This window comes from Enterovibrio qingdaonensis, from assembly GCF_028683135.1.
Classification (GTDB): Bacteria; Pseudomonadota; Gammaproteobacteria; order Enterobacterales; family Vibrionaceae; genus Enterovibrio; species Enterovibrio qingdaonensis.
Genome location: NZ_JAJUBB010000019.1, coordinates 57,672 through 102,415 on the forward strand (window position 1 = coordinate 57,672; position 44,744 = coordinate 102,415).

A 44,744-nucleotide genomic window follows, 5' to 3' on the forward strand; every position below is an offset into this window, starting at 1 on the left:
CCCCACCGAAATGTGCCCAAGTGACGCAGAAATCAGTTCAAGCGTTTGACCCCTAAACAGGCCTGAGTTAATTTCTCCGCCATGCTCATTGATCTGTGATTCGTAAGGCTGCATTCCCAGCCTCAATTCACGAATTCAGAACACGAAAAGTAGGATTATCATGGCAGCTAAAAAACCCGAGAACATGACGTTCGAGGAAACGCTTAAAGAGTTGGATACCATTGTTAATGGACTCGAAAACGGCGATCTTCCGTTGGATGCCGCCCTCAAACAGTTTGAGCGTGGCATTTCACTTGCCAGACAAGGGCAAAAAACGCTCTCTGATGCAGAACAGCGCGTCGAAATTCTTCTTGCTCAAGATGACAACGCCTCTTTAGAACCTTTTGAAGATACGCGTGATGAGTGATAACTGCTTAAAAACGACGATTCAAGCTTATCAGCACCGTAACAACGACCAGTTGACTCGCTGGATAGACAGCCTTGAACATGCTGCACATCCTTTAGTGCTGGCGATGAAACACGGCGCATTGCTGGGCGGAAAGCGTGTTCGACCTTTTCTGACCTACGTAACGGGCCAAATGTTTGGCGCACAATTACGCGATCTCGATACACCTGCCGCGGCAGTCGAGTGCATTCACGCCTATTCACTCATTCATGATGACCTGCCCGCCATGGATGATGATGCGTTACGTCGAGGCCAACCGACCTGCCACATCGCTTTCGATGAGGCCACTGCCATTCTTGCCGGTGACGCACTCCAAACATTGGCGTTTACTATCCTGGCCGAAGGTGATCTTTCTAACGACGGCAATACGTATCGTATTCATATGGTTAAGGAATTGTCCTCAGCATCCGGCGCGCAGGGTATGTGTTTAGGTCAGGCGATGGATCTCGCTGCTGAAGGTAAACACGTTGATCTCCAAACGCTGGAAACCATTCACCGAAACAAAACGGGCGCATTAATCCGCTGCGCTGTGCGTTTGGGTGCATTGGGTGCAGGGAGTAAAGGTGTGGAATGGCTGCCGCAGTTAGATAAGTTTGCTGACGCCATTGGCCTCGCGTTCCAAGTGCAAGATGACATTCTAGACATTGTCAGTGACACAGAAACCCTCGGAAAGCCACAAGGTTCCGACCTTGCAGCAGACAAAAGTACGTACCCAGCCCTGCTTGGACTTGAAGGTGCAAAGCAAAAAGCCGAGCTTCTTTACAAAGAAGCACTACAAGCACTTGACGCAATCCCTTACAATACAGAACAGCTGGAACAATTCGCCCGGTATATCATCGAGCGCAATAACTAAAATCAATGACGTCGCGCCAAATTATATGACTCTCGATATCGCTAAATATCCAACGCTCGCACTGGCGAACACCCCCGACGAACTGCGCTCACTGCCGCGGGATGTCCTGCCGACGCTGTGTGAAGAGCTACGCACATATCTTTTGAACTCCGTTAGCCATTCGAGTGGCCATTTTGCATCGGGCTTAGGCACAGTCGAACTGACTGTGGCACTTCACTATGTGTACAACACGCCACTGGACCATCTTATCTGGGACGTTGGCCATCAGGCCTATCCGCACAAGATTTTGACTGGTCGCCGTGAGCAGTTACCTACGATTCGCCAAAAAGACGGCTTGCATCCTTTCCCTTGGAGAGAAGAAAGCGAGTACGACGTGCTTTCTGTTGGCCACAGCTCCACGTCCATCAGTGCTGCATTGGGTCTTGCGATAGCAGAAGCCAAAGAAGGCAACGGCAGAAAAGTCGTTAGCGTTATCGGTGATGGCGCGATTACCGCAGGTATGGCATTTGAAGCCATGAACCATGCTGGTGATGTGCACGCAGACATGTTGGTGGTTCTCAACGACAACGAGATGTCTATCTCTGAAAACGTGGGTGCGTTAAACAACCACCTTGCCCAACTGCTCTCCGGCAATTTCTATACCTCCATTCGTGAAGGCGGAAAGAAAGTGCTCTCTGGTGCGCCACCGATCAAAGAACTTGTTCGACGCGCAGAAGAGCACATCAAAGGCATGGTCGTGCCTGGCACTTTGTTTGAAGAGCTTGGCTTTAACTATATTGGCCCTGTTGATGGTCATGACGTTGAAGAGCTAGTCAAAACCATTAAGAACATGCGAAACCTTAAAGGCCCGCAGTTCCTACATGTCATGACCAAGAAAGGCAAAGGCTACGCGCCCGCTGAGAAAGACCCTATTGGTTATCATGCGGTGCCTAAATTCAACCCTGCCGAAAACACACTGCCAAAAGCGGCGTCGAAAGGCCCTACCTTCTCCAAAATTTTTGGCGATTGGTTGTGTGATATGGCCGCTGAAGACAATAAATTGATGGCTATTACGCCAGCAATGCGCGAAGGCTCTGGCATGGTGAGGTTCTCCAAAGAGTTCCCTGACCAATATTTTGATGTTGCGATTGCCGAACAGCACGCCGTAACACTCGCTAGCGGTATGGCAATTGGCGGGTATAACCCAGTTGTCGCAATCTATTCAACCTTCTTGCAACGTGGCTATGACCAGTTAATTCATGATGTGGCCATCATGGATCTTCCTGTGATGTTCGCGATTGACCGTGGTGGTCTAGTTGGAGCCGATGGTCAAACACACCAAGGTGCCTTTGATCTCAGCTTCATGCGCTGCATTCCGAACATGGTGATTATGGCACCTAGCGATGAAAACGAATGCCGTCAGATGCTCTACACCGGCCACACGCACAATGGTCCATCGGCCGTACGTTACCCACGCGGTACGGGCTGTGGCGCAGCTGTCCAGCAAGAGATGACCGCACTGCCAATCGGTAAAGGTCTTGTTCGCCGTGAAGGTGAAAATGTGGCCATCCTCAGCTTTGGTACCATGCTACCAGCAGCACTAGAAGCCGCAGAAGCTCTAAACGCCACAGTGGCAGATATGCGATTCGTGAAGCCGCTTGATGAAGCTCTGATTGACGAACTGGCAGCCAATCACGATGTTCTGGTTACGGTAGAAGAGAATGCCATTGCCGGTGGTGCGGGATCGGGTGTTATCGAATACCTGATGAAGACCCGGAAACCAAAACCTGTGTTGCAGATCGGCCTGCCTGATTTCTTCGTTCATCAAGGCACACAAGAAGAGCTTCATGCCGAGCTAGAAATTGACGCTAAAGGCATTGAAGCGCAAATTCGTCGCTACGTTGCACACTGAGTTCTATCACACCACCCAAAACGGCCTTAAAAAGGCCGTTTTTTTTTATCAAAAATTACCCCTATTAAAAATGAGACTACGCTTAGATCGCAACCTTCCTAACTCACCTAAGCCGTAACTAAAAACTGGGGATAGCTTTTTGAAAAAGCACTATTTGCTTATATTGCATTCTGCTTGTCGATGCTATTGCAGTGCGTTGTCTTGTCTAACATCCATCAGAACGACGTTGTAGGGTTAAAGCATGAAAAACACCTGCAACAAGTACTCACTTTTAACGCAGCTTTCGCTCGTCATTTGTCTAGCTGTATTTGCTACTTTCTCTATTTCCGGCCTGATTGTTTATAGCGAACAGCGTGATGAAATCATTTCGTCGATGGAATCTAACGCCAGAGAAAGTGCATCAAGGCTCATCGATACCTTGTCACCCTTTATGACGGCATACTCCATACATGAATACGACAATTTGGTTAAAACAGAGGCACGACTAAATCGTCATTTGGCAATCATTGTTTATGATGAGTTGATGGGACGAGTTATTGGAGAGCCTAGCTTTGCATCAGGGTATATCCACGATAAAAACGGCAATTTTAAACCGTATGATCAAAGCTTACCTTCGCATAATTCGCGACTAGAAAGTGCCGCCTTCTCTCTGTCAGTGCCCATTAATTCGACGACAGGAGAGCCCATCGGAACACTCGCGATTTATACATCAAGTAGCGTACTTCAAGGCGCACTATCAAAAAAACTCGCGCAAACTGTCACTTACTCCGTATTCTCTGCGACACTCCTCATCGCATTCTTGTTATTTTTCACGAAGCGATTCTTCTTCAACCCATTAACGCAAATCACCAGTGCCATAAAAAAAACGGACAGTTGTGGATTACCCACCACCACTATCCCCGATTTTGGAAGCCAGGAATTAGCAACTCTCGGGTACTCCATGAATCGAATGATTAGCCTAATACGCAATTCTAATCAATCGCTTATACGTGAGCACTCTCGATTGCAAAATGTCATTGAAGGCACCCGAACTGGAACTTGGGAATTCAATACCAGAACCAACGTCATCTCTTACAATGGTACTTGGCAACTTATTCTCGGTTGGAATTTACGCTCCCTCAACCAACAACCAGGACTCGATTGGCGACAGTTCATTCACCCCGAAGATAAGGAACTGGCTGACAGTCACCTAGCAAAGCTATTCAACCAAGATGTAGACTATTTTGACTGCGAAATCCGCGTTCAAAATAGCAAAGAACAGTGGGTGCATGTTCTCGCTCGCGGCTCCGTCATGGAATGGGATGAAAACAACCGACCACTTACGGTATTAGGAACACTCCAAGACATAAGTCTTCATAAGAAGGCGGAAGACGACCAACGTTTGGCCGCAAAAGTGTTCACCCATGCAAGAGAAGGCATCATCATCACGGACAGCGACAAAATAATCGTCGACGTTAATGATGCTTTTTGCAGAATCACAGGCTATACCGCCGATGAAGCGAAAGGCCGGAATCCAAGCTTCTTACAATCCGGCCAACAAGATGAAACCTTTTATCGGAAAATGTGGCTTTCTCTCGATAAGCAAGGCCATTGGACGGGTGAAATCTGGAACCGTCGAAAAAATGGTGACCTGTATCCGGAATTATTAACCATTAGTACAGTCACTGATGATCAAGGGGCACCTCAAAATTATGTTGCCGTTTTTTCTGACATAACCACATATAAAGAACATGAGTCTGAGCTCGAAAAAATTGCCCATTTCGACCCACTGACCGGACTACCAAATCGATTACTTTTGAACGACCGATTAAAAAGCGCAATGAAGCAGTCAATTCGCCACAAACAGTTTGTTGCCGTTATTTTCCTTGATTTGGACGGGTTCAAAATGGTGAACGACACGTATGGCCACGATTGTGGGGACATGCTTTTAAAACAAATCGCGTCGAGAATGAAAAAAGCATTACGGTCGTGCGACACCATAGCCCGAATAGGTGGTGACGAGTTTGTCGCTGTATTGACAGATCTTGAATCCCCTAATTCATGCTCTCCCTTGCTACCAAGGCTGCTAGAAGCAACGTCGACACCCATAGATATCAACGGAAGCAAACTACAAATTTCAGGCAGTATGGGGGTGACGACTTACCCTCAACCGGAAAAGGTCGATTCTGATAAATTGCTCCGACAGGCTGACTATGCGATGTATCAAGCCAAGTTAAAAGGTAAGAATCGGTATCACTTCTTTGATGCAGAACTTGAACAAAGCCTTAAAAGAAAAAACAAACAGTTGGAAGAAGTGGGCAATGCCATTCACTCCAATCAGCTTTTTCTTCGGTATCAACCGAAAGTGAATTTAAGAACAGGAGAGGTGATTGGCGTAGAAGCATTGGTTCGCTGGGCTCATCCGAATAAGGGCGAACTGACGCCTGTAGCGTTTATACCGCAAATCGAAAACAATAGCCGTATTATAGAACTCGGCGAGTGGGTTCTCGAAACGGCAGCAAGCCAACTTGTCAGTTGGAAAGCACAAGGGCTCGAGACCACCATTAGCATCAACATCGCTCCTCATCATTTGCTGCAACCTGATTTTATTCACAAACTGCGTCTATTGCTTGCTAGATACCCGACGATTCGCTCCGGACAGCTGGAGCTTGAGATTTTAGAAACCAGCGCGTTCGAAGATATTGATGCCGTCTCTGATGTTATCTCCCAATGCCAAGAACTGGGGGTTTCATTTGCCATTGACGACTTCGGCACGGGTTACGCATCTTTGACCTACTTGAAAAACCTGCCTGCTCAAACCCTGAAAATAGACCAAAGTTTCATTCACGACTTATTGGTTGAAGCTGACAACTTGGTGATACTCGAAGGGGTAATATCACTGGCCAATACGTTCAATAGACATGTTGTTGCTGAGGGCATTGAAACTGCAGAACAGGCAAGAATGCTTTTATGGTTAGGGTGTGAACTCGGTCAAGGCTATGGTATCTCTGTCCCACTTAGGGATTGGGAAATACCCCATTGGATTGAAGGTTGGCATCCAGACCCATCATGGTATGGCTTACCGACCTTCAGCGAAAACCTCTACCCATTTATCAAAACGGTCTCAGAAAACCGCTCTCGCATAGAGCGGTTAAAACAGTTTCTGTTAACGAGTGAAAGCTTAGAGGGGTAAGTAAGGGGTAATCAGCCAAAGCGTAATCATCGACATCAAGCCCGCGACGATATCGTCCAGCATAATGCCTAGGCCACCGTGTACTTTCTTGTCCAACCAACTAATTGGCCACGGTTTTACCATGTCAAAAAAGCGGAAAATGACAAATCCTGCCAACACTATCTGCCATGTCATGACAGGCACCAGCAACATGGTGATCCAAAAGCCGACGAATTCATCCCAAACAATACTTCCATGGTCATGAACCCCCATGTCTTCTGAGGTGCGACCACACAGGTATATACCTACCGCGGCACCAACGACAATGGCAACCGGAAGCAGTGTTGGCGATAGAGCGACGATAAGAAGATAAAACGGAACCGCAGCCAAGGTTCCCATCGTGCCTGGCACGATAGGGGAAAGGCCCGAGCCAAACCCTGTAGCCAAAAGATGAATCGGGTTAGACAAACGAATTTTACTGATCGGATTATTCATACTTCACTCCGAAAAATGGTCCCAGCCGGACAAGGTCCAATCGACCGGTTTTTGCTTCCAGAGTACTTGTAGGCCATCACCATGACGGATCTGCCCAATACAAGTTACTGTGGTATTAGTGTGAGCTAGTGCTGCATCTAAAGCACCACGATGCGATTCTGGCACAGTAAAGCAAAGCTCGTATTCTTCGCCACTGCATAGTGCCAGCTTTGCCGCTTTTTCTGCATTTCCAACATAATCCAAAAGCGCATCTGACAGCGGAAGGTCTTCGGCATTGATCACTGCGCCCACCTGACTGGCTTTGAGGATGTGTTTTAGATCAGCAACAAGCCCATCAGAAATATCAAGAGCTGATGAAGCAATCTCACGGAGTGCTTGACCCGCTAGCACACGCGGCGTCGAATAGTAGTGTCGATTCAGCAGGGTGTTTTCCGAGTCAGATGATGGCTCATTGCCCTGAAGAATCACCTCTAATCCCGCAGCACTATCACCCAGATTCCCAGTAACGTAAAGCCAATCACCCGCTTTCGCACCATCACGGCGAATGGCTTTTCCTTTAGGGATAAATCCTTGCATCGTAATCGTGATGCTGAGTGGGCCTTTTGTGGTATCACCACCCACTAACTGAACCTGATAATACTCCGCCAACTTATAGAAACCGTCGCAAAAGCCTTTCAGCCATGCTTCATCTGGTGAAGGCAGCGTGAGCGCGAGTGAACACCAAGCTGGAATTGCACCCATTGCGGCGAGGTCGCTAAGATTTGATGCCAAGGCCTTATGCGCCACTTTGACAGGGTCAGCCTCTGGCAAGAAGTGATTACCCGCGACAAGTGTATCGGTGGTTACCACCAATTGACTGTTTGCCGGCACAGAGATGACGGCAGCATCGTCACCAATCCCCAACTCCACGTCTTTACGTGAAACGGGCTGCGTTTTGAAAAAATGGTTGATCAGGTCAAATTCATTGCCAGCCATTGTTTCCATCCAAGCTAAATTTGATAAGAAAAAGGCCAGCGAGGCTGGCCTTAAAATCTGTGAAGATTTCTATTATTTCTTTCTCAGGGTCGGTACTGCTTTATCAAGCACACCGTTCACGAACTTGTGACTGTCTTCTGCGCCAAAACGCTTCGCCAGTTCAATCGCTTCGTTGATTACCACTTTGAAAGGCACGTCTTCGCGCTTGCACATTTCATACATCGCCAGACGTAGAAGAGCGTGCTCCATCTCATCCAAGTCTTGGATAGGACGAGACAGGTAAGGACGCATTTTGCTGTCCAGCTCCTGATGATTCAAAACCACACCCGCGAACAGGTCACGGAAGTAATCTACGTCAGTTTCTGGCTGGCGCAAACGTGGCTCTTCAGCTTGATGCTCTTCTTCTTCGTAGTTGTCTGCAGCAAGGAATTGCGCTTCGATATCAGCAACATTACCTTTAGTCAGTTGCCACGAATAAATGGCTTGTAGTGCAAAATGACGCGCGTTGCGTCGTGCGGCTGGTTTCACGATAACCCCCGTTAGGATTCGATTTGGGACAGTACGTTTACCATTTCAAGCGCGCTCAGTGCAGCCTCTGCCCCTTTATTACCAGCCTTGGTTCCCGCGCGTTCGATGGCTTGTTCAATGGTATCTACAGTCAGAACACCAAATGCAACCGGAGTATCAAACTCCAGGGCAACTTGTGCCAGACCTTTGTTACATTCTCCAGCCACATAGTCAAAGTGTGGAGTACCGCCTCGGATCACTGATCCCAGAGCGATAATAGCGTCGTAACGTCCGCTTTTAGCAACACGTTGCGCAACCAATGGCAGCTCGTAAGCACCTGGGCAACGTACTACAGTGATATTGTCTTCGCTTACCTGACCCGTACGCTTCAGTGCGTCAATGGCACCATCCAGCAGGCTTTCATTAATGAAGCTGTTGAAGCGGGAGATAACAATTGCAACTTTCGCGTTAGGTGCGGCAAGTGCACCTTCGATTACCTTCATGGGCCTTCCTGTGACTTTTTTATCCGGATTGAGAAAACCGCCGGATTCTATCACACTTTTCTGCAAATCATCCAGCGGTTATACCTGTGAAACCAAGCGCGTATTCTGCTACAAGTTTCGATAAAAAAACGCAGCCTTGGCTGCGTTTAAGCCGTAAGCGACAAATTAGTCGCAAACGTATTCAACAACTTTCAAGCCAAATCCTGACAAGGCGTGATAACGCTTGCTGGTCGAAGACAGCAGACGCATGTCTGTGACACCCAGATCTGCAAGGATCTGAGAACCCACACCAACACGGCGACTCGTGCCCTGCCATTTCGCAGAGGCAGGCTTCTCGCCTTTGTCTTGTGCTTCAAACGTTCTTACTTTGTTGATGATAGATGCCGAAGACTCTTCTTTGCCAAGAATCACAAGTACGCCACCATCTGCGTTGATGCGTTTCATTGCGTCAGTCAACGTCCAGCTCCGCTCAGCAGAACGGTCTGAGTGCAGTAAATCCGTAAAAGTATCTTGAAGGTGAACACGCACTAATGTTGGCTGATTATTCACTTCGCCTTTACGCAGTGCATAGTGCACCTGATTATCAATCGTGTCGCGGTAGGTGATCAGGTCAAATTCGCCAAACTCTGTCGGTAATTTGCACTCAGCAACACGCTCAATTGTCGTTTCATTGTTATTGCGGTACTCAATCAGATCCGCAATGGTGCCCAATTTGATTCCGTGCTTTTCACCAAACACTTCAAGATCAGGTCTGCGCGCCATGGTGCCGTCTTCGTTAAGGATTTCAACGATAACACCGGCAGGAGAAAAGCCAGCCAAACGGGCCAGATCACAGCCAGCTTCTGTGTGACCAGCACGGGTAAGCACCCCGCCGTCTTGCGCCATTAAGGGGAAAATATGCCCCGGTTGAACCAAGTCAGCCGCTACCGCATTGGGTGCCACCGCAGCCTCAACCGTTCTTGCACGGTCAGCCGCCGAAATACCAGTTGTTACCCCTTCTGCTGCTTCAATCGAAACAGTAAAAGCGGTAGAGAACTGCGCATTGTTATCGCGAACCATTAAGGGCAAGCCGAGTCGCTGGCAGCGGTCTTTCGTCATGGTCAGGCAGATCAGACCTCGGCCATGGGTGGCCATAAAGTTAATGGCTTCCGGCGAGACCTTCTCAGCGGCGATAATCAAATCACCCTCGTTTTCACGGTCTTCGTCATCCATCAAGATGACCATTCTGCCTTGACGAATATCTTCAATGATTTCTGCTGCGCTGCTGATCGGCATGGTGCTATCCCTATAACGTCCTGTACGAATGCTCTGTGTTTATCTTAGAAAACCTGACTCGGCAAGCTTTGCCATGGTTAAACCACTTTTTCCGGCCTGATGAGCGGCTCGATCACCCATCATTAATCTTTCTAGGTAGCGGGCAATCACGTCCACTTCCAGATTCACCTGATGACCAACCTTAAAATCTTCGATCGTTGTTTCAAGTGCGGTATGAGGCACGATGGTCAGCTTGAAACGGTTACCGTCAACATCATTGATCGTCAGACTGATGCCATCAACGGTCACTGACCCTTTTTCTGCCAAGTACTTGGCCAGATTCGCGGGTGCTTCAAGCCAAAACTCAATCGCACGACCAGCTTGAGAGCGAGAAACGATGGTTGCGATCCCATCAACGTGACCTGACACCATGTGACCGCCAAAACGCGTAGTTGGCAACATGGCTTTTTCCAGATTCACTTTTTGACCCGCCTGATAATTAGCAAAGGCAGTTCGCTTCAATGTTTCGGTTGAAAGGTCAGCCACATAGCCATTCCCTGTCAACGCAACGACTGTCAGGCATACCCCGTTGGTCGCAATGCTGTCACCTAGCTTTACATCTGCCAGATCAAGTTTTCCACTTTCTACGGTTAGCGCAATGTCATTACCTTTAGGGGTAATTTTCTGAATTCGGCCAACCGCTTCAATAATTCCTGTAAACATACTTTATCGCTTCGATTTACTGCTTTTGCATGCGAAGACGCACGTCATTACCAATCTGGCAGACATCCGTCATTTCAAATGTCGGGACTTTGTTCATGGACGTCAGGCCGGTCATATTGACCAACGCTCGGCTGTCCGATCCCATTAATTTAGGTGCCTGATACACAATCAGCTCATCCACTAGCTCCGCGTCGAGCAAACTTCCTGCCAACGTGGCACCCGCTTCCACCCAAATGTGATTGATGCCTTGAGAAGCCAGCAACCGCAACGCGGCACAAAGGTCCAACCCATTTGAGCCTGTTGGCGTGACCATCACTTCCACGTTTTCATGGTCATAGCGAATGTTTGTATTGGCAGTTAAAACAAGCACGTCCCCCGCCAACGTAAACAACGCCATATCAGCACTTACCTTTCCATGGGTATCTAAAATAACGCGAACTGGCTGACGCAGGTTGTTTTGGCTGTATTCACTTTGCACGGTTTCTGGCAGCTGAGACCAACGCACATTGAGAGACGGATTATCATCCATAACCGTTTGACTGGTTGAGAGAATTGCACCAGCTTTAGCGCGAAAGCCTTGCACATCAGAGCGCGCTTCAGGGCCAGTAATCCACTTACTTTGGCCATTTGCCAGTGCCGTTCTGCCATCAATGCTCGCGGCCAGTTTAAGCTGAACAAAAGGCAGACCTGTTTTCATCACTTTGATAAATCCAGGGTTAAGTGCTTCTGCTTGTGCTTGCATTAAGCCGACATCCACTTGAATACCCGCATCTCGCAAACGTTGAATACCACGTCCCGCCACTTTGGGGTTTGGATCAACCATGGCACAAACGACACGACTCACGCCCGCCGCAATTAACGCATCTGCGCAAGGTGGCGTACGACCATAATGAGAACAAGGTTCAAGCGTCACATAAGCAGTCGCGCCTTGAGCACTGTCTCCCGCCGCACGAAGCGCATGCACTTCGGCATGTGGCTCACCAGCTCGAAAATGAAAACCGTCGCCAACAATGTCATCACCTTGGGTGATAACACAGCCTACATTCGGGTTTGGTGCAGTGGTATAAATGCCGCGTTCTGCCAGTTCAATGGCACGCAGCATCATTTGAGAATCAAAAATTGAAAACATGTAACCGCTTATTTTTCCAGGCGGGCGATTTCTTCACCGAAGTCTCGAATATCTTCGAAGCTGTGATAGACAGAGGCAAATCGAATGTATGCCACTTTATCCAGCTCTTTCAGCGCATCCATCACCAGGTTACCAACCATGGTAGATGAAACTTCACGTTCGCCAGTGGCACGAATCGTAGACTTGATAACATTGATCGCTTTTTCGATATCATCGGTACTGACTGGGCGTTTTTCCAGAGCTCGCTGAATCCCACCGCGCAATTTATCTTCGTTGAATGGCTCTCTGTTGCCATTGGTTTTGATGATACGCGGCATCACCAGCTCTGCAGTTTCAAACGTTGTATAACGCTCGCTACACGCCAAACACTGACGACGACGACGCACCTGATGGCCGTCAGCGACCAACCGTGAATCAATGACTTTGGTGTCATTCGCACCACAAAATGGACAGTGCATCTCGCCTCCTTAGATAGTTGCCGAACAGTGTAACCGATTTAGCCATAAGGGTAAGTGGTTAGTTGTGCGTTTTAGGTACAAAAAAAGCACCCGAAGGTGCTTTTTTTCAACAAAACATGACTTATGCGTAAACTGGAAGACGCTTACAAATTTCCAAAACTTTCGCTTTCGTCGCGTCGATCACTTCCTGGCTTTCGATGTTATCTAGAACATCACACATCCAGTTAGCCAGTTCTTTCGCATCATCTTGCGTGAAACCACGGCGAGTAATTGCTGGAGAACCAACACGGATACCCGAGGTTACAAACGGGCTACGTGGATCGTTTGGTACGCTGTTCTTGTTCACAGTGATGTTTGCTGCACCCAATGCGGCATCGGCTTCTTTACCTGTGATGTTCTTATCAATCAGGTCAACCAGGAACAGGTGGTTTTCCGTACCGTTAGATACAACTTTGTAGCCACGCTCTTGGAACTGAGCAACCATCGCTTTTGCGTTGTCGACAACGCGCTGCTGGTATGCTTTAAACTCTGGCTCCATCGCTTCTTTGAACGCGACCGCTTTTGCTGCGATAACGTGCATCAAAGGACCGCCCTGACCACCTGGGAATACAGCTGAATTCAGCTTCTTGTACATGTCTTCACCTGCATTCGACAGGATCAAACCACCACGTGGGCCAGCCAAGGTTTTATGGGTCGTCGTCGTTACAACGTGTGCATGTGGGATTGGCGTTGGGTAAACACCCGCTGCAATCAGGCCAGCAACGTGCGCCATATCAACAAACAGGTAAGCACCTGCTTTGTCCGCGATTTCACGCATACGCGCCCAATCAACGATTTGAGAGTAGGCTGAGAAACCACCGATAATCATTTTCGGGTTGTGCTCAAGTGCCAGCGATTCCATCTCGTCGTAGTTGATTTGGCCCGCTTCGTCGATACCGTAAGGAATAACGTTGTAATGCTTACCTGAGAAGTTTACCGGAGAACCGTGTGTCAGGTGGCCACCGTGCGCCAGACTCATACCCAGAACCGTATCGCCTGGATTCAACAGTGCCATGTACACTGCGCTGTTTGCTTGAGAACCAGAGTGAGGCTGAACGTTCGCATACTCACAACCAAACAGTTCACATGCGCGGTCAATCGCCAGAGCTTCCGCTTTGTCGACATACTCACAGCCACCGTAGTAACGCTTACCTGGGTAACCTTCTGCATATTTGTTCGTTAGCTGGGAACCTTGCGCTTCCATTACACGCGGGCTGGTGTAGTTTTCCGACGCGATAAGCTCAATGTGCTCTTCTTGACGTGCAGTTTCTTCCTGGATGGCTGCAAACAGCTCCGGATCATAATCAGCGATGTTCATGTCACGCTTTAGCATCTGTATCTCCTGACTCAGATTGTTCCCTAGGCTTTGTACCAAGTTGACCAGATATCTCGAAAATCAAGCCATCAGGTCAACCTGGTTTAACCTCAGATATAGTTACTTCTTGTCATACCGAAAACCCCAGAATCCATGCGGACGCAAACGTTTTCGTCATGACCATCCTCTTTGCTGCGATTCTACAAAATTTGTTGCGCAACAGGTAGTAGCAATCACATTTTTTTTGTTGTCGCGAACATGGTCATTTTTCATTCCAACCATGAATTGAATTCACGTTACTCCATATTTTCAGTAAAAATGCGGCTTTCATTGCAACGAAAATACGCTGTAAACCCGTTTTGTTTACAGTCCGTAACCCAGTGCTGACAGCAACGCATAAGCACTTTTATACGCTCTCTTTTCTCCGTAAACAAACCTCATTAAGATGCCCTGTTTTTTATTAGCCACTGCACCCGCTTGCGCCCCCCTCGCATTCAAAAACGACACGCAAACGTGCAGACCCTAGGAGCCCTTTCGTTGAACCTCAAACCTAAACACACCACGGTTGAAGATTTGATTGCCATTCTTTCCGGCACATTTATCGTGGCACAAGGCGTATTCTTCCTACAGCAAGCTGGCTTGTTGACTGGAGGAACCACAGGTCTCGCACTTTTAACGACTCAATTTGTCGACCTGTCTTTTGGTACCTTGTATTTCATGTTCAATATTCCTTTCTACATGATGGGCTGGGTGCGTTTTGGTAAACAGTTTGCCCTTCGCAGCATTTTTGCTGGCGGCATGGTGTCATTGATTGTTGACCACATTTCACACGTATTTACGATCAGTTGGCTATCGCCGGTTTACTGCGGATTCATTGGTGGTCTGTTGATGGGTGTCGGCATGCTGATGATTTTCCGTCACAACGCAAGCCTTGGCGGTTTCAACGTATTGGCGTTGTTCTGTCAGGACAAGTTCGGTATTCGTGCGGGCAATGTCCAAATGGCGGTTGATGTGGGTATTTTGCTGGCGTCGTTCTTCTTCGTCTCGCCATGGCTGCTGGCGTGTTCAGTGCTCGGTGCGTTTGTGCTGAACTTGGTGCTGACCATGAACCATCGTCCTGACCGCTATGTCGTGTGTTACTGATTCATTTAAGAATCTCCAGATAACGAAAAAGACCGCCAATGGCGGTCTTTTTGTATCACGCAGTTTTGCGCGTAGGAACGATCAACCGTTTCCAGACAAGGTTTAATAAAATCACGCCCGGCAGGCCAAAACAAACCAGCCCCATTGCACCTGATTGCGGCTCACCTTCTGCAAATGAGGCCCAAGACCAACCAATACATACCCAGAGAATAACAAAGACCGCAACCAACCCAAGATTTGCCAGCACGGTGATGTCATAGCGTTTTTTGATCTCTGCATACCACCACGCTGCACCGACTGTCATCATCCCCATCAGATACCACATTAATCCGATCATGATTACTTCTCCTTGTCCGATACCCAGAACTTCTCTACTGCTTTTTCTACTTCCATGTTGCCGTAGCCAAAGAGAATATCGGCTTCCGTCATCAGTTTATGGACAAAGCCAGAAGTCACGGTGTTCGAAGCATCAATCAGACGGTGATGCCAGAAGTCTGGCTTATTCCAAGGACAGGCTTTAATGCAGATAACACAGCCAATACCGTTGTCTCCCCAATACTTAAAGCACTTTTTCGCATCGTTATAGAATTTTTTGATACCTTTTTGGCCGTGCCACGCAATGTCGATGCGGTCACTACCGGGGTAAGTGGGAGCCATGGATGGCTTATCATCCATACTGATCGCATCAGACGGACATTGTTCTGCACAACGCTTGCAGTTTTCGCAAAATTCCATGATGCCAAAAGAACGTGGTTTGTCATATTCAACTACGTCGAGATCTGTATAGATCTTCGCTGTGCGAACGCGGCTACCAAAGTTAGGTACAATGAGCGTGCCATTGCGCGCACCTTCGCCCAACCCAGCAGCAATGCTGTAAGCAACGTTATTGCCAAGGTCGTTCCCTGAGGCAACAGCTTTGTAGCCAAGGCGACGAATAAAGTCCGCTAACTGACCGGCAACCAGCGACATCTCAGTATATTCGTTGTTGACTGACGCTGCGGATACCGCTGATGGCGCGGTTCGAATTGCTTCGTAATCCATTTCAAAAGCCAACACAATGACGGTCTTAGGTACAAATGGAAAATCATCGTCCCATGAATACTCAGTACTGGTAATAGGGTCAAAAATGGGTGAGTAATTCCAACGCGGATCATTGTGGGTAATGCCAACACGGTCGGCACCAAAAAGGCATGCCGCACGCTTGATATGCTGACTCGCATCTTCAGGGGAAGAGAACTGCCATTTTTCTGTCGCGAGGTTTAACTGATCCCAAGTGTGCTCACCCGTTGCCGGTGAACCAAACTTGCTTTTGGGAGCCAAATAGCGATCTAGAGGCCCAACAGCGGCATGACACAACGCCCAATCAATCTGTCGATAACCTAGCGTATTATTGTCCCATGCAGCCGGGTTTGGTTGTGAATGGGAAATCAGAGACTTCATGATGCTTGAGAAAGTAAAAACCGGGATCCCAAGTTCTTCTGCAAAGGCAGTATTTCGCTCTGGATATTGTTCTTGTAGTTTCTGAGAAATTGCGTAACTAAAGACTGAGTTTCTCTGATCAAACGGCGTCAGCACCGTATCATCAATTTCTACTGGAAAAGTATCGTGCGGTACACCATTTACGCGGTAGGATATAAATCCCCCCGCAGCACCAGCGGCTGCCACACCTGCACCAATAGCACTGAGCTTAAAGAACTTTCTCCGACCTTCGTTTTGTAGATCATCATTTGTAGACGGGTTTCTGCTTTCCATTTTTATCACCAAACTCGCTGAGATTAAGCGAGTCTACTGACGGTGTACGCATGAAAGCAGAGCAAAAATGCTATACCCCCTTCCCACTAAACAAATATTTGTTTATTCCCTTCCATGTGCTTTGTGAGCATTTCTAAAAACACCTTCGTCTTTTTAGGGAGATAATTTCTAGAATGGTAAATCACATAATACGGTTGTTCCATGCCGTACTTTCCACCAAAAAGACAGACAAGTTTCTTCTCACGCACCATCTTATCGGCCATTGTTTGAGGTACCCAGCAAACACCCACGCCCCTCACTGATAAGTCAAAGGTGGCTTTTATCGAGTCACAGGTAAAACTTCCACTGACTTTGACGGAGCATAGTTCATTTCCATCAGAGTATTGCCAGACATCTGCAGGCAAAATTCGGCTATCAAAACGCAAACAGTTATGCTTTTCCAATTCACTGGGATGTTTGGGCTCACCGTGTTGTAAAAGATACTCAGGAGATGCATAAAACCTGCGGCTAATCGTAAATATTCTTCTCGCAACCATATTGGGATCACGCGGAGGAAACAGGTAAAAGATCAAATCACCATCTTGCAGTTGTTCCATTTTGGATGGCTCAAAAGAGCGTGTGGTAATACGAATATTAGGAAATGACTTCATAAACTTAGGGAAAAAGTCATCCGACAGCAGCCTTGTGAAATATGGCATGCAATGCAGTGTAATATCGCCACTTGGCTCTTCACTGTACTCAGTCAAAAATGACTTCGCATTCTCATATTCTTCCACTATTTTCTTACTATGTAGGTAAAACTGCTTTCCTGGCTCGGTTAGGAATATTTCACGACAGGTTCGCTCAAACAAACGCACTTCCAGCACGTCTTCCATCTGTTTTATTTTGCGGCTGACCGTCGATTGTGGCAGATCGAGCACATTAGCAGCACCGGTAAAACTCAGTTGATCTGCCACCTGAACAAACAAAAACAAGTCTTCAATTTTCATGCTCTGTACTTCCTCGCCCAGCACATTGTTTTCGCATTACTGACGGCGAAGCACATTGTCAGGAAGTCCTACGTTACTTATTGATAAGCGTCAACATCTGAGCGTTTTTGCCGACCACACTCCACCAGACATAGCAAAACTGTGATACCCCTTATTCTTTCTAGCGGGTAACGCGTTTTGTGTTTCGATGCAAAAATGCCTCAACGGAGTTTTCCAATAAGTTGAGATATGAACAGAGCAAGACGCCCTTCGTCATCAAGAAAACTGGCGACGAAACTACTTGGCTACCTAAGCCTTGTCGCCTTAGTCGGAGCTTGGTGGTTTGGCTATACACAATCGACGCCCTTTACTGATGCGCTGCACACACACTTTCCTTCTGCAAAAATCACAGAAACCCCTTTAGAAAGCGGCTTTGATGTAAAAGGAGATGCCGAGATATACCGTGTCTATGCTGCAGAAGCGCAAGGATATGGCGGTCCGCTGAGTGTGGTATTCGCTTTGGATACCAACAACAAAGTCCGTCAGCTTGAGCTTCTCGATCATGTCGACACCCCCGGATACGTCGTTAACGTGTTAAATCAACGTTTCCTGAGTCGACTAGAGGGTAAAGTCATCACTGACGGCTTTGCCATCAACCATGATGTAGACGGGATATCTGGTGCCACCCTGACTGTCGTGGGAATAACCGATGCAGTGCGAAAAGCGGCGCATGAAGTAGCGACTGACCAACACCTGACAGCATCCGTCCTGCCTGTAGCGTGGAACATTGGCTTACCTGATTTCTTGATTGCCGTGCTGATAGCATTGGTACTTTTTGAGCGTCACTTGCCTGCGACGTTGCGTCAGTACCATCTGGTCACCGTAGGGGTTTTGTCTGTTGCTGTCGTCGGATACTGGGCGAACATGGCTCTGTCGGTCTCTTCCGTTTCGTCGTTCCTTTTAGGGTACTGGCCGGATCCGAGACAAAACCCAACCATTTATCTCATCCTCGGCACCGTCGTGGTTGGTATCTTGTGGTTGGGCAAAAACCTTTACTGCAGCCACCTTTGCCCGTTTCACCATATCCAGCGTTGGGCACACAAGCTAAGTGGAAATAATTGGCCTATTCCTGACGCGATTAAAAAACATAGCGTCGACATCATCAACGTTCTGCTTTGGATAAGCTTGATGTTGATTTTTCTTTCTCGTAACCCTGCCATCAGCGGCTATGAACCCTTCTCCATGCTGTTCTCCCTCGACGGTGTTGGCGTGCAATGGTACATACTGCCGTTGGCCCTGTTTGGTAGCTTCTTCGTGAAAGATTTCTGGTGTCGACTGCTATGCCCTTTAGGACGCGGCATCAACTACGCCGTTGCTAAACGCCAGTCGGTCAAAAAGATCCTAAGCAGTGAGTTGGACGCACCAAAAAGAAGGAAAGCATGATGCGTAAAAAGGCCACAGAGAAAAAAGCCACTTCGCCAATCACGAAATTGATTGCGACTGGCATGTACATCACCACGCTTTTCGTGATTGTTCTATTTTGGGTCAATAACGTTATGGAGCACTGGCTGAAATAGCATTGGCTGAAATAACACTCGCTGATAAAAAAGGCTCCCAGAGGGAGCCTTTTTAGATTGCTGCAGAAAATTATGCTTGTTGAGGAACCGCTTGTACGGTTTCACGCTGTTTCAGCACGGCATACAAGATACCTGTTACTGCCGTACCTGCCGCAATCGCTGCCAGGTACAGGAACACTGACGTAATGGCATTTGGAATGAACAGTACAAAGATACCGCCGTGCGGTGCCATCAGTTTTGCACCTACCAGCATTGATAAGGCACCTGTCAGCGCACCACCAGCCATACATGCTGGGATAACACGCATTGGGTCACGCGCCGCGAATGGGATGGCACCTTCTGAGATAAAGCACATACCCAGTACGAACGATGCTTTGCCCGCTTCACGCTCTTGCGCATTGAATTTGCTTCGCGCCAGCATGGTCGCCAAGCCCATACCCATCGCCGGTACCATACCTGCTGCCATGACTGCCGCCATTGGGGTGTACGTTTGAGAAGCCAGCAGACCCACGCCGAAGGTGTACGCCGCTTTGTTCACAGGACCACCCAAGTCGAAACACATCATGGCGCCCAGAATCACACCCAGCAGAACCGCGTTGGTTGAACCCATGCTGTTTAGGAACTCAGTCAGGCTGTTCATCACGCCAGCGACCGGACCGCCCACCACGAAAATCATGATAAGACCGGTGATCAAGCTCGCGACCAATGGAATGATCAGGATAGGTTTCAGCGCTGCCATAGAATCTGGCAGTTGCACTTTATCGGCGATGAATTTCGCGGTGTAACCCGCCAGGAAACCTGCCACGATACCACCTAAGAAGCCCGCACCCGTTGAGCTTGCCAGCATACCGCCGATAAGACCCGGAGCCAGACCCGGACGGTCCGCAATCGAGAAAGCGATAAAACCTGCGAGCACCGGAACCATCAGTGCAAACGCGCTGCCGCCGCCAATTTCCATCAGAGCTGCAGCCAAGGTGCCAGACTCTTTAAACGCTTCAATACCGAATACAAACGACAGCGCAATACACAAACCACCCGCCACAACCAGCGGCAGCATGTGAGACACGCCCGTCATCAAGTGCTTGTAGGCACCTGTACGCTCTTGCTTGTTGCTATCTGCTTTAGCACCACCATGCTTGTAAACTTCGGCTTCAGTAAAGGCTTTTGCCAGCTCTTCTTTGGTCTTTTTAAGAGCCGCACCCGTGCTGGTGCGGTATACACGCTTACCATCAAAGCGAGACATGTCCACTTCGATATCAGCACCGATGAACACCAAATCCGCCGCTGCAATTTCTTCTGCTGTCAGTTGGTTCTTTGCACCGACCGAGCCACGGGTTTCGATTTTCACCCACATGCCTTGTGTTTTCGCTTCTTCTTCCACCGCTTCTGCCGCCATGAAAGTGTGCGCCACACCTGTCGGGCATGCTGTGATACCGACAATGCGTTTTTGTGATGATGGAGCCTGAGCGTCTACCGAGGTTTCTTCAGCATGGGCATAGGTTTTCGCATTGGCTGCTGCGTCTGTCAAAAACTGCTTCGGATCAGCGAAACACGCATCCAATGACGCGAGATAAACTGACTTGCCGTTAAAGCGAGCCATGTCATTAGCAGCACCGACAACCACAATAACGTCGGCGGCATCAATGTCTGCCTGAGATGCTTTTTCGACGGTTTTCACCGTGTTTTGACATTCGATTGTCGCTTGCCAATTCATGGCTGACGCTGCTTTCTCCAGCACCCCAGCAGCAATAATGGTGTTCGCAATACCACTTGGGCATGATGTAACAATGATCGCTTTCATCTCTCTACCCTGTTCCTTTAATCTTGTTTTAGTTGTTTCACGATAATTTCGCGTTGAAGTGCTTCGACATGTGCAATGTCTTCAACGCCAACATTAACTTGCGTCACCGCCAGTGCTGACAGCGCGGTTGCAAAGCTCAGCGACACTTCGCGGTCCCATTGATTCAACTCGGCCCAACACATACCCGCTACCAGCGTGTCGCCAGCACCGACCGTGCTCACCACTTTCATACGTGGCGGCTGGCTTTGAAGCCACTTGCCATCGCGAAGCCAAAGTACGCCTTCGGCACCGCGAGAAATCACGACGTTATCAATGCCTGTTTCAGACAAACTCTCACCGGTCGCCAACAGCTCATCTTCACTTTCCAGAGCCTTACCGACCCATTGAGAAAGCTCTTCGTCATTTGGCTTTACTAACCAAGGCGAGGCTTTCAGGCCTGCCGTCAGTGCAGCATTGCTGCTGTCGAATAGCACTTTCTTGCCCTTCGCACGCAACATCTCAATCCAAGACGCCAGCATGGCTGGGCTTACACCGCCCGGCAGGCTGCCCGCAATCACGAAAAGGTCGTTCTCTTCCGCCAGCTCATTCAAGGTCGCTTCAAAGGCATCCAAGTCTTCATCACTCACGGTGACACCCGGGAAGTTAAGGTCGGTAACGCGACCTGACTCTTCAACCAATTTGACGTTGATGCGCGATGCGCCAGCGACGCGCACAAAGCGATCTGCGATGCCTTTTTGCTCAAACAGGTGGGCAAAGGGGTCTTGGTTCTCATCACCCAGAAAACCTGTCACTGTCACTTTTGCACCGAGTTCGGCCAGTACCTTGGCCACATTGACACCTTTACCGCCAGGATTAAGATTTGAAGAGCCAATCAAATTCACCAAGCCCGGCTTTAATTCACCCAACGCCCCCGTCATATCCAGAGCTGGGTTTAAAGTGACAGTTACTACACCACGAGTATTCATTTATCTGCCCTCGCCTAGACCGTCTGCGATAGCTTCTCCAATCGCATCCAACGCTTGCTGTGCGTCTGCGCCATCAGCTATAAACTCCAACTCATGGTCACGCTTCACACCCAAAGAGATCACTTTCATTAAGCTCTTCGCATTCACCTGCGCACCATCCGCACTCACGTTGGCCACCCAGATTTTTGAATCAAATTTCTTCGCCACATTCACCAACATCGCGCCCGGACGCGCGTGCAGTCCATGTGCATTTTTAATTTTGAAGACTTGAGAAATGCCCGCCTGACGCACGTCGGTCAGCACTTTAACCACAGCCTCAGGTGAATCAGTGAAAAGTTCAGACGCTTTACCATCAAACACCAAGCCAGTCAGGTTATTGAGCACCTCTACATGCTCAGCAGTCGACGCTGCGACAGCGATAAGGCCTTTCACCTCAGCACCATTGTTGCTAAATGCAGACTGTGCACTGATAAACGCGATTGCGGTTTGAGAGACAGCTTTGGAAGACGAGACCATCCAAAGGCCCTGCCCCAAATTGGTTGGTGTTTTCGCAACGAGATCGGCAACAAAGGCTTCGCCAACGGCACCTGCATTTTTTAGTTTCCCAGCACAGACTGCCGTCAGAGAAATCAAGTCTGAAGCAGGGAAGTTCAGCGTGATCACTGATTCGTCAAATAGCAGGCCCTTTTGGCTATCACCGTTCAGCACGGCCAGAATGTCATTTTCGCTGTTGGCATTTTTTAATGCTTCTTCGATACCATCAGCTGATAGCACGTGGGTCAGTTGTTTCAAGATGCCAAGATGTTCATCCGATTTAGCAGCAATACCAATCGCAAGGTAAACCGTGTTGCCGTTGCCCCAATCTACACCTTCCGCAAAGTGATGAATTTGCACACCGGTCTGGTTCACAAGGTGACGCGTAGTCGTGGTGCCATGTGGAATCGCAATGCCGTTACCTAGGTATGTCGAGTTCTGCGCTTCGCGCTCAAGCATACCTTCGCCATAACCTTCTGCGACCAAGCCCTTCTGAACCAAGTCTTCCGCGATACTGCGAATCGCATCTTGCTTATTTGACGCCTTCTTACCCAGAAGAATGTCGCGTTGCGTAAGTTCCAACATGTTGCTTACCTCTACTCGTCGCGCGGAATTTGTCATTAATCGAATCGCGCCATCATGCATTCAGTTCGCTGAACCGACTCACCACCCTATTCTCAAATGGGACTGAATCGTTTCAGCTTTAAATCCAAAAAACAGGTCTCACGCACAGTTTTACTCTTTGCTGAAACCTTTCAGCTACCGATACTGAATCCATTCAGCTTATAATGCAAAGAATCGATACGATCTTTTGCGCTTTTTTTGATCACGCGCACAGAGTAAAGGAACGGCAGGAAATGAAACTGGATGAAATCGCACGTTTAGCGGGTGTCTCGCGTACCACAGCAAGCTATGTGATTAATGGTAAGTCAGCCAAGTACCGGATCAGCGAACGCACTCAGCAAAAAGTCATGGCCGTGGTGGACAAATACAATTACCGTCCAGATCATGCAGCCAGTGCCCTGCGTGCTGGCACCAGTCGCTCTTTTGGGCTTGTGATTCCAGATCTGGAAAACACCAGTTACGCCAAAATTGCCAAGCTACTTGAGCGTGATGCACGACAGGCCGGATACCAGCTCATTATCAGTTGCTCTGATGACAATCCCGACACCGAAAAGCAAGTTGTAAACCTCTTGGTCAGCCGTAAGATAGATGCACTGATCGTCGCCTCGTCATTGCCAATGGATAACGACTTCTACCCTGCCATTCAAGCCTCTGGCACGCCCGTGATCGCGATTGACCGAGCATTGAATGACGAACACTTTGCCAGTGTGATCAGCGAAGATTTGGAAGGTGCCTTTTCGCTGACCAATAAGCTCGTCGAACTTGGCGCAAGGTCTCTAGGGCTTATCGGGGCTGTACCTGAGCTTGGGATTTCACGCGAGCGGGAGCAAGGCTTTTTGTCTGCAGCCCGAAAAAGCAATGCTAACACCCAAATCGCCTACGGTGATCATTTCAGTCAGAAAGAAGGCAGACGCATCATGGTTGAGTGGGCAAAACAGGGCAACTTGCCAGATGCGATCGTAACAACATCCTATGCCTTGTTCGAAGGTGTACTGGACGCCATCCTCGAATATCCTGAGATTGGCCGAACGGTGAAATTTGCGACTTTCGGGAATAACCGAACACTCGATTTCATACCCATGAAGGTTCAGTCCCTGCCACAACAGTTTGAACTTATCAGTGAGCACGCGCTTGAGTTAACCCTAAATGCGATTGCAGGTCGCTATCACAGTGGTGTTGAGGTCGTCCCCCGTAAACCGAATTGGCGCGTCTAAGTCTTCGTAAAAAAAATGCCTCCCGATTGGGAGGCATTTTTTTGAATAGTGTTTACGCGTTAGATAGCTTCTTCGTCTTCTTCACCGGTACGAATTCGAATCACGCGTTCAATATCAGTCACGAAGATCTTACCGTCACCGATTTTTCCAGTTTGTGCTGTTTCTACGATCGCATCGATACACTGCTCTGCAACGTCATCAGCCACAACGATTTCGAGTTTCACTTTAGGCAGGAAGTCCACCATGTACTCTGCGCCGCGGTAGAGCTCAGTGTGGCCTTTTTGACGACCAAAGCCTTTTACCTCAGACACCGTCATCCCTGTGATGCCAACTTCTGCCAGTGCTTCGCGAACATCGTCAAGTTTAAATGGCTTGATAATCGCTTCGATTTTTTTCATGTCATCTTCCCTTCAAATTTTTAAGCCGTCAGCTCAATACTTTAATTGTAACCCGATGAGATTCGGTATGCGCAGTTTCGCTGCACAAATTCATCGTTAAACTAATGATTTTCGCCATTGCGCAGGTTTCACATCACCACTGGCAAAAGGTGGCTCGTAACCTGAGGTAGTCAGCAGTGCCTGCATTGGCTTCCGGCCAATCACTGCGCCACATTCCACCTTTAACTCATAAGTAATGGTCGCAGCATAGGCTTCCAATGCATTAAGCAGTGACTTTCCAACCCCCTGCAATCGGGAGGCTTCATCTACCTCAAGCAGTGTCAGCGTTGCCTGCTCGACCATCACACCATTATGGCGTTTCGGGTGCTGTAACATCGCAACAGCTACGGCTTGGCCGTTTTTCTCCGCCACTAACATGGGGATTTCGCCGTCTTGCGACGCATCAGCAACTTGATTAATCGAAGGGAATTGCGCGTGAAGTGTGTCAGGCACCTGACCATTCGGAATGAGTGTAAAGCGGATTGCATCCATTGCATTTTCTCCTAAAGCCAACTGGCAACAATCACGTTTCACGACGAAAACCCTCGTCACGGGGAAACGCATCCAGCTGGAAAATCTACAGCCGGCACACTTTACCCTTTCACGATAACCAGAGGCAATGGCATTAAAAAGCCGCTACCCAAAGGTAGCGGCTTGTGTCACAAGTTTGGACTTTCCAGCTTGCTGAATTAACCCAATTTCACACGCGCATTGCGGAACATGCGCATCCACGCGCTGTCCTCACCCCAGTTATCTGGGTGCCATGAGTTAGCGACAGTACGGAACACGCGCTCTGGGTGCGGCATCATAATGGTGACGCGACCGTCAGTCGTTGTCAGGCCAGTAATACCGTTTGGCGATCCATTCGGGTTCGCTGGGTAGGCTTCCGTCACCTTGCCGAAGTTGTCGAGGTAACGAAGTGCAACCGTGCCTGATTGCTCAATCGCCGCCAAATGCTCAGCATTACGCACTTCTACACGGCCTTCACCGTGAGATACCGCGATTGGCATATGAGAACCCGCCATACCACTTAAGAACAAGGATGGGCTTTCCTGCACTTGTACTAAGCTAAAGCGCGCTTCAAAACGCTCTGATTCGTTGCGAACAAATCGCGGCCACAAGTCAGCACCTGGGATAAGCTCGTGCAGGTTAGACAGCATCTGACAACCATTACACACACCCAGCGCGAAAGAATCGCCACGGTGGAAGAAACGTTCAAACTGATCACGCGCCTGCTCATTGAACAGAATCGACTTTGCCCAACCTTCGCCGGCACCCAATACGTCACCGTAAGAGAAGCCGCCACATGCCACCAGACCATTAAACTCTTCCAGTGATACGTTGCCCGCCAACACGTCACTCATGTGAACGTCTTTCGCGTCAAAACCTGCACGGTCGAACGCCGCAGCCATTTCTACGTGAGAGTTCACGCCTTGCTCACGCAAGATAGCCATTTGAGGACGCGCGCCCGTTGCAATAAACGGTGCCGCGACATCTTCCTGAACATCAAACGTCAGGCTTGCAGACAAGCCCGGGTTGGTCACGTCTTTCTTGGCGTCAAACTCTTGCTCAGCACACGTAGGATTGTCACGCATTGCCTGCATTTGGTAGGTAGTTTCTGCCCAAATGGTGCGAAGTTCTGTTGCGTTCTGATCCAGAACCAGTGCATCGCCATTCCAGATACGAACCGCATCGTCGTCGCTCAAGGTACCAATCACATGGCTACACGCTTCGAGACCGTGAGCAGACAAAGTTGACAACACCGCATCCAGCTCGTCAGCACGCACCTGAATGACTACACCCAACTCTTCGTTAAACAAGGCAGCAAGATCGTCAGTGCATTCACCGTTTGCAGACAGGGTATTGATGTCCACTTCTACACCGGTGTGGCCAGCAAATGCCATTTCTGCCAGCGTGACGTAAAGACCGCCATCACCACGGTCATGGTAAGCCAGCAGTTTCTCGTCGCGAACCAGTGCTTGCATCGCATTGAAGAAGCCTTTCAGTAGCTCAGGGCTGTCTACGTCAGCAGGTTTGTCACCCAGTTGCTTGTAAACCTGCGCCAGTGCGGTTGCGCCCAAGCGGTTTTTGCCTTGCCCCAAATCCACCAGCAACAGTGCGCTATCACCTTTGTCAGTGCGAAGTTGCGGCGTCACTGTCTTGCGAACGTCTTCAACACGGCCAAATGCTGTAATGATCAGAGAAAGCGGAGAGGTATTTTCTTTCTGCTCGCCGTTCTCTTCCCAGCGGGTTTTCATAGACATAGAGTCTTTACCCACCGGAATCGTCAAATCAAGCGCAGGACACAGTTCTTCACCAATCGCTTTAACCGCTTCGTAGAGACCAGCATCTTCACCCGGGTGACCCGCAGCCGCCATCCAGTTAGCAGACAGCTTAATGCGTTTCAGGTCGCCAATATCTGAACAGGCAATGTTTGTCAGCGACTCAGCCACCGCCAGACGTGCAGACGCTGCGAAATCCAACAATGCTACAGGCGTACGCTCACCCATGGACATCGCTTCACCATGGTAGGTGTCATAGCTTGCAGCAGTCACCGCACAGTTCGCCACTGGCACCTGCCATGGACCCACCATTTGGTCACGCGCTACCAGACCGGTTACCGTGCGGTCACCAATAGTAATAAGGAAGGTTTTCTCTGCTACAGACGGTAGGCGAAGGACACGTTGAGTCGCATCTTCGACCGAGATACCGTCACGCGAAATTGCCTGACCTTCTACTTTCAAAGAGGTCACGTCACGGTGCATCTTCGGTGGCTTGCCAAGCAAGATATCCATTGGCATATCAATTGGCGTGTTGTCGAAATGGCTGTCTTCCAGCGTCAGGTGACGCTCTTCAGTTGCCTCACCCACAACCGCATACGGTGCGCGCTCACGCTTACAAATCGCGTCGAACACATCCATATTTTCAGCCGCGACGGCCATAACATAACGCTCTTGCGATTCGTTACACCAGATTGCCAGCGGGCTCATGCCCGGTTCGTCATTAGGCACATCACGCAGCTGGAACTTACCGCCACGCTCGCCATCATCCACTAGCTCCGGCAAGGCGTTAGAAATACCGCCTGCGCCCACATCGTGGATAAAGGCAATCGGGTTTTGGTCACCCAACTGCCAGCAGCGGTCAATCACTTCCTGACAACGGCGTTCCATTTCTGGGTTTTCACGCTGTACAGAAGCGAAGTCCAGATCTTCTGTTGATTGGCCTGATGCCATTGACGATGCTGCGCCCCCGCCCAGACCGATATTCATCGCAGGGCCGCCAAGAACAATCAGCTTCGCGCCGACAGGGATTTCTTTTTTCTGAACGTGCTGGTCACGGATATTACCCATGCCGCCCGCAATCATGATTGGCTTGTGATAGCCACGCACTTCTTCGCCGTTGTGCGACGCCACTTTCTCTTCATAAGTACGGAAGTAACCCAGAAGGTTAGGACGACCAAACTCGTTGTTAAATGCCGCGCCGCCCAATGGGCCTTCCAGCATAATATCAAGAGCATTAACGATGCGGTTTGGTTTGCCGAAATCGGTTTCCCAAGGTTGCTCAAAACCCGGAATACGCAGGTTGGACACGGTGAAACCCACCAGACCTGCTTTTGGCTTACCACCAATACCGGTCGCGCCTTCATCACGAATTTCACCACCAGAACCTGTTGATGCGCCAGGCCATGGAGAAATCGCGGTTGGGTGGTTGTGCGTTTCTACCTTCATCAGAATGTGTGCTTCTTCCTGATGGTAGTCATACTGACGTGATTCAGGGTTCGGGAAGAAGCGTCCCACCTCGGAGCCAACCATAACAGCGGCATTATCTTTATAGGCAGACAATACGTATTCGCTGTTGTGCTCAAAGGTATTTTTGATCATTTTGAACAGGCTCTTGTCCTGATCAACACCATCAATTGTCCAGTCAGCATTAAAAATCTTATGACGACAATGCTCAGAGTTTGCCTGTGCAAACATCATAAGCTCAATGTCATTTGGGTTACGGCCCAATTTAATGAAGCTTTCCACCAAATAGTCAATTTCATCATCCGCGAGCGCAAGACCCAGCTCAACGTTGGCTTTCTCCAGCGCTTCACGGCCTCCGTTTAGCACATCCACTGCCGTCATTGGCGCAGGAGTTGCCGCTTTGAACAAAGCCGATGCATCATCAAGTTGGTTAAATATCACTTCCATCATGCGGTCGTGAAGCAAGCTTACAAGCTGCTTCGCTTGGTCTTCAGACAAGTCGCTCGAAAGTTCAACGTAGTAGGCTGTACCACGCTCAAGGCGTTTAATTTGGTTAAGACCACAGTTGTGAGCAATATCCGTGGCTTTTGAAGACCAAGGGGAGATCGTGCCAGGACGAGGTGTAACGAGGAAAAGGGTACCGGTAGGTGCATGTTCTGCAATGGTTGGCCCGTAAGTAAGCAGGCGATCCAGTTTCTGTTGTTCTACAGTGTTCAGCGGTGCGCTGACATCTGCAAAGTGAACAAACTCTGCGTAAAGGCTAATAACGGGTAAATCATTCGCCTGACAGCTTTCCAGCAGTTTATTGACTCGAAATTCGGACAGAGCGGGGGAACCACGCAAAATTTCCATGTGCGTACGTCTCTCGGTTAGCGGTGAATTAAAGTAGCATTGGCCTAACTTCCTGATTTTAATTTGATAAAATCAGAGTCAAAGCCACGGCAATACCACTTTTACTTGCTTCGGGGCGGTATTATAGGGGAAAAAAGTGAGCGACGTAACACTTGACGCAACCGTTTGCGTAACTTTTTTTCGCGAACGTTCACGACATAAAAAATAAAGCCCGTAAAGCAAGAACACTGCGCCACAACTTTTCGCTGCGACCGAGCTTTGGTATAACTGACTTCTAACGATAACAAGTGAGCATAACTTTTTGAACGGTAAAGCTGTAAAACGAATATCTCGACTGCTTGCTGGCACCATGATGGTGCTCTTGATTGCAGGGTGTGAATGGAAATATGACGACAGAACTGTCTTGGAGAAAATCCGAGATCGCGGTGTTCTTCGTGTCGGCACACTCAACAATCAACTTTCTTACTATATCGGCCCAAACGGACCAACCGGATTGGACTATGAATTAGCCACCCAGTTTGCACAAAGCCTGGGGGTGAAACTTGAAATGCAACCCGCGTACACCTTATCGGGTCTTTTCCCTGCGTTGGATCGTGGTGACGTCGATATCATTGCTGCTGGCCTCACCATTACTGCGGACAGACTAGAACATTTCCGTCCTGGTCCGGCGTATTACTATGTCAGCCAACAATTGGTGTACAAAAATGGTCACTGGCGTCCGCGTAATCTCACCGAATTGAACAAAGACGGTGCGCGTGTCGCGGTTGTTGAAGACTCTAGCCATGCGCTTACATTGAACGGCATTCAACGCCAATACCCAGATTTGGTGTGGGAAAGCGTCAAAGATACCGACGATGACGAACTGTTAAAGCAAGTCGCCGATGGTGTCTTGGACTTTACCATTGCCGATTCTGTCGATATAGCACTGGTTCAACGCACGCACCCTGAAATTACCGTAGCGATGGAGCTCACTGAAGATGAACCCGTCGCCTGGTTTATGAAAAAAGCGCAGGACGACAGTGTGTATGCACTGATGATCGAGTTCTTTGGTAAGAAAGCACAAAGCGGTCAACTTGCAGCGATGGAAGAGAAATACTTCGGTCATGTAGATAGCTTTGACTTTGTAGATACCCGCGCCTTCTTGCGTGCTATCGACAACCGCTTACCAAAGTGGGAGCCGCTGTTTAAGAAGTATGCCAACGAGTTTGACTGGCGTTTATTAGCAGCACTGTCCTATCAGGAATCGCATTGGAACCCTCGTGCGGTATCACCAACCGGTGTGCGCGGCATGATGATGTTGACCTTGCCTACGGCCAAATCCGTTGGCGTGAAGAACCGTTTGGATCCAGAGCAAAGTATCCGTGGCGGTGCTGCTTACTTAAGCCAAATGTTGCGCCGTGTACCAGACAGCGTGAACGAGCATGAGAAAATTTGGTTTGCACTCGCCTCATACAACATTGGTTTTGGCCACATGATGGATGCAAGACGCCTCACCAAGGCACAAGGTGGCAACCCAGACTCGTGGGCCGATGTGAAGCAACGTCTGCCATTACTGGCAAAGCGTCAATACTACAAACAAACACGCTATGGCTACGCTCGTGGCTATGAGGCGTTGAGCTACGTTGAAAACATTCGTCGCTATTACCAAAGCATTGTTGGCTATGAGCAAGAAAAGGCTCAGGCGATCCAAGCTGATTTGAGTGAGAACCTTGAAAGCTTGCAAACCATTACTGTCGAAGCACCGACAGAAACAGGCGGAGAAGCGGTGTTGACGGAAACCGAAGCGGTGGAAGAGCCAAAAACGGATGTCGCTGAAAAAGGGGAAACTGACGTTAGCGACAAAAGCGAAAGTAACAAAGGCAACTAGACTTGTCATAGTGTGTTAACAATCGCAAGTTATAACCTGTTAAGTCAGGTCTTCGAGAAGCGCAGCACTGGCTGCGCTTTTTCTTTAAAAAGGATTAGAAAACGATGTTTGCCAACAAAAGAAAAGTACAGGCGAATTTCTCACGCAATTCGAGTGCGGCGTCGAATCGCCGCAAGCGTATGAGAAACGTAAATTTGAAGAAAGTGCTGTGGCGTCAACGAACCTTTGCAATTCGCGAGTTCGCCATGATGGATGATAATTTCTAACGAGTAGGCGTTGAGTCGCCATTGTCGGAAGCCTTACGCGCTTCTTTGTCCGCTTTTTTCTCAGCACGACGACGACGGAAAAACGCTTGAAGTTGTTCGCGGCATTCCGCTTCCATCACGCCACCTTGGTATTGAACGTGGTGGTTAACACCGTCGTAGCTTAGCAAATTCATGATACTGCCCGCCGCGCCCGTTTTCAGATCTGGTGCCCCATAAACCACTTTTCCGATACGGCTATGCACCATGGCTGACGCGCACATTGGACAAGGCTCTAACGTGACATACAAAACGGCATCCAGAAGTCGGTAGTTCTGCAACACCTTTCCGGCTTGGCGCAAAGCCATCATTTCAGCATGAGCCGTAGCATCGTGTTGACCAATCAACCGATTCCAGCCCTCACCTATTACTTTGCCATCATGCACTACCAACGCACCAACGGGCACTTCACCTTCCGCTTCTGCGCGTGAAGCCAATTCAATGGCGCGTTGCATAAATTGCAGGTCTGTATCGCTCTGTGTCACTGACTTTTCCTGAACATACTTAAACGTTGCGGAGTATAACCTTAATTACATCTACGCTGGCACCTGCTTTGCGCTGTTTGTGCTCATTTCTGTCAGGTTTTCTGCCAAAAAATCCACCAGCAATTTCACACGAAGTGGTTGCAGGCGGCGGTGCGGGAACAAAGCCCAGATCCCTTCTTCCATATCCTGATGCGCATTCAGGACTTTGACTAACTCTCCCGAAGTGAGGGCTTCTTGCAGGTAATAATCTGGCAGTTGAATTAAGCCAATTCCTCGAATGGCTGCATCAAGCAATGCCAATCCACTATTACATCGCAGCGTTCCGCGAATCCGGACCGAGCGTTCCTTGCCATTTTCTCTGAATCGCCAATAGTCGTGCTGACCCAAAAGGCAATTAAATTGCGACAATTCTGACAGTGTATGCGGCGTCCCATTTATCGCTAAATAGTCCGGAGAACCACATACGATCAGCTTGCGTGTAGCTAGGCGCTTACACACCATGGAGGAATCGTTCAAACGTCCTAAACGAATCGCAAAATCACACCCAGAATTGATGAGATCCAACGGTAAATTTGTCAGGTCCACATCGACCTGGATCTCCGGGTGCATCTGCATAAAATCTAGGATCAACGGCATGATCATCTTCTCGCCGTAAGTCACAGGCGCGGTCAATTTAATATGGCCGCTCGGCGTTTCACGCAATTGCGTGACTGCGCTTTCTGCTTCTCTTATACCGTCAGCCAGCATGCGGCAATGTTGATAGTAAATATCCCCTTCTTCTGTCGTAGAAACACGACGTGTCGTTCTGAAAAAGAGTCGCGTATTTAGCCTATCTTCTAGGATGGCGATTTGTCTGCTCACATGCGCGGTCGAGGTTCCCAACCGCTGCGCTGCTTTGGTAAAACTGGCGGTCTCAACAACGGCCAAAAACTCAGAAATACCCTGCCAACTCGTCATTATTACTCACCAGTAAAAGTTAATTGCTGGGATTATGGATTATCACTTTGAGAGAAACAAATAAACTATGCCCCATAGCGCAACGCAATTCCGCATTGTCACAGAAGTGGACAAACGGAGCTTTTCAATTTCTCCTACGGTTAGTCAATGAGTAAGACTGACCTAACGCGACAGAGGATACAGCCAATGGCAGATCAATTTATTAAATCTCGTGCAGCGATTGCGTGGGAAGCAGGCAAGCCACTGAGCATCGAAGAAGTAGACGTAATGCTACCGAGAGCGGGCGAAGTACTGGTTCGAATCACTGCTACAGGTGTTTGTCACACTGATGCCTTTACGCTGTCAGGTGATGATCCTGAGGGAATCTTCCCTGCTATCCTTGGCCATGAAGGTGGCGGTATTGTTGAGCAAGTTGGTGAAGGTGTGACCAGTGTTCAGGTCGGTGACCACGTTATCCCTCTTTATACACCTGAATGTGGCGAGTGTAAGTTCTGTAAGTCAGGTAAAACCAACCTGTGTCAGAAAATTCGCGAAACACAAGGTAAAGGCCTGATGCCAGATGGCACCACACGTTTCTATAAAGATGGCCAACCTATTTATCACTACATGGGCTGTTCAACGTTTTCTGAGTACACCGTACTGCCAGAAATTTCTCTGGCGAAAGTGAACAAAGAAGCCCCTCTTGAAGAAGTGTGTCTTCTGGGTTGTGGTGTTACAACAGGCATGGGTGCAGTACTTAACACTGCCAAAGTACAAAAAGGCGACACCGTTGCTGTCTTTGGTTTGGGTGGTATTGGTCTTTCAGCCATCATTGGTGCAGCAATGGCAGGCGCAAGCCGCATCATTGGTATCGACATCAATGAAAGCAAATATGAACTTGCGAAGAAACTGGGCGCGACTGATTGCATCAACCCAACCAAGTTCGATAAGCCTATTCAAGACGTCATTGTTGAAATGACTGACGGTGGTGTGGATTACTCGTTTGAGTGTATCGGTAACGTGAACGTTATGCGTTCTGCACTTGAGTGCTGCCACAAAGGCTGGGGCGAGTCAGTCATCATCGGTGTTGCCGGTGCAGGCCAAGAAATCTCTACCCGTCCATTCCAATTGGTGACAGGTCGTGTATGGCGCGGTTCTGCATTCGGTGGTGTAAAAGGCCGTTCAGAGTTGCCAGAAATTGTAGAGCGTTACATGGCTGGCGAATTTAAGCTGGATGATTTCATCACACACACCATGGGGCTTGACCGCATCAACGAAGCATTTGACCTGATGCACGAAGGTAAGAGTATTCGTTCAGTTATTCACTACGACAAATAATCTTCCCTAAAAAGTAAACCGGTGCAGGCTTCAAAAAAAAGCCTGCTTTGGAGCCCAATATGAGTCTAGAAAATAGCAGTAGCAATCGCAGCTTTGGTGGCTGGCATAAACAGTACACGCACACCTCACGCACTGTTCATTGTCCGATGCGTTTTGCGATTTTCCTGCCCCCTCAAGCATCGGAGTCTAACAAAGTGCCCGTGCTTTATTGGCTGTCGGGACTGACTTGTACAGATGAAAACTTCATGCAGAAAGCGGGGGCGCATCGCGTTGCCGCAGAGCTTGGCATTGCCATTGTCGCGCCCGATACAAGCCCACGCGGCGACAGTATCCCTGACGACCCAGACGGTGCGTACGATTTCGGTATTGGTGCAGGCTTCTATCTGAACGCGACCGAGGCTCCGTGGAATCGCTACTATCAAATGTACGATTACGTGGTAAAAGAGCTTCCAGCTATCGTGGAAGGCCATTTTCCTGTCAGCAATGTCAAAGCCATCTCAGGCCACAGCATGGGTGGTCACGGCGCATTAACCATTGCATTGAAAAATAGCGATGCGTATCGTTCTGTGTCAGCATTTAGCCCTATCGTTAATCCTGCTGTCGTCCCTTGGGGAGAAAAAGCCTTCACCAACTACTTGGGTGAAGACCGCTCAACCTGGCTTGAGTATGACACCTGCGCGCTGATTGCAAAGACAGAGAACCACGTACCTATGTTGGTGGACCAAGGTGACGCAGACCAATTCTTGCATGAGCAATTAAAACCGGAAAATCTGGTGAGTGCAGCAAAAGATGCAGGCTACGCATTAGAACTTCGGATGCAAGAAGGTTATGACCACAGTTATTACTTCATCTCTAGCTTTATCGAAGACCACCTTCGATTCCACGCTGAACACCTGAAGAAGTAGCAATTGATCGCTAACCTAATGGTATAAAAAAACCCGGCTAAGCCGGGTTTTTCATTTCAACGTCAGCACCGAGAATTAGAAACCCAGTGGAATGTTGAAGGTAAAGAATGCAATCAACAGACCCGTCCACACTGTCAGGAACGCTGCCGAGTAAGGCACCATCATCGCAATCACATCACCAAACGTCAGCTCAGGCTTGTACTTACGCATGAATGCCAGAATAACACCCGCATAGGTCATCATCGGTGTGATGATATTTGTTGATGAGTCAGCAACACGGAATGCGGCAGAAACTACGTCTGGTGTCATGTTCGGGTTAACTTGGTAAAGCATTGGGATAAAGATTGGGCCCAATAGCATCCACTTCGATGTCAAACCACCCACGAACAAGTTGATGATCGCTGTCGTAATGATAAAGCCAATGATCAACAGGGTTGGGTAGTTTTCCAAGCCCAGCGCAGACAAAGACGTCGCACCCAAGTAAGTGATGTAAACACCCAGACCTGAGTAGCTCAATACCGCCAGGAAGTTATGGCTGAAGAAGGTCAGAACCAGAACATAACCGAAGGTGTTCATCTGCTTAACCATGGCGTTAACCACGTCTTGCAGCGACTTGAATTTGCCCGTGCTGTAACCAAAACAAATACCCGTGACTGCAAACACCATTGCGATCAGCAGAATAACGTTGTTCATGTATGGCGTTACGGTACGGCCAGCAGCATCTGTGTACGGAGCCAGAGGACCCATCGCCAATGCAACAATCGCAGCCAGAGATGCAATCAGACCTAGACCTGCAGCACGCAGACCTTTTTGCTCTTCAGTGCTCACGGCAAAGTCTTTCTGCTCCAGATCTTCTGGAATGATGTAAGACATTTTCTCAAGGCGCGGCGCAACGAAACGCTTAGTGACCCATGCACCCAGAATCGCCAGCATAAACGTAGAGATTGCGATGAAGAAGTAGTGCATTGTCGCTGGGTTCAGCTCAACACCGTCTGCGGTAGTGAACGGTACGCCCTGCGCTTCAGCAAATACACGTGCATTCAGACCAACGATTACGTCAATTGGCGTTGCAGGAATAAGGTTTGCACTAAAGCCTGCTGATACACCCGCGAATGCCGCCGCCATACCGATCAGTGGGTTTTTACCCACACCTGCGTAAAGCATACCCGCCAGCGGGATCAGTACCAGGTAGCCTGCATCTGTTGCGATTGAGCTCATGATACCCAGGAAAATCAGCAGCATTGGCAGCCATTTTTCGTTCAGCTTCAAACCAACACGTTTGATCACCGCACCCAGAAGACCTGAGTTTTCAGCGATACCAACACCCAGCATAACAACGAGGATAACGCCCAATACGCCATGACCGAATTTCAGCCAGTTTTCCAGAATCGCGTTGTCGAACATCCAGCGAACGTTTTCAGTTGCCAGCATGCTTTTAACGGTGTGACTAACAGGTTGACCATCTGCACCTGTTGTTTGGAATTCCATGCCACCGATAAGACCCGTTAGTGCCAGAGCACCAACAAAAAGGAACATAAAAATGATAACGGGATCGGGGATCTTTTTACCAACACGTTCAATGAACGCAATCGCGCCGCTCTGCTGAGGCGCTCCTTGTGAAACTTGACTCATTTCGTACCACCTATTCGATGAGTGTTTCCGAAATCACCACACTTTGTTATTTCGAGTGAGACGTCGGAGGTATCCGTAATTTTTCGACTCGAAATTAGCAAATGTTTATAGCAGTGTAAAACACCAAAAAATCACAGCACGCAGCATTTAATGTCATGCAAATGGTGGCTATATAGTGAAACATTCATGATTGGCGTACTTTTCAGCGTTATATATGAGTGATTAGAAATAAAGCAGATGATAAAACTTAGTAATATTTTTTTTACGATATTTTATTGTATATAAATTCGTTTTATTAGTGTTATGAATATGTAGCACGAGGAATCCACCTCTTTAGGCATCGATGTACAATCAAACAAACTGCGAAGTGTTGCATCAAAGGACAGACAAAAAAAAAGCCCTGCACAATGGCAGGGCTTCGTATCAGTCACTTAAGAATTACATCTGGTAAGTGTAAGGTGCTTGGATACCCAGAGGGATGCCCAGAGCCCAGTACGCCAGCAGGAACAAGCTCCAGCCGATCAGCATTGCAATCGAGTACGGCATCATCATAGATGCCAGAGTACCGATACCTGTGCTCTTCACGTAACGTTGACAGTAAACAACCACCAGCGGGAAGAACACCATCAGAGGTGAAATGATGTTAGAAACAGAGTCACCTACACGGTAAGCCGCTTGAGACAGTTCTGGAGAGATACCCAGAGCCATCAGCATTGGTACCAGGATTGGACCAATCAGAGCCCACTTCGCAGATGCAGAACCGATCAACAGGTTCACACACGCTGTCAGAAGAATCATACCAATGATGGTCAGCTGACCTGGCATGTTCAGTGCTTTCAGGAATGCCGCACCTTCCAATGCCAACAGAGTACCGATGTTCGACTGGCTGAATGCAACCAAGAACTGCGCACAGAAGAATGACATTACCAAGTAGCTACCCATGGTAGACATGGTGGTGCTCATCGCCTTGATGATATCGCTCTGGCTTGCAAACGTGCCCGCTACACGACCGTATACAACGCCCGGGATAACGAACAGGATGAAAATCAATGGAACAATCGACTTCATCAGCGGTGCAGAGAACGCCGTCAGTTCGCCTTCTGGAGAACGCAGTGCTGAAGTCTCAGGGATCAGCGCAACAACCAGAACCACGATACCCGCCAGCATTGCCAGACCTGCACGGTTGAAAGCTTTACTTTCGATTGCAGAGAAGCTGCCCAAATCCGGTGCTTTTTCTGCATCTTCGTCGATTGGCAGTTTGCTTAGACGAGGCTCGATGATTTTCTCAGTAACGTACCAACCGATAGCCACGATCAAGAATGAAGACATACCAGTGAAGTAAAGGTTAGCCAGTGGGTTAACCACGTAGTCTTTATCCAGAACCTGAGCTGCAGACTGCGTGAAGCCCGCTAGCAGTGGGTCGATGCCCGCTGGGATAAAGTTTGCAGAGAAACCACCTGATACGCCTGCGAACGCTGCCGCAATACCTACCAGAGGGTGACGACCCGCTGCGTGGAAGATAATACCACCCAGTGGAATAACCAGTACGTAGCCCGCATCAGCCGCAGTGTGAGAAACGATAGCAACCAGAATCAGTGCTGGTGTCAGCAGTTTCTTCGGCGTTACGTTCAGCATCTTCTTCAGACCAGTGGTAATGAAGCCAGATGCATCAGCGACACCCACACCCAGCATTGCAACCAGAACGATACCCATAGGCGCAAAGCTAGTGAAGGTCGTTACCATGTTAGCGAGGAAATTCGCTAGCGCAGTACCCGTAAGAAGGTTATTGATTTCGACAGCCTGACCTGTAACAGGGTGTACCAAGCCAAAATCGACTTGAGAAAGAACGGCGGACAGAACCCAAACAATCAATAAACCGTAAAAGAACAGAAGCGCTGGATCAGGGATCTTGTTCCCTGCTTTCTCAATCCCATTGAGAAATTTATCCATTGCGCTTTTTGGCGCATCTGGAACGTTATCCATAGCATGGTTACTCATATAAAAAGCTCCATGGTTAAAAGTGTGTTTGCATCGTTTATGGCTTTTTAGGAACAAAAGTCACAACGACGTAATAATTATTCAGCAGAACAAAATACACGGATTTAATTTATTTGGTAGTCACAAATAACATTCAAAACACGTATAACAGCGCAAAAATTCAAAAGGAACACACAATAAAAACATGGAATAAACAAGATGATTTCACGAAAATAACATGAGGCACATTTTTGTTACGCCTCAAGCATCCGGTCAGTATTCGCCAAGAAAATCCAACAAAGCGTCACGCTATTGAGAGAGGAAGTGAATTGGATACAGGTAAGAAAAAAGGCACGCAAAGCGTGCCTTTCAAATTCAATCAGTTGGGTATTATTCCCACTCGATAGTCGCTGGCGGCTTACCAGAGATATCGTAAACCACACGGCTGATGCCATTCACTTCGTTGATGATACGGTTTGAAACCTTACCCAAGAAGTCGTATGGCAGGTGCGCCCAGTGCGCGGTCATAAAGTCGATGGTTTCTACCGCACGCAGAGAAACAACCCAATCGTACTTACGGCCGTCGCCCATTACGCCAACAGAGCGTACTGGCAGGAACACGGTGAATGCTTGAGACACCTTGTTGTACAGGTCAGCTTTATGCAGTTCTTCAATGAAGATAGCATCCGCACGACGCAGCAGGTCACAGTACTCTTTCTTGATTTCGCCAAGAACGCGTACGCCCAGACCAGGACCTGGGAACGGGTGACGGTACAGCATGTTGTACGGCAGACCCAATTCCAGACCAATCTTACGCACTTCATCTTTGAACAGCTCTTTCAGCGGCTCAACCAGGCCCATTGCCATTTCTTCTGGCAGACCACCCACGTTGTGGTGAGATTTAATAACGTGTGCTTTACCGGTCTTAGACGCTGCAGATTCGATAACGTCTGGATAGATGGTACCTTGCGCCAGCCATTTCGCATTCTTCAGTTTCTTCGATTCTTCATCGAATACGTCAACGAACACGTGACCGATTTTCTTACGCTTCGCTTCTGGATCAGAAATACCTTCCAGCGCGTTAAGGAAACGATCTTCCGCGTCAACTTTAATGATGTTTAGGCCAAATTGGTCACCAAACATTTCCATTACTTGTTGGCCTTCATTCAAACGAAGCAGGCCGTTATCAACGAATACACAGGTTAGTTTGTTGCCAATTGCACGGTGCGCCAGCATCGCAACAACAGAAGAGTCCACACCACCAGACAAGCCAAGGATAACTTCGTCATCACCCACTTGCTCTTTAATACGAGCAACTGCATCTTCGATGATTGACTCAGCGGTCCATAGACGCTCACAACCACATACGTTCAGTACGAAGTTTTCCAGCATCTTCAGGCCATTTTTGGTGTGCGTCACTTCTGGGTGGAACTGAACGCCGTAGTATTTTTTCTCTTCATTTGCCATCGCAGCGTAAGGACAGGTGTCTGTTTGCGCGATTTTCACGAAGTCAGATGGGATTTCGACAACTTTGTCACCGTGGCTCATCCAAACATCTTGAGTGGCTTCAAGGCCAGCAAACAGTGCTGATTCACCAGTCACTTGTACTGCTGCATAACCAAATTCGCGCTCGTCAGAACCCGCGACTTTACCGCCGAGTTGCTCTGCCATGGTTTGCATGCCGTAACATACACCAAATACTGGCACGCCAGAGTCGAATACATATTGAGGAGCACGTGGAGAGTTAGCTTCTGTCACACTCTCAGGGCCACCAGATAGGATAATGCCGTCTGGATTGAATTCACGAATATCCGCTTCATCTACATCCCAGCTCCATAGCTCACAGTACACACCGATTTCACGTACGCGGCGTGCGACTAGTTGAGTGTATTGAGAACCGAAGTCCAAAATTAGAATGCGTTGGTCATGGATGTCTTTAGTCATTTTGAGCAGTCTTATCGTTAACGCCAGCTAAGCTATATCGCTTGAGAATACCCAAACTGTATGGGTGTTCTGTCCTAATGCTGTGGTTATGGGTTATGAAAACGAGGCGAGTTTACTCGCCTCTTATCAGTGCTTCAAGAAAAAAAGCAAACGTTTACGTCAGGGGTGTTCTATCGGAGAAATTAGCCGCGACGGTAGTTTGGTGCTTCTTTGGTGATCTGTACGTCATGCACGTGAGATTCCGCCATGCCCGCACCTGAAATTACAACAAATTCAGCTTTAGTACGCATTGCTTCGATCGTTGCTGAGCCAGTAAGACCCATGCTTGAACGCAGACCACCCATTTGCTGGTGAACGATCTCTTTCAAGTGACCTTTGTATGCAATACGGCCTTCGATACCTTCAGGAACAAGCTTGTCTGCCGCGTTATCTGATTGGAAGTAGCGATCAGAAGAGCCTTGAGACATTGCGCCCAATGAGCCCATGCCACGGTAAGACTTGTATGAACGGCCGTTGTATAGGATCACTTCGCCTGGTGCTTCTTCTGTACCCGCAAACATAGAGCCAACCATGACACATGATGCGCCAGCAGCGATTGCTTTACAGATATCACCCGAGAAACGGATACCGCCATCAGCAATAACAGGAATGCCGTACTCATTTGCTACTTCAACAGCATCAGCAATCGCGGTGATTTGAGGAACACCCACACCTGTAACGATACGGGTAGTACAGATAGAGCCAGGGCCAATACCCACTTTAACTGCACTCACACCCGCTTCAATGAGGGCTTTCGCACCAGCACCCGTTGCAACGTTGCCGCCAATGATGTCGAGATCAGGGTATGCTTCGCGTGTTTCGCGAATACGGTTTAGTACACCTTCAGAGTGACCGTGTGAAGAGTCAATAAGCAGAACGTCAACACCTGCTTCAACCAGTGCTTTTACGCGCTCTTCATTGCCTGCGCCAGCACCCACTGCCGCACCGACACGCAGACGACCTTGCTCATCTTTACAAGCGTTTGGTTTGGTTTCGGCTTTGTGGAAATCTTTTGCGGTGATCATACCGGTCAGTTGGAAGTCATCATTCACAACCAGTACTTTCTCAACGCGAGCTTGGTGCATTTTTTCTTGCACTTCTTCGCGACATGCGCCTTCTTTCACACACGCCAGACGCTCTTTAGGCGTCATAACAGCAGAAACTTTCTTGGATAGGTCAATTACAAAACGAACATCACGACCCGTAATGATACCAACAAGCTCGTTACTCTCAGTGACGACAGGGAAACCTGCAAAGCCATGCTTTTTGGTAAGTTCAACAACATCTGCGATTGTCGCATCTGGGTGAACCGTTACTGGGTGGGTGACAACGCCAGCTTCAAAGATCTTCACTTGGTGAACCATCTCTGCTTGCTGTTCAATTGACATATTTTTATGGATGAAACCAATGCCGCCTTCCTGCGCCAGTGCAATAGCCAAACGCGCTTCAGTCACTGTGTCCATAGACGCAGAAATCATTGGAATATTAAGGGAGATATTTTTTGTTAGTTGGGTACGTAAGTCAGCAGTGTTCGGTAGAACGGTAGAGTGTGCTGGAACCAGCAATACATCATCAAAAGTCAGGGCTTCTTTAGCTATTCTTAACATTGCAATATCTCACGCAAAAATAAAATACGGGGGTTCAAAATATTGCAGCCGGATTATACTGACCGCGCAAACGTTTGGCTACAGATTTTTACGAAAACGTTTGGTATAAAATTTGGCGAGCTTTACCATTAATTCATCATCTTGAAATCCAAGGTTTATTTCACATGACTCTCTCCAACGAAAACATCTACACCGTTTCCAGACTGAATGCCGAAGTACGCCTTCTGCTAGAAAACGAAATGGGGATCGTCTGGCTAGTTGGCGAAATATCAAACCTCACGGTGCCGGTTTCCGGCCACTGGTACTTCACCCTCAAAGACCGCCAAGCCCAGGTTAAATGCGCCATGTTTCGCGGAAATAACCGTCGTGTGACATTTAAACCTGTCAACGGCAATCAAGTGTTGGTGAGAGCCAGACTGTCATTGTATGAGCCAAGAGGTGATTACCAGATCATCGTTGAAAGTATGCAGCCAGAAGGTGATGGCATGCTTCAACAGCAGTTCGAAAAACTAAAAATGCAGCTTTCTGCAGAAGGATTGTTCGCAGCGTCAACCAAGAAGCCCCTTCCTGAACAACCCAAGCGTGTTGGTATCATCACCTCAAGTACTGGGGCAGCATTGCATGACATCCTGCATGTTCTAAAACGCCGAGATCCTAGCCTTCCTGTTGTCATCTACCCTACTCAGGTGCAAGGCAAAGATGCCGCCATTCAGATTGCTCAGGCGATTGGCCGCGCCAACAGTCGTGATGAATGTGATGTGCTGATTGTGGGGCGTGGTGGCGGGTCGCTGGAAGATTTATGGTGCTTTAACGAGGAAATAGTTGCTCGAACTATCGCAGCAAGCACCATTCCCATTGTAAGTGCTGTTGGTCACGAAGTGGATGTCACTATCGCCGATTTCGTTGCAGACGTTCGCGCCCCTACCCCTTCGGCTGCCGCGGAGCTTGTTAGCCGTGATACCTCACTGCGCTCGCAACAGCTTCTACAACGCACGGATAAACTTGCGCACCGTTTTGAGTCACAGTTGTCGTTCTACCGAGACAAGCTGACACGCTTACAGCACCGCCTGACACTTCAACACCCTCAGGCGCGCTTGCAGCAGCAAGCTCAACAGTTCGATGATTTAGAATACCGACTGAATCTGGCCATGCGCACTAACCTGCAACGTGAAGCACAGCGTATTGATCGCTTGAGCCAGAAGCTTGAACACTATTCGCCAGTATCTCGCATTCGCAGCGACAAGGTGAACCTTGCCCACACGCAGGAAAAACTGATTGAGGCCATGAAGCGACAGCTTCGACAACAACAGCATACATTGGCTTTACACATGGAAACGTTAGATGCGGTTAGCCCTCTGGCGACATTGGCACGCGGTTATTCAATAACTCGTGATGCACAAGGAGCCGTGATCCGATCAGGCGAAGCTGTAAAAGAAGGGGATCTGATCTCCACCACCGTTGCAGACGGAGAGATCCGATCTCGCGTTATTTAAACGACGCAATGATCAATGAAAACGGTGTCTTTAAGACACCGTTTTTTGTTCCTCAAACACTGTTTTAACGCTGGAGCGCGATTTTAGCTCGTTGCAGCTATGGCAGAAGTAACTTGTTGCACCACACGCTTGCAAACGCTCTACCTGCGCATCACATGCTAAACAAAAGCCTTGTTTAATAAACGTTTTATCACAGCTTTGGCATTCATAAACACCATTCTTCCAATTCAATGCCTTCCCACAAACTGGGCATGTATTTTCCATTTCCTTTACTCCAGAGAAACCTATCTCGCAGCTTTCCCGTCAAGATATGCTTTATGATCTTTTCTTGGCTATTCTAACGGTAACACTGTCAAAAAATGAACAGCATCTTGCTGGATCCTACAATGATCGTCAGATCGCAGCTTTATAGGGATCCGATCAGCGATCTACCCCCAAAAGAATATTTATCAATACAAGTCCCGAAAGCATAAGTTACATGTTCTGCATTTGGATTTTTAACGCTATTAAATATCGATAGTAACTATAATATACAAACAATGCAGAACTTTATAAATAGAAGGTGCATTGTTAGCCGCGCAATAAATGTTCTTTGTGTCCTAGAACGATATTTCCTGCCAAAACACCCATTTTATGTGATGAGGATCAATATTTATTTGTAATATGAAACTCTGATCTGTCGCCAAACTATGCAGATCAGCACGTACTAACGCGCGGATCTGGTGGGATTACGGGCAAAATAGAGTGAACGCATTCGGAAGAATGCTATTTTGTATAAATTACATGAGGTGAATTTCAATTTACTGCACAGAACAAACAACACCCTCTATTCGCCCATTATCAGATACAAAAAAGCCGACCATATGGT

At 48.5% G+C, this 44,744-nt stretch carries 37 protein-coding genes; 12 read left to right on the plus strand and 25 right to left on the minus strand.

Translation table 11 applies throughout. The annotated features are described in order from the left end of the window. The first annotated feature begins 160 nt into the window (after window positions 1–160). From xseB to LRP49_RS20065, 4 genes are all read left to right on the plus strand, one after another. On the plus strand, window positions 161–406 hold the full coding sequence (gene xseB / locus LRP49_RS20050) for an exodeoxyribonuclease VII small subunit (protein ID WP_274144346.1): 246 nt from the start codon (window positions 161–163) through the stop codon (window positions 404–406). Beyond that, window positions 399–1,298, plus strand: a complete 900-nt coding sequence (gene ispA / locus LRP49_RS20055; RefSeq protein WP_274144348.1) for a (2E,6E)-farnesyl diphosphate synthase — start codon at window positions 399–401, stop codon at window positions 1,296–1,298. The genes xseB and ispA overlap by 8 nt, the downstream gene beginning before the upstream one ends. Window positions 1,299–1,323: 25 nt before the next feature. Continuing rightward, the gene (dxs, locus tag LRP49_RS20060) at window positions 1,324–3,189 is read left to right on the plus strand and encodes a 1-deoxy-D-xylulose-5-phosphate synthase (RefSeq protein WP_274144350.1); all 1,866 of its coding nucleotides are present in this window, start codon (window positions 1,324–1,326) and stop codon (window positions 3,187–3,189) included. A 241-nt stretch (window positions 3,190–3,430) separates the two neighbouring features. Next, window positions 3,431–6,361 (plus strand): GGDEF domain-containing phosphodiesterase, encoded by a 2,931-nt coding sequence (locus tag LRP49_RS20065; protein ID WP_274144352.1) that lies wholly within the window; start codon window positions 3,431–3,433, stop codon window positions 6,359–6,361. Here LRP49_RS20065 and pgpA read toward each other — a convergent pair. From pgpA to glyA, 9 genes are all read right to left on the minus strand, one after another. Further along, on the minus strand, window positions 6,350–6,835 hold the full coding sequence (gene pgpA / locus LRP49_RS20070; protein ID WP_274144355.1) for a phosphatidylglycerophosphatase A: 486 nt from the start codon (window positions 6,833–6,835) through the stop codon (window positions 6,350–6,352). The two genes, LRP49_RS20065 and pgpA, sit on opposite strands and share 12 nt — an antisense overlap. A gap of 3 nt (window positions 6,836–6,838) precedes the next feature. Then, window positions 6,839–7,810 carry a thiamine-phosphate kinase gene (thiL, locus tag LRP49_RS20075; RefSeq protein WP_274144357.1) on the minus strand — a complete coding sequence of 324 codons (972 nt, stop codon included), beginning with the start codon at window positions 7,808–7,810 and terminating at the stop codon, window positions 6,839–6,841. A gap of 72 nt (window positions 7,811–7,882) precedes the next feature. Next, a complete protein-coding gene (gene nusB, locus LRP49_RS20080; RefSeq protein WP_420791640.1) occupies window positions 7,883–8,356 on the minus strand; it encodes a transcription antitermination factor NusB in 474 nt (157 codons plus the stop codon). Continuing rightward, window positions 8,350–8,820 carry a 6,7-dimethyl-8-ribityllumazine synthase gene (gene ribH, locus LRP49_RS20085; RefSeq protein WP_067420041.1) on the minus strand — a complete coding sequence of 157 codons (471 nt, stop codon included), beginning with the start codon at window positions 8,818–8,820 and terminating at the stop codon, window positions 8,350–8,352. The genes nusB and ribH overlap by 7 nt, the downstream gene beginning before the upstream one ends. A gap of 165 nt (window positions 8,821–8,985) precedes the next feature. Further along, window positions 8,986–10,095, minus strand: a complete 1,110-nt coding sequence (gene ribBA / locus LRP49_RS20090; RefSeq protein ID WP_274144363.1) for a bifunctional 3,4-dihydroxy-2-butanone-4-phosphate synthase/GTP cyclohydrolase II — start codon at window positions 10,093–10,095, stop codon at window positions 8,986–8,988. A 39-nt stretch (window positions 10,096–10,134) separates the two neighbouring features. Beyond that, complete coding sequence (locus LRP49_RS20095; protein ID WP_274144365.1) at window positions 10,135–10,797, minus strand: riboflavin synthase; 663 nt, start codon at window positions 10,795–10,797, stop codon at window positions 10,135–10,137. A 16-nt stretch (window positions 10,798–10,813) separates the two neighbouring features. Continuing rightward, a complete protein-coding gene (ribD, locus tag LRP49_RS20100; protein WP_274144367.1) occupies window positions 10,814–11,926 on the minus strand; it encodes a bifunctional diaminohydroxyphosphoribosylaminopyrimidine deaminase/5-amino-6-(5-phosphoribosylamino)uracil reductase RibD in 1,113 nt (370 codons plus the stop codon). A gap of 8 nt (window positions 11,927–11,934) precedes the next feature. Next, window positions 11,935–12,384, minus strand: coding sequence for a transcriptional regulator NrdR (gene nrdR / locus LRP49_RS20105; RefSeq protein ID WP_067420038.1), 450 nt, complete (start codon window positions 12,382–12,384; stop codon window positions 11,935–11,937). Between the two features lie 121 nt (window positions 12,385–12,505). Continuing rightward, the gene (gene glyA, locus LRP49_RS20110) at window positions 12,506–13,756 is read right to left on the minus strand and encodes a serine hydroxymethyltransferase (protein ID WP_274144368.1); all 1,251 of its coding nucleotides are present in this window, start codon (window positions 13,754–13,756) and stop codon (window positions 12,506–12,508) included. Window positions 13,757–14,275: 519 nt separating this feature from the next. Here glyA and LRP49_RS20115 point away from each other — a divergent pair. Continuing rightward, complete coding sequence (locus LRP49_RS20115; protein ID WP_078751130.1) at window positions 14,276–14,881, plus strand: DUF6198 family protein; 606 nt, start codon at window positions 14,276–14,278, stop codon at window positions 14,879–14,881. A gap of 55 nt (window positions 14,882–14,936) precedes the next feature. Here the strand turns inward: LRP49_RS20115 and LRP49_RS20120 are convergent, their stop codons facing one another. The 3 genes from LRP49_RS20120 to LRP49_RS20130 form a co-directional block, all read right to left on the minus strand. After that, the gene (locus LRP49_RS20120; RefSeq protein WP_274144371.1) at window positions 14,937–15,218 is read right to left on the minus strand and encodes a tetrachloroethene dehalogenase; all 282 of its coding nucleotides are present in this window, start codon (window positions 15,216–15,218) and stop codon (window positions 14,937–14,939) included. 2 nt (window positions 15,219–15,220) lie between these two features. Further along, on the minus strand, window positions 15,221–16,633 hold the full coding sequence (locus LRP49_RS20125) for a reductive dehalogenase (RefSeq protein WP_274144373.1): 1,413 nt from the start codon (window positions 16,631–16,633) through the stop codon (window positions 15,221–15,223). A gap of 86 nt (window positions 16,634–16,719) precedes the next feature. Next, a complete protein-coding gene (locus LRP49_RS20130) occupies window positions 16,720–17,622 on the minus strand; it encodes a LysR family transcriptional regulator (protein ID WP_274144375.1) in 903 nt (300 codons plus the stop codon). Between the two features lie 228 nt (window positions 17,623–17,850). On the opposite strand from LRP49_RS20130, the gene LRP49_RS20135 reads away from it, so the two are divergent. Together LRP49_RS20135 and LRP49_RS20140 are read left to right on the plus strand one after the other, a co-directional pair. After that, window positions 17,851–19,044, plus strand: coding sequence for an FMN-binding protein (locus LRP49_RS20135; RefSeq protein WP_274144377.1), 1,194 nt, complete (start codon window positions 17,851–17,853; stop codon window positions 19,042–19,044). Next, on the plus strand, window positions 19,041–19,178 hold the full coding sequence (locus tag LRP49_RS20140; protein WP_274144379.1) for a hypothetical protein: 138 nt from the start codon (window positions 19,041–19,043) through the stop codon (window positions 19,176–19,178). Before LRP49_RS20135 ends, LRP49_RS20140 begins: the two co-directional genes overlap by 4 nt. Window positions 19,179–19,248: 70 nt before the next feature. Here the strand turns inward: LRP49_RS20140 and fruA are convergent, their stop codons facing one another. From fruA to fruB, 3 genes are read right to left on the minus strand one after another with little or no spacing between them, the layout of a single operon-like run. Continuing rightward, window positions 19,249–20,979 (minus strand): PTS fructose transporter subunit IIBC, encoded by a 1,731-nt coding sequence (gene fruA, locus LRP49_RS20145; protein ID WP_274144381.1) that lies wholly within the window; start codon window positions 20,977–20,979, stop codon window positions 19,249–19,251. Window positions 20,980–20,996: 17 nt separating this feature from the next. Next, a complete protein-coding gene (gene pfkB, locus LRP49_RS20150; protein ID WP_078751128.1) occupies window positions 20,997–21,944 on the minus strand; it encodes a 1-phosphofructokinase in 948 nt (315 codons plus the stop codon). After that, the gene (gene fruB, locus LRP49_RS20155) at window positions 21,945–23,063 is read right to left on the minus strand and encodes a fused PTS fructose transporter subunit IIA/HPr protein (RefSeq protein ID WP_274144383.1); all 1,119 of its coding nucleotides are present in this window, start codon (window positions 23,061–23,063) and stop codon (window positions 21,945–21,947) included. Window positions 23,064–23,335: 272 nt separating this feature from the next. Between fruB and cra the strand changes: the two genes are divergently transcribed. Then, window positions 23,336–24,316 (plus strand): catabolite repressor/activator, encoded by a 981-nt coding sequence (cra, locus tag LRP49_RS20160; protein ID WP_274144385.1) that lies wholly within the window; start codon window positions 23,336–23,338, stop codon window positions 24,314–24,316. Between the two features lie 59 nt (window positions 24,317–24,375). On the opposite strand, the gene glnB is transcribed toward cra, so the two are convergent. The 3 genes from glnB to purL form a co-directional block, all read right to left on the minus strand. Next, entirely contained in the window at window positions 24,376–24,714 is a 339-nt protein-coding gene (gene glnB / locus LRP49_RS20165; protein WP_274144387.1) for a nitrogen regulatory protein P-II, read from the minus strand. A gap of 96 nt (window positions 24,715–24,810) precedes the next feature. Further along, window positions 24,811–25,245, minus strand: a complete 435-nt coding sequence (locus tag LRP49_RS20170; protein ID WP_274144389.1) for a GNAT family N-acetyltransferase — start codon at window positions 25,243–25,245, stop codon at window positions 24,811–24,813. A 197-nt stretch (window positions 25,246–25,442) separates the two neighbouring features. Next, complete coding sequence (purL, locus tag LRP49_RS20175) at window positions 25,443–29,351, minus strand: phosphoribosylformylglycinamidine synthase (protein ID WP_274144391.1); 3,909 nt, start codon at window positions 29,349–29,351, stop codon at window positions 25,443–25,445. Window positions 29,352–29,700: 349 nt separating this feature from the next. Here purL and mltF point away from each other — a divergent pair, with 349 nt between their 5' ends. Beyond that, window positions 29,701–31,218: a membrane-bound lytic murein transglycosylase MltF gene (gene mltF / locus LRP49_RS20180; RefSeq protein WP_420791642.1), complete on the plus strand. Its 1,518-nt coding sequence runs from the start codon at window positions 29,701–29,703 to the stop codon at window positions 31,216–31,218. A 262-nt stretch (window positions 31,219–31,480) separates the two neighbouring features. Here mltF and tadA read toward each other — a convergent pair whose 3' ends face one another. Next, on the minus strand, window positions 31,481–32,005 hold the full coding sequence (gene tadA, locus LRP49_RS20185; RefSeq protein ID WP_274144394.1) for a tRNA adenosine(34) deaminase TadA: 525 nt from the start codon (window positions 32,003–32,005) through the stop codon (window positions 31,481–31,483). Between the two features lie 51 nt (window positions 32,006–32,056). Next, complete coding sequence (locus tag LRP49_RS20190; protein WP_274144396.1) at window positions 32,057–32,962, minus strand: LysR family transcriptional regulator; 906 nt, start codon at window positions 32,960–32,962, stop codon at window positions 32,057–32,059. A gap of 186 nt (window positions 32,963–33,148) precedes the next feature. On the opposite strand from LRP49_RS20190, the gene LRP49_RS20195 reads away from it, so the two are divergent. Beyond that, window positions 33,149–34,279 (plus strand): S-(hydroxymethyl)glutathione dehydrogenase/class III alcohol dehydrogenase, encoded by a 1,131-nt coding sequence (locus LRP49_RS20195; RefSeq protein WP_274144398.1) that lies wholly within the window; start codon window positions 33,149–33,151, stop codon window positions 34,277–34,279. Window positions 34,280–34,338: 59 nt separating this feature from the next. Continuing rightward, entirely contained in the window at window positions 34,339–35,184 is an 846-nt protein-coding gene (gene fghA, locus LRP49_RS20200; protein WP_274144400.1) for an S-formylglutathione hydrolase, read from the plus strand. Between the two features lie 75 nt (window positions 35,185–35,259). Here the strand turns inward: fghA and LRP49_RS20205 are convergent, their stop codons facing one another. The 4 genes from LRP49_RS20205 to guaB all read right to left on the minus strand — a co-directional run bounded on the left by LRP49_RS20205 (window position 35,260) and on the right by guaB (window position 42,383). Further along, entirely contained in the window at window positions 35,260–36,816 is a 1,557-nt protein-coding gene (locus LRP49_RS20205; protein WP_274144402.1) for an AbgT family transporter, read from the minus strand. 438 nt (window positions 36,817–37,254) lie between these two features. Beyond that, on the minus strand, window positions 37,255–38,814 hold the full coding sequence (locus LRP49_RS20210) for an AbgT family transporter (protein WP_274144404.1): 1,560 nt from the start codon (window positions 38,812–38,814) through the stop codon (window positions 37,255–37,257). 369 nt (window positions 38,815–39,183) lie between these two features. Further along, on the minus strand, window positions 39,184–40,737 hold the full coding sequence (guaA, locus tag LRP49_RS20215; protein WP_274144407.1) for a glutamine-hydrolyzing GMP synthase: 1,554 nt from the start codon (window positions 40,735–40,737) through the stop codon (window positions 39,184–39,186). A gap of 182 nt (window positions 40,738–40,919) precedes the next feature. Further along, the gene (gene guaB / locus LRP49_RS20220; RefSeq protein WP_274144409.1) at window positions 40,920–42,383 is read right to left on the minus strand and encodes an IMP dehydrogenase; all 1,464 of its coding nucleotides are present in this window, start codon (window positions 42,381–42,383) and stop codon (window positions 40,920–40,922) included. Between the two features lie 164 nt (window positions 42,384–42,547). Here guaB and xseA point away from each other — a divergent pair, with 164 nt between their 5' ends. Then, a complete protein-coding gene (gene xseA / locus LRP49_RS20225; RefSeq protein ID WP_274144411.1) occupies window positions 42,548–43,876 on the plus strand; it encodes an exodeoxyribonuclease VII large subunit in 1,329 nt (442 codons plus the stop codon). A gap of 30 nt (window positions 43,877–43,906) precedes the next feature. Here the strand turns inward: xseA and LRP49_RS20230 are convergent, their stop codons facing one another. Then, complete coding sequence (locus tag LRP49_RS20230; RefSeq protein WP_274144413.1) at window positions 43,907–44,140, minus strand: zinc ribbon domain-containing protein; 234 nt, start codon at window positions 44,138–44,140, stop codon at window positions 43,907–43,909. Window positions 44,141–44,744: the final 604 nt, after the last annotated feature.

Excerpts from the sequence above, each read along its gene's own strand:
- xseB (WP_274144346.1), top strand. The coding sequence starts at position 161 with ATGGCAGCTAAAAAACCCGAGAACATGACGTTCGAGGAAACGCTTAAA.
- ispA (WP_274144348.1), top strand. The coding sequence starts at position 399 with ATGAGTGATAACTGCTTAAAAACGACGATTCAAGCTTATCAGCACCGT.
- dxs (WP_274144350.1), top strand. The coding sequence starts at position 1,324 with ATGACTCTCGATATCGCTAAATATCCAACGCTCGCACTGGCGAACACC.
- LRP49_RS20065 (WP_274144352.1), top strand. The coding sequence starts at position 3,431 with ATGAAAAACACCTGCAACAAGTACTCACTTTTAACGCAGCTTTCGCTC.
- pgpA (WP_274144355.1), bottom strand. The coding sequence starts at position 6,835 with ATGAATAATCCGATCAGTAAAATTCGTTTGTCTAACCCGATTCATCTT.
- thiL (WP_274144357.1), bottom strand. The coding sequence starts at position 7,810 with ATGGCTGGCAATGAATTTGACCTGATCAACCATTTTTTCAAAACGCAG.
- ribH (WP_067420041.1), bottom strand. The coding sequence starts at position 8,820 with ATGAAGGTAATCGAAGGTGCACTTGCCGCACCTAACGCGAAAGTTGCA.
- ribBA (WP_274144363.1), bottom strand. The coding sequence starts at position 10,095 with ATGCCGATCAGCAGCGCAGCAGAAATCATTGAAGATATTCGTCAAGGC.
- LRP49_RS20095 (WP_274144365.1), bottom strand. The coding sequence starts at position 10,797 with ATGTTTACAGGAATTATTGAAGCGGTTGGCCGAATTCAGAAAATTACC.
- ribD (WP_274144367.1), bottom strand. The coding sequence starts at position 11,926 with ATGTTTTCAATTTTTGATTCTCAAATGATGCTGCGTGCCATTGAACTG.
- nrdR (WP_067420038.1), bottom strand. The coding sequence starts at position 12,384 with ATGCACTGTCCATTTTGTGGTGCGAATGACACCAAAGTCATTGATTCA.
- glyA (WP_274144368.1), bottom strand. The coding sequence starts at position 13,756 with ATGCTAAAGCGTGACATGAACATCGCTGATTATGATCCGGAGCTGTTT.
- LRP49_RS20120 (WP_274144371.1), bottom strand. The coding sequence starts at position 15,218 with ATGATCGGATTAATGTGGTATCTGATGGGGATGATGACAGTCGGTGCA.
- LRP49_RS20125 (WP_274144373.1), bottom strand. The coding sequence starts at position 16,633 with ATGGAAAGCAGAAACCCGTCTACAAATGATGATCTACAAAACGAAGGT.
- LRP49_RS20130 (WP_274144375.1), bottom strand. The coding sequence starts at position 17,622 with ATGAAAATTGAAGACTTGTTTTTGTTTGTTCAGGTGGCAGATCAACTG.
- LRP49_RS20135 (WP_274144377.1), top strand. The coding sequence starts at position 17,851 with ATGAACAGAGCAAGACGCCCTTCGTCATCAAGAAAACTGGCGACGAAA.
- LRP49_RS20140 (WP_274144379.1), top strand. The coding sequence starts at position 19,041 with ATGATGCGTAAAAAGGCCACAGAGAAAAAAGCCACTTCGCCAATCACG.
- fruA (WP_274144381.1), bottom strand. The coding sequence starts at position 20,979 with ATGAAAGCGATCATTGTTACATCATGCCCAAGTGGTATTGCGAACACC.
- pfkB (WP_078751128.1), bottom strand. The coding sequence starts at position 21,944 with ATGAATACTCGTGGTGTAGTAACTGTCACTTTAAACCCAGCTCTGGAT.
- fruB (WP_274144383.1), bottom strand. The coding sequence starts at position 23,063 with ATGTTGGAACTTACGCAACGCGACATTCTTCTGGGTAAGAAGGCGTCA.
- cra (WP_274144385.1), top strand. The coding sequence starts at position 23,336 with ATGAAACTGGATGAAATCGCACGTTTAGCGGGTGTCTCGCGTACCACA.
- glnB (WP_274144387.1), bottom strand. The coding sequence starts at position 24,714 with ATGAAAAAAATCGAAGCGATTATCAAGCCATTTAAACTTGACGATGTT.
- LRP49_RS20170 (WP_274144389.1), bottom strand. The coding sequence starts at position 25,245 with ATGGATGCAATCCGCTTTACACTCATTCCGAATGGTCAGGTGCCTGAC.
- purL (WP_274144391.1), bottom strand. The coding sequence starts at position 29,351 with ATGGAAATTTTGCGTGGTTCCCCCGCTCTGTCCGAATTTCGAGTCAAT.
- mltF (WP_420791642.1), top strand. The coding sequence starts at position 29,701 with ATGATGGTGCTCTTGATTGCAGGGTGTGAATGGAAATATGACGACAGA.
- LRP49_RS20190 (WP_274144396.1), bottom strand. The coding sequence starts at position 32,962 with ATGACGAGTTGGCAGGGTATTTCTGAGTTTTTGGCCGTTGTTGAGACC.
- LRP49_RS20195 (WP_274144398.1), top strand. The coding sequence starts at position 33,149 with ATGGCAGATCAATTTATTAAATCTCGTGCAGCGATTGCGTGGGAAGCA.
- fghA (WP_274144400.1), top strand. The coding sequence starts at position 34,339 with ATGAGTCTAGAAAATAGCAGTAGCAATCGCAGCTTTGGTGGCTGGCAT.
- LRP49_RS20205 (WP_274144402.1), bottom strand. The coding sequence starts at position 36,816 with ATGAGTCAAGTTTCACAAGGAGCGCCTCAGCAGAGCGGCGCGATTGCG.
- LRP49_RS20210 (WP_274144404.1), bottom strand. The coding sequence starts at position 38,814 with ATGAGTAACCATGCTATGGATAACGTTCCAGATGCGCCAAAAAGCGCA.
- guaA (WP_274144407.1), bottom strand. The coding sequence starts at position 40,737 with ATGACTAAAGACATCCATGACCAACGCATTCTAATTTTGGACTTCGGT.
- guaB (WP_274144409.1), bottom strand. The coding sequence starts at position 42,383 with ATGTTAAGAATAGCTAAAGAAGCCCTGACTTTTGATGATGTATTGCTG.
- xseA (WP_274144411.1), top strand. The coding sequence starts at position 42,548 with ATGACTCTCTCCAACGAAAACATCTACACCGTTTCCAGACTGAATGCC.
- LRP49_RS20230 (WP_274144413.1), bottom strand. The coding sequence starts at position 44,140 with ATGGAAAATACATGCCCAGTTTGTGGGAAGGCATTGAATTGGAAGAAT.